This window comes from Bradyrhizobium sp. B124 (genome assembly GCF_038967635.1).
Taxonomy (GTDB): domain Bacteria; phylum Pseudomonadota; class Alphaproteobacteria; order Rhizobiales; family Xanthobacteraceae; genus Bradyrhizobium.
The window spans coordinates 4,758,393-4,814,647 of record NZ_CP152413.1; the positions used below are offsets into that span (position 1 = coordinate 4,758,393).

52 protein-coding genes and 3 pseudogenes (2 of these 55 cut by a window edge) are annotated in these 56,255 nt (G+C 65.2%); 19 read left to right on the forward strand and 36 right to left on the reverse strand.

Translation table 11 applies throughout. The features are described 5' to 3' along the window. On the reverse strand, positions 1-832 hold the 5' portion of the coding sequence (argF, locus tag AAFG13_RS22765) for an ornithine carbamoyltransferase (RefSeq protein ID WP_092123050.1). 95 nt of this gene lie to the left of the window's left edge; only the first 832 of its 927 coding nucleotides appear in the window; the start codon lies at positions 830-832; its stop codon lies beyond the left edge, outside the window. Beyond that, positions 832-2,037, reverse strand: coding sequence for an aspartate aminotransferase family protein (locus AAFG13_RS22770; protein ID WP_212317159.1), 1,206 nt, complete (start codon positions 2,035-2,037; stop codon positions 832-834). The genes argF and AAFG13_RS22770 overlap by 1 nt, the downstream gene beginning before the upstream one ends. 496 nt (positions 2,038-2,533) lie before the next feature. Here AAFG13_RS22770 and AAFG13_RS22775 point away from each other — a divergent pair, with 496 nt between their 5' ends. Continuing rightward, on the forward strand, positions 2,534-3,046 hold the full coding sequence (locus AAFG13_RS22775) for a GcrA family cell cycle regulator (RefSeq protein WP_021076557.1): 513 nt from the start codon (positions 2,534-2,536) through the stop codon (positions 3,044-3,046). Between the two features lie 317 nt (positions 3,047-3,363). Here the strand turns inward: AAFG13_RS22775 and phoB are convergent, their stop codons facing one another. From phoB to AAFG13_RS22840, 13 genes are all read right to left on the reverse strand, one after another. Then, complete coding sequence (gene phoB / locus AAFG13_RS22780) at positions 3,364-4,074, reverse strand: phosphate regulon transcriptional regulator PhoB (RefSeq protein ID WP_016844067.1); 711 nt, start codon at positions 4,072-4,074, stop codon at positions 3,364-3,366. A 130-nt stretch (positions 4,075-4,204) separates the two neighbouring features. Continuing rightward, positions 4,205-4,921, reverse strand: coding sequence for a phosphate signaling complex protein PhoU (gene phoU / locus AAFG13_RS22785; RefSeq protein WP_050403109.1), 717 nt, complete (start codon positions 4,919-4,921; stop codon positions 4,205-4,207). A 97-nt stretch (positions 4,922-5,018) separates the two neighbouring features. Further along, positions 5,019-5,837 carry a phosphate ABC transporter ATP-binding protein PstB gene (pstB, locus tag AAFG13_RS22790; RefSeq protein ID WP_029079896.1) on the reverse strand — a complete coding sequence of 273 codons (819 nt, stop codon included), beginning with the start codon at positions 5,835-5,837 and terminating at the stop codon, positions 5,019-5,021. Further along, positions 5,834-6,679 (reverse strand): phosphate ABC transporter permease PstA, encoded by an 846-nt coding sequence (gene pstA / locus AAFG13_RS22795; RefSeq protein WP_092123044.1) that lies wholly within the window; start codon positions 6,677-6,679, stop codon positions 5,834-5,836. The genes pstB and pstA overlap by 4 nt, the downstream gene beginning before the upstream one ends. Before the next feature lie 4 nt (positions 6,680-6,683). Beyond that, positions 6,684-7,673, reverse strand: a complete 990-nt coding sequence (gene pstC / locus AAFG13_RS22800; protein WP_212317158.1) for a phosphate ABC transporter permease subunit PstC — start codon at positions 7,671-7,673, stop codon at positions 6,684-6,686. Between the two features lie 228 nt (positions 7,674-7,901). Next, entirely contained in the window at positions 7,902-8,912 is a 1,011-nt protein-coding gene (gene pstS / locus AAFG13_RS22805) for a phosphate ABC transporter substrate-binding protein PstS (protein ID WP_212317157.1), read from the reverse strand. Between the two features lie 136 nt (positions 8,913-9,048). Continuing rightward, positions 9,049-10,362, reverse strand: a complete 1,314-nt coding sequence (locus AAFG13_RS22810; RefSeq protein ID WP_342708274.1) for an ATP-binding protein — start codon at positions 10,360-10,362, stop codon at positions 9,049-9,051. Between the two features lie 84 nt (positions 10,363-10,446). Continuing rightward, positions 10,447-11,502, reverse strand: coding sequence for a lysylphosphatidylglycerol synthase domain-containing protein (locus tag AAFG13_RS22815; RefSeq protein ID WP_249132591.1), 1,056 nt, complete (start codon positions 11,500-11,502; stop codon positions 10,447-10,449). 353 nt (positions 11,503-11,855) lie between these two features. After that, positions 11,856-12,083: an Rdx family protein gene (locus AAFG13_RS22820; RefSeq protein WP_212317153.1), complete on the reverse strand. Its 228-nt coding sequence runs from the start codon at positions 12,081-12,083 to the stop codon at positions 11,856-11,858. A 19-nt stretch (positions 12,084-12,102) separates the two neighbouring features. Next, positions 12,103-13,014: a haloalkane dehalogenase gene (locus AAFG13_RS22825; protein WP_342708275.1), complete on the reverse strand. Its 912-nt coding sequence runs from the start codon at positions 13,012-13,014 to the stop codon at positions 12,103-12,105. Then, positions 13,011-13,601, reverse strand: a complete 591-nt coding sequence (locus tag AAFG13_RS22830; RefSeq protein ID WP_342708276.1) for a TetR family transcriptional regulator C-terminal domain-containing protein — start codon at positions 13,599-13,601, stop codon at positions 13,011-13,013. The genes AAFG13_RS22825 and AAFG13_RS22830 overlap by 4 nt, the downstream gene beginning before the upstream one ends. Before the next feature lie 109 nt (positions 13,602-13,710). Then, the gene (locus AAFG13_RS22835) at positions 13,711-14,007 is read right to left on the reverse strand and encodes a hypothetical protein (RefSeq protein ID WP_212317147.1); all 297 of its coding nucleotides are present in this window, start codon (positions 14,005-14,007) and stop codon (positions 13,711-13,713) included. A 2-nt stretch (positions 14,008-14,009) separates the two neighbouring features. After that, positions 14,010-15,404 carry an OmpA family protein gene (locus AAFG13_RS22840; RefSeq protein WP_342708277.1) on the reverse strand — a complete coding sequence of 465 codons (1,395 nt, stop codon included), beginning with the start codon at positions 15,402-15,404 and terminating at the stop codon, positions 14,010-14,012. 182 nt (positions 15,405-15,586) lie between these two features. Here AAFG13_RS22840 and AAFG13_RS22845 point away from each other — a divergent pair, with 182 nt between their 5' ends. Then, positions 15,587-16,645 (forward strand): polysaccharide deacetylase family protein, encoded by a 1,059-nt coding sequence (locus AAFG13_RS22845; protein WP_342708278.1) that lies wholly within the window; start codon positions 15,587-15,589, stop codon positions 16,643-16,645. Between the two features lie 12 nt (positions 16,646-16,657). Here the strand turns inward: AAFG13_RS22845 and AAFG13_RS22850 are convergent, their stop codons facing one another. After that, positions 16,658-17,383: a sulfite exporter TauE/SafE family protein gene (locus AAFG13_RS22850; RefSeq protein ID WP_342708279.1), complete on the reverse strand. Its 726-nt coding sequence runs from the start codon at positions 17,381-17,383 to the stop codon at positions 16,658-16,660. Positions 17,384-17,480: 97 nt separating this feature from the next. Between AAFG13_RS22850 and AAFG13_RS22855 the strand changes: the two genes are divergently transcribed. The 4 genes and pseudogenes from AAFG13_RS22855 (at position 17,481) to AAFG13_RS22870 (ending at position 19,685) form a co-directional block, all read left to right on the forward strand. Further along, complete coding sequence (locus tag AAFG13_RS22855; protein WP_342708280.1) at positions 17,481-17,813, forward strand: hypothetical protein; 333 nt, start codon at positions 17,481-17,483, stop codon at positions 17,811-17,813. A gap of 252 nt (positions 17,814-18,065) precedes the next feature. Then, positions 18,066-18,866, forward strand: a complete 801-nt coding sequence (locus tag AAFG13_RS22860; RefSeq protein ID WP_092126579.1) for an SDR family NAD(P)-dependent oxidoreductase — start codon at positions 18,066-18,068, stop codon at positions 18,864-18,866. Between the two features lie 240 nt (positions 18,867-19,106). Next, entirely contained in the window at positions 19,107-19,415 is a 309-nt protein-coding gene (locus tag AAFG13_RS22865) for a type II toxin-antitoxin system RelB/DinJ family antitoxin (protein WP_212317135.1), read from the forward strand. Then, positions 19,412-19,685 (forward strand): annotated as a pseudogene (locus AAFG13_RS22870) (type II toxin-antitoxin system RelE/ParE family toxin). The gene AAFG13_RS22865 and the pseudogene AAFG13_RS22870 overlap by 4 nt, the downstream one beginning before the upstream one ends. A gap of 48 nt (positions 19,686-19,733) precedes the next feature. Here the strand turns inward: AAFG13_RS22870 and AAFG13_RS22875 are convergent. The 5 genes from AAFG13_RS22875 to AAFG13_RS22895 form a co-directional block, all read right to left on the reverse strand. After that, positions 19,734-20,573: an alpha/beta hydrolase gene (locus AAFG13_RS22875; protein WP_342708281.1), complete on the reverse strand. Its 840-nt coding sequence runs from the start codon at positions 20,571-20,573 to the stop codon at positions 19,734-19,736. A 232-nt stretch (positions 20,574-20,805) separates the two neighbouring features. Next, positions 20,806-22,242, reverse strand: coding sequence for a benzoyl-CoA 2,3-epoxidase subunit BoxB (gene boxB / locus AAFG13_RS22880; protein WP_212317290.1), 1,437 nt, complete (start codon positions 22,240-22,242; stop codon positions 20,806-20,808). Between the two features lie 169 nt (positions 22,243-22,411). Continuing rightward, entirely contained in the window at positions 22,412-24,100 is a 1,689-nt protein-coding gene (gene boxC / locus AAFG13_RS22885; RefSeq protein ID WP_212317132.1) for a 2,3-epoxybenzoyl-CoA dihydrolase, read from the reverse strand. Between the two features lie 165 nt (positions 24,101-24,265). Next, positions 24,266-25,075, reverse strand: a complete 810-nt coding sequence (locus AAFG13_RS22890; RefSeq protein ID WP_342708282.1) for an alpha/beta hydrolase — start codon at positions 25,073-25,075, stop codon at positions 24,266-24,268. A gap of 151 nt (positions 25,076-25,226) precedes the next feature. Then, positions 25,227-26,765, reverse strand: a complete 1,539-nt coding sequence (locus AAFG13_RS22895; RefSeq protein WP_342708283.1) for a benzoate-CoA ligase family protein — start codon at positions 26,763-26,765, stop codon at positions 25,227-25,229. A 159-nt stretch (positions 26,766-26,924) separates the two neighbouring features. On the opposite strand from AAFG13_RS22895, the gene AAFG13_RS22900 reads away from it, so the two are divergent. Continuing rightward, complete coding sequence (locus AAFG13_RS22900) at positions 26,925-27,842, forward strand: helix-turn-helix transcriptional regulator (protein ID WP_312011696.1); 918 nt, start codon at positions 26,925-26,927, stop codon at positions 27,840-27,842. A gap of 5 nt (positions 27,843-27,847) precedes the next feature. Here AAFG13_RS22900 and AAFG13_RS22905 read toward each other — a convergent pair whose 3' ends face one another. Continuing rightward, a complete protein-coding gene (locus AAFG13_RS22905; protein WP_212317123.1) occupies positions 27,848-28,633 on the reverse strand; it encodes an IclR family transcriptional regulator C-terminal domain-containing protein in 786 nt (261 codons plus the stop codon). A gap of 104 nt (positions 28,634-28,737) precedes the next feature. Between AAFG13_RS22905 and AAFG13_RS22910 the strand changes: the two genes are divergently transcribed. Further along, positions 28,738-30,096, forward strand: coding sequence for an aromatic ring-hydroxylating dioxygenase subunit alpha (locus AAFG13_RS22910; RefSeq protein WP_342708284.1), 1,359 nt, complete (start codon positions 28,738-28,740; stop codon positions 30,094-30,096). Positions 30,097-30,211: 115 nt separating this feature from the next. Then, positions 30,212-31,648, forward strand: a complete 1,437-nt coding sequence (locus AAFG13_RS22915; RefSeq protein WP_212317116.1) for a glutamine synthetase family protein — start codon at positions 30,212-30,214, stop codon at positions 31,646-31,648. Between the two features lie 138 nt (positions 31,649-31,786). Here AAFG13_RS22915 and AAFG13_RS22920 read toward each other — a convergent pair. After that, a pseudogene (locus tag AAFG13_RS22920) lies at positions 31,787-31,870 on the reverse strand (ABC transporter ATP-binding protein); the annotation flags it as partial. Between AAFG13_RS22920 and AAFG13_RS22925 the strand changes: the two are divergent. Further along, positions 31,862-32,044 (forward strand): annotated as a pseudogene (locus AAFG13_RS22925) (glutamine synthetase); the annotation flags it as partial. The pseudogenes AAFG13_RS22920 and AAFG13_RS22925 sit on opposite strands and share 9 nt — an antisense overlap. 139 nt (positions 32,045-32,183) lie before the next feature. Here the strand turns inward: AAFG13_RS22925 and AAFG13_RS22930 are convergent. From AAFG13_RS22930 to AAFG13_RS22950, 5 genes are all read right to left on the reverse strand, one after another. Further along, entirely contained in the window at positions 32,184-32,912 is a 729-nt protein-coding gene (locus AAFG13_RS22930; protein WP_342708285.1) for an ABC transporter ATP-binding protein, read from the reverse strand. Continuing rightward, entirely contained in the window at positions 32,905-33,672 is a 768-nt protein-coding gene (locus AAFG13_RS22935) for an ABC transporter ATP-binding protein (protein WP_212317288.1), read from the reverse strand. The genes AAFG13_RS22930 and AAFG13_RS22935 overlap by 8 nt, the downstream gene beginning before the upstream one ends. Before the next feature lie 4 nt (positions 33,673-33,676). Beyond that, the gene (locus AAFG13_RS22940; protein ID WP_212317112.1) at positions 33,677-34,624 is read right to left on the reverse strand and encodes a branched-chain amino acid ABC transporter permease; all 948 of its coding nucleotides are present in this window, start codon (positions 34,622-34,624) and stop codon (positions 33,677-33,679) included. After that, on the reverse strand, positions 34,621-35,538 hold the full coding sequence (locus AAFG13_RS22945; protein WP_092122984.1) for a branched-chain amino acid ABC transporter permease: 918 nt from the start codon (positions 35,536-35,538) through the stop codon (positions 34,621-34,623). Before AAFG13_RS22945 ends, AAFG13_RS22940 begins: the two co-directional genes overlap by 4 nt. A 270-nt stretch (positions 35,539-35,808) precedes the next feature. Next, the gene (locus AAFG13_RS22950) at positions 35,809-36,981 is read right to left on the reverse strand and encodes an ABC transporter substrate-binding protein (RefSeq protein WP_342708286.1); all 1,173 of its coding nucleotides are present in this window, start codon (positions 36,979-36,981) and stop codon (positions 35,809-35,811) included. 334 nt (positions 36,982-37,315) lie between these two features. Between AAFG13_RS22950 and AAFG13_RS22955 the strand changes: the two genes are divergently transcribed. Beyond that, positions 37,316-37,909 (forward strand): hypothetical protein, encoded by a 594-nt coding sequence (locus AAFG13_RS22955; protein WP_249132689.1) that lies wholly within the window; start codon positions 37,316-37,318, stop codon positions 37,907-37,909. Positions 37,910-38,102: 193 nt separating this feature from the next. Here AAFG13_RS22955 and AAFG13_RS22960 read toward each other — a convergent pair whose 3' ends face one another. Further along, positions 38,103-38,999, reverse strand: coding sequence for an RNA polymerase sigma factor (locus AAFG13_RS22960; protein ID WP_342708287.1), 897 nt, complete (start codon positions 38,997-38,999; stop codon positions 38,103-38,105). Positions 39,000-39,043: 44 nt separating this feature from the next. Continuing rightward, positions 39,044-39,352 carry a hypothetical protein gene (locus AAFG13_RS22965; RefSeq protein ID WP_342708288.1) on the reverse strand — a complete coding sequence of 103 codons (309 nt, stop codon included), beginning with the start codon at positions 39,350-39,352 and terminating at the stop codon, positions 39,044-39,046. 179 nt (positions 39,353-39,531) lie between these two features. On the opposite strand from AAFG13_RS22965, the gene AAFG13_RS22970 reads away from it, so the two are divergent. The 4 genes from AAFG13_RS22970 (at position 39,532) to AAFG13_RS22985 (ending at position 44,899) form a co-directional block, all read left to right on the forward strand. Next, positions 39,532-40,938, forward strand: coding sequence for an MFS transporter (locus tag AAFG13_RS22970; protein WP_342708289.1), 1,407 nt, complete (start codon positions 39,532-39,534; stop codon positions 40,936-40,938). 115 nt (positions 40,939-41,053) lie between these two features. Then, a complete protein-coding gene (locus AAFG13_RS22975; protein ID WP_342708290.1) occupies positions 41,054-42,328 on the forward strand; it encodes an NAD(P)/FAD-dependent oxidoreductase in 1,275 nt (424 codons plus the stop codon). 270 nt (positions 42,329-42,598) lie between these two features. Further along, a complete protein-coding gene (locus tag AAFG13_RS22980; protein WP_342713378.1) occupies positions 42,599-44,212 on the forward strand; it encodes a tannase/feruloyl esterase family alpha/beta hydrolase in 1,614 nt (537 codons plus the stop codon). 279 nt (positions 44,213-44,491) lie between these two features. Then, the gene (locus tag AAFG13_RS22985) at positions 44,492-44,899 is read left to right on the forward strand and encodes a nuclear transport factor 2 family protein (protein WP_342708291.1); all 408 of its coding nucleotides are present in this window, start codon (positions 44,492-44,494) and stop codon (positions 44,897-44,899) included. A 157-nt stretch (positions 44,900-45,056) separates the two neighbouring features. On the opposite strand, the gene AAFG13_RS22990 is transcribed toward AAFG13_RS22985, so the two are convergent. Next, a complete protein-coding gene (locus AAFG13_RS22990; RefSeq protein WP_342708292.1) occupies positions 45,057-46,007 on the reverse strand; it encodes a helix-turn-helix domain-containing protein in 951 nt (316 codons plus the stop codon). Positions 46,008-46,157: 150 nt separating this feature from the next. On the opposite strand from AAFG13_RS22990, the gene AAFG13_RS22995 reads away from it, so the two are divergent. Beyond that, positions 46,158-46,817 carry an isochorismatase family cysteine hydrolase gene (locus tag AAFG13_RS22995; protein ID WP_342708293.1) on the forward strand — a complete coding sequence of 220 codons (660 nt, stop codon included), beginning with the start codon at positions 46,158-46,160 and terminating at the stop codon, positions 46,815-46,817. 331 nt (positions 46,818-47,148) lie between these two features. Here the strand turns inward: AAFG13_RS22995 and AAFG13_RS23000 are convergent, their stop codons facing one another. Next, a complete protein-coding gene (locus AAFG13_RS23000; protein ID WP_342708294.1) occupies positions 47,149-48,375 on the reverse strand; it encodes an ABC transporter substrate-binding protein in 1,227 nt (408 codons plus the stop codon). Positions 48,376-48,426: 51 nt separating this feature from the next. Beyond that, the gene (locus AAFG13_RS23005; protein WP_342708295.1) at positions 48,427-49,629 is read right to left on the reverse strand and encodes a cytochrome P450; all 1,203 of its coding nucleotides are present in this window, start codon (positions 49,627-49,629) and stop codon (positions 48,427-48,429) included. Between the two features lie 82 nt (positions 49,630-49,711). Here AAFG13_RS23005 and AAFG13_RS23010 point away from each other — a divergent pair, with 82 nt between their 5' ends. Further along, positions 49,712-50,236 (forward strand): MarR family winged helix-turn-helix transcriptional regulator, encoded by a 525-nt coding sequence (locus tag AAFG13_RS23010; protein ID WP_342708296.1) that lies wholly within the window; start codon positions 49,712-49,714, stop codon positions 50,234-50,236. A 431-nt stretch (positions 50,237-50,667) separates the two neighbouring features. On the opposite strand, the gene AAFG13_RS23015 is transcribed toward AAFG13_RS23010, so the two are convergent. Further along, complete coding sequence (locus AAFG13_RS23015; RefSeq protein WP_342708297.1) at positions 50,668-52,530, reverse strand: feruloyl-CoA synthase; 1,863 nt, start codon at positions 52,528-52,530, stop codon at positions 50,668-50,670. A gap of 156 nt (positions 52,531-52,686) precedes the next feature. Here AAFG13_RS23015 and AAFG13_RS23020 point away from each other — a divergent pair, with 156 nt between their 5' ends. Continuing rightward, entirely contained in the window at positions 52,687-53,217 is a 531-nt protein-coding gene (locus AAFG13_RS23020) for a MarR family winged helix-turn-helix transcriptional regulator (protein ID WP_342708298.1), read from the forward strand. A gap of 205 nt (positions 53,218-53,422) precedes the next feature. Further along, a complete protein-coding gene (gene atzF, locus AAFG13_RS23025; RefSeq protein ID WP_342708299.1) occupies positions 53,423-55,243 on the forward strand; it encodes an allophanate hydrolase in 1,821 nt (606 codons plus the stop codon). A gap of 167 nt (positions 55,244-55,410) precedes the next feature. Here the strand turns inward: atzF and AAFG13_RS23030 are convergent, their stop codons facing one another. Both AAFG13_RS23030 and hpxZ read right to left on the reverse strand, forming a co-directional pair. Beyond that, positions 55,411-56,148, reverse strand: a complete 738-nt coding sequence (locus AAFG13_RS23030) for a GntR family transcriptional regulator (protein ID WP_342708300.1) — start codon at positions 56,146-56,148, stop codon at positions 55,411-55,413. A gap of 29 nt (positions 56,149-56,177) precedes the next feature. Continuing rightward, positions 56,178-56,255, reverse strand: the end of a protein-coding gene (gene hpxZ / locus AAFG13_RS23035) for an oxalurate catabolism protein HpxZ (protein WP_342708301.1). Its footprint extends 315 nt past the window's final position; 78 of the gene's 393 nt are visible here — the last part of the coding sequence; its start codon lies beyond the right edge, outside the window; the stop codon is at positions 56,178-56,180.

Genomic DNA, 56,255 nt, shown 5'->3' on the forward strand with positions numbered 1-56,255 from the left:
TCACCTCGTCGGTGACCTCCTCGCCGCGATGCGCGGGCAGGCAGTGCATGAACAGCGCGTCCGGCTTGGCGAGCGACATCAGCTTGGCATTGACCTGATAGGGCTTCAGCACGTTGTGGCGGTGCTCGCCCTCCTTGTCGCCCATCGACACCCAGGTGTCGGTGACGACGCAGTCGGCGCCGCGCACGGCGGCTTCCGGATCGGTGCCGAGCATGATCGGCGCGCCGGTGGCCTTGATCCAGTCCCGCATCGGCTTCTTCGGCGAGAGCTCCGGCGGCGTGGCGATGTTGAGATTGAACTTGAACCGCTCGGCGGCGTGCGCCCAGGAGGCCAGCACGTTGTTGTCGTCGCCGGTCCAGGCCACCGTCTTGCCCTCGATCGAGCCGCGGTTTTCCTCATAGGTCATGAGGTCGGCCATCACCTGGCAGGGATGCGAACGCCGGGTCAGCCCGTTGATGACGGGCACGGTGGCATGAGCGGCGAGCTCGAGCAGCGCGTCATGGTTGAGGATGCGGATCATGATCGCGTCGACATAGCGCGACAGCACGCGCGCGGTGTCGGCGATGGTCTCGCCGCGGCCGAGCTGCATCTCGGCGCCGGTCAGCATGATGGATTCACCGCCGAGCTGGCGCATGCCGACGTCGAACGACACCCTTGTGCGGGTCGACGGGCGCTCGAAGATCATCGCCAGCGTCTTGCCTTCGAGCGGCTTCCTGCCCTTCTCATGCGCCTTCAGCTTCGCCTTCATGGCGGCACCGGCTTCGAGCATGTTGCGCAGCTCGGCGAGCGGCAGCTCGTTGATGTCGAGGAAGTGACGGACCGGCTTGCTCATTATCCAGCCGCCTTCTTCGGCTGCGGCGCCGATAGCACAGAGCAGGCGCGCTCGAGCGCTGTGATCGACTGGTCGATCTCGGCCTCGGTCACGATCAGGGGCGCCAGGAACCGCACCACATTATCGCCGGCGCCGACGGTGAGCAGTTTCTCGTTGCGCAGCGCGGCGATCAGATCGCCCGACGGCACCACCGCCTTGACGCCGATCAACAGGCCCTCGCCGCGCACCTCCGACAGCACGCCGGGATAGCGGTCCACGACGGAAGCGAGCTTCTGCTTGAGCAGCAGCGACATCTTCTGCACATGCTCGAAGAAGCCGGGCTTGAGCATGACGTCGAGCACGGCATTGGCGGATGCGACCGCGAGCGGATTGCCGCCGAAAGTCGAGCCGTGCGAGCCCGGCGCCATGCCGGCTGCAGCCTGCGCGGTCGCGAGCACCGCGCCGATCGGGAAACCGCCGCCGAGCGCTTTCGCCAGCGACATCACGTCCGGCGTGACGCCGGTGCGCTTGTAGGCGAACAGCTCGCCGGTGCGGCCCATGCCGGTCTGCACCTCATCGAAAGCGAGCAGCAGGCCATGCTCGTCACACAGCGCGCGCAGCGCCTTGAAGAACGCCTGCGGCGCCGAGCGCACGCCGCCCTCGCCCTGCACCGGCTCGATCAGGATGCCGGCCGTGTGCGGGCCGATCGCCTTCTTCACCGCCTCGATGTCGCCGTGCGGCACCTGGTCGAAGCCGTCCATCGGCGGGCCGAAGCCCTCGAGATATTTCGCCGAGCCGGTCGCGGCCAGCGTGCCCAGCGTGCGGCCATGGAAGGCGCCTTCGAAGGTGATGATGCGGTAGCGTTCGGGATGGCCCTTGGAGAAGTGGTGGTGGCGGACCAGCTTGATCACGCCCTCCATCGCTTCCGCGCCGGAATTGCAGAAGAACACGAAGTCGGCAAAGCTCTGCTCGCACAGCCGCGCCGCAAGCACCTCGCCGTCCGGGCTCTTGAACAGGTTCGACATGTGCCAGAGCTTGGTCGCCTGCTCCTGCAGCGCCTTGACCAGATGCGGATGCGCATGCCCGAGCGCGTTCACCGCGACACCGGAGGTGAAATCGAGATAGCGGTCGCCATTGGTTGCGATCAGCCAGGCGCCCTCGCCGCGCTCGAAGCCGAGATCGACCCGGGCGAAGACGGGGAGCAGATGCGACGAGGCGTTGGTCATGGCGTTCACTGCCGGTTTGAAGCCGTCAATCGCCGCGCGCCTTGACGCCTACGCAGCAACCGCCAGCTTCGGAAAACAAAACGGCCGCCTTTGCGGGCGGCACGTGCGGGTCATTCTATGCGGCGGCCGGTCAGTGTCAATCGCCAGGAGCCGGCCTTTGCCGGCCTTCCTGCAATGCGAAACCGGCGCAATCCGGAGCATTCCGGTGCGGTGGAAAAGCCTCATAGCAATGCTTAACTTTGTGGGAACATGTGGACGCACGGCCGCGGACTCTTGCGCCAGAGTCACGCCATATTGTAGCGTTTGGCCTGTCGGGTACGACATCTCGTGCGGCAGTACTGGACCCTCTAAGTAGCCTTCGTGTCTCGCGTAAACGTTCGGGCGCAACACCGTGCCCGGCGAGGGCTAAGGGATTCTGGCCGCAGGGATATTTGTCCAGATTGGCTCGCAGCGCCGCTCCGATGAGTGGCCGGCGCCATGCGAAAGGAAGAATGTGATGACTGTATTGACCTGGTCCGACGATCGCGTCGAGCAGCTGAAGAAGCTCTGGGAATCCGGCCTCTCGGCCAGCCAGATCGCGGCGGAACTTGGCAATGTGACGCGAAACGCCGTGATCGGCAAAGTGCATCGGCTCGGCCTCTCCGGCCGCGCCAAGGCCCCCTCCACGGCCGCGCCGCGGCAGCGCAAGGCCCGCCCCGCCCAGCACATGATGCGGGTGGCGCGCCCGGTCTCGCGCGGCAACACTGCGCTTGCGCACGCCTTCGAGGTCGAGATGGAGCCCGATCCGATCTCCTTCGACAACGTGGTGCCGATGAGCCAGCGGCTGTCGCTGCTCGAGCTCAACGAGGCCACCTGCCATTGGCCGGTCGGCGATCCCTCGAGCCCGGAATTCTTCTTCTGCGGCGGCAAGGCGCTCGCCGGTCTGCCCTATTGCGCGCATCACTCGCGCGTCGCCTATCAGCCCGCCGCCGATCGCCGCCGGCCGTCGGCGAAGCCACAGATCAAGTAAGCACTCGGGAAACTGCCTGGACTGTAAAAACAAATCCCCGCGAAAGCGGGGATTTTTTTGTGGCTCGTAGCCCGGATGGAGCGAAGCGTAATCCGGCGCGGTGTTTGAAGCGGAGAATGAAGTTCTGGATTTCGCTTCGCTCCATCCGGGCTACGTCACATCACCGGCGTCGTCCCGGCGTTCGCCGGGACCCATAACCACGAATGGGCGTTGTTAGAAAGTCGTCTGGCCGCTTGCCGATTGCGCCGGCCGCGGCGTATGGGTCCCGGCGTTCGCCGGGACGACGCCGTGTTGTGGTTTACGATTGTCGGCCAGCCTTACGGCTGCGGTTCGGCCTTCGCGAAGCGGTCGTCGAGCGCGTAGCCGGCGCCGCGCACGGTGCGGATCGGATCCTGCTCGCGGCCCGGATTGAGCAGCTTGCGCAGGCGGCCGATATGCACGTCGACGGTACGCTCATCGATATAGATGTCGCGGCCCCAGACGCTGTCGAGCAGCTGCTCGCGGCTGAACACGCGGCCGGGATGCTCGAGGAAGAATTCGAGCAGCCGATACTCGGTCGGACCGAGATCGATCGGACGTCCCGAGCGCGCCACGCGGCGCTTTTCGCGGTCGAGCTCGATGTCGCCATAGGTCAGCACGGTCGCAAGCCGCTCCGGGCTCGCACGGCGCAGCAGGCCCTTCACCCGTGCCAGCAGTTCCGGCACCGAGAACGGCTTGACGATGTAGTCGTCGGCGCCGGTGGCAAGCCCGCGCACGCGCTCGCTCTCCTCGCCGCGCGCGGTCAGCATGATGATCGGAAGCTGCTTGGTCTCGGGCCGCGCCCGCAGGCGGCGGCACAGCTCGATGCCGGACAGGCCCGGCAGCATCCAGTCCAGTACCACGAGGTCGGGAACGCGCTCCTTCAGGCGGGTGTCGGCATCGTCGCCGCGCCCCACCGTCTCGACATCGTAGCCTTCCGCATCGAGGTTGTAGCGCAACAGTGTCGTCAGCGCTTCCTCGTCTTCGACTACCAGAATGCGTGCGCTCATCGGCTTAAGTTCTCTCTCTGTGATGATCCGTTGCCCAGACGCAAACCGAAACGCTTACTTTCCTGAGCATAATCCCCGCGGAAACGACTTGTCGTGAAGACAATCCGGCTCCGCGCCTGCGGATCATGTCCTAGGTACCGGGCACCGTGGTGGCAAAGTTGGTCATGTCGCCCTTCGGGCGCTTGTCGGTGATCTGCTGGCCCTCGATCATGTAGAACACGGTTTCGGCGATATTGGTGGCGTGATCGCCGATCCGCTCGATGTTCTTGGCGCAGAACATCAGATGGATGCAGAACGAGATGTTGCGCGGATCCTCCATCATGTAGGTCAGCAGCTCGCGGAACAGCGAGGTGCAGATCGCATCGACCTCCTCGTCGCCCTTCCAGACGTTCATCGCCGCCGGCAGATCGTGCGCGGCATAGGCGTCGAGCACCGACTTGACCTGCGACAGCACGAGGTCGGTCATGTGCTCCAGGCCACGGATCAGCTTCAGCGGCTGGAAATCGCTCTCCAGCGCCGCGACGCGCTTGCCCATGTTCTTGGCGAGGTCGCCGATCCGCTCGAGATCGGTGGCGACGCGCATCGCGCTGACGATTTCGCGCAGGTCGATCGCCATCGGCTGGCGGCGGGCGATCGTCAGCACCGCGCGCTCTTCGATGACGCGCTGCAGATTGTCGATCTCGATGTCGGCGGCGACGACGCGCTTGCCGAGCGCGACGTCGCGACGGATCAGCGCGTCGACCGACTCGGTGATCATCCGCTCGACGAGGCCGCCCATCTCGGCGACCAGGCGGGTCAACTCCTGCAGGTCGCTGTCGAATGCCTTGGCGGTATGTTCAGAAGCCATCGCTTGTCTCCCTCATGATCCCGGGGATCACGATTTGGTGTCCTCAGTTTCGCATGATCCGGTCGGAAAACCGGTACCCAATTTTGCGGACCATGCGCTAGCCGAACCGGCCGGTGATGTAGTCCTGGGTGCGTCGATCGCTCGGCGAGGTGAAGATCTTGTTGGTGTCGTCGAACTCGATCAGTTCACCGAGATACATGAAGGCGGTCTTGTCGGAGACGCGCGCCGCCTGCTGCATGTTGTGGGTGACGATTGCGATCGTGTAGTCTTCGGAGAGCTCCTGGATCAGTTCCTCGACCTTGGCGGTCGAGATCGGATCGAGCGCCGAGCACGGCTCGTCGAACAGGATCACCTCGGGACGCACCGCCACGGTGCGCGCGATGCACAGGCGCTGCTGCTGGCCGCCGGAGAGCGACAGGCCGGAAGCGTTCAGCTTGTCCTTGACCTCATTCCACAGCGCGCCGCCGCGCAGCGCCTTCTCGACCCGGTCGTCCATCTCGGACTTCGAGATCTTTTCGTAGAGGCGGATGCCGAAGGCGATGTTCTCGTAGATCGTCATCGGGAACGGCGTCGGCTTCTGGAACACCATGCCGACCCGCGCGCGGAGCAGATTGAGGTCGAGCTTGGGATCGAGAATGTTGGTCTGGTCCAGCATCAGCTGGCCGACCGCGCGCTGGCCCGGATAGAGATCGTACATCCGGTTGAAGATGCGCAGCAGGGTCGACTTGCCGCAGCCCGACGGGCCGATGAACGCCGTGACGCGGTTGGTGCCGAGCGTCAGGTTGATGTTCTTCAGCGCGTGGTGCTCGCCGTAATAGAAGTTGAGGTTGCGCACCGTGACTTTCGGCGGCGCTTCCGGCAGCGGCACCTGGGGAACGTGGCTCGCGACAGTCGTTGAGACGGAAAGCTCGGTCATTTTGCGGCCCTTTCGGCACCAAGGATACGCGCGCCGATATTCAGCGCGAGCACAGTGAAGGTGATCAGCAGCGCACCGCTCCACGCCAGCTCTTTCCAGTAGGCGTAGGGGCTCTGCACGAAGTTGTTGATGGTCACCGGCAGGTTGGCCATGGTCTTGGTCAGATCCAGGCTGAAGAACTGGTTCGACAGCGCGGTGAACAGCAGCGGCGCGGTTTCACCGGCGACACGGGCGGTCGCCAGCAGCACGCCGGTGATCAAGCCGCTACGCGCAGCACGATAAGCGATCCGCTTGATCACCAGCGAACGCGGCAGGCCGAGCGCGGAGGCCGCCTCGCGCAGCGGATTGGGCACCAGCAGCAGCATGTCCTCGGTGGTGCGCAGTACGACCGGGATCACGATCACGGCGAGCGCGAGACTGCCTGCGATCGCCGAGAAGCCGCGCATCGGCACCACCACTGCGCCATAGATGAACAGGCCGATGATGATCGAAGGCGCGCTGAGCAGGATGTCGTTGATGAAGCGGATCACCGAGGTGAGCTTGTCGTGCTTGCCGTACTCGGCGAGGTAGGTGCCGGCGAACAGGCCGAGCGGCGCGCCGATGCCGACGCCGATCACCGTCATGATGACCGAGCCGACGATGGCGTTGAGCAGGCCGCCTTCGGTCGAGCCCGGCGGCGGCGTGTTCTGGGTGAACAGCTGCACGCTGAGGCCGGCAAGGCCGTTATAGACCAGCGTGAACAGGATCAGCGCCAGCCACGTGACGCCGAACAGCGCCGCGCCGACACAGAGTGCGCGAATGACGATGTCGCTGCGGCGGCGGGATTTGTAGATCGGGTTCATGGCGCTATTTCCCCGCTTTCGTTTCAAGCCGCATCAGCATCAGCCGCGCGCCGGCGAGCACGAAGAAGGTCAGCACGAACAGCAGGAGGCCGAGCAGGATCAGCCCGGACTGGTGCAGGCCGTCGCTCTCGGCGAATTCGGAGGCGATCGCCGCCGAGATCGTGGTGCCCGGCGCGAAGATCGACGACGAGATGCGGAACGAGTTGCCGATGATGAAGGTCACCGCCATGGTCTCGCCGAGCGCGCGGCCGAGTGCCAGCATGATGCCGCCGATCACGCCGACCCGGGTGTAGGGGATCACGACGCTGCGGACGACTTCCCATGTGGTGCAGCCCATGCCGTAGGCGGCCTCTTTCAGCACCGGCGGCACGGTCTTGAACACGTCGACCGAGATCGCAGTGATGAACGGCAGCACCATGATGGCGAGGATCAGCGCGGCGTTGAACAGGCTGAGATAGGACGGCGGACCTGCGAACACCGCACCCAGCACCGGGACGCCCTCGAATATCCTGATCATGAAGGGCTGGAACGTGTTGGCCAGGAACGGGCCCAGCACGAAGAAGCCCCACATGCCGTAGATGATCGAGGGGATGCCGGCGAGCAGCTCGATGGCGATGCCGATCGGGCGGCGCAGCATTTGCGGGCAGAGTTCGGTGAGGAAGATGGCGATGCCGATGCCGACCGGAATGGCGATCGTCATCGCGATGACCGAGGTGATCAGGGTGCCGTAGATCGGGCCGAGCGCGCCGAGCACCGGCGGATCGGCCGAGGGCGCCCAGCGCTGCGTCCAGAGGAAGGCGAAGCCGTATTCCTTCATCGCCGGCCAGGCGCCGGCGATCAGCGACAGGATGATGCCGCCGAGGATCAACAGGACCGAAATCGCCGAGATGCGGGTGACCCAATAGAAGGTGAGATCACCGAGCTTGAAGGCGCTGAGGGCCTTGGCGCGATCGTAAGGTCCCGCGGCTTCCATCACATCGCTCTGAACAGCCATGTCTGCCACGCCAATCCCCTCATTACTATGTGAAAGCTACGCAAACCGCTACGCCCCGAAGCGATCTTCACTGACGCATTTGGCCGGGCGTCGTTCCGGTTGCGCCTCCCGGGGCGCGAGCCCGGGCCCCGCCCCGCGTTACTTGCCGCGGTGATGGAGCCCGGATCTCAATCGGTCCGCCTGTGCCGCCCTTGAGAGGTGGCACAGGCGTTGTTCAAAGCGTCAGACTTAGCTCTTGATGTCCGAGGACCAGGTCTTCTCGATCAGCTTGACGACCGATTCCGGCATCGGGATGTAGTCGAGCTCTTCGGCCGCCTTGCCACCCTTCTCGAAGGCGTACTTGAAGAACTTGAGCGCTTCCTGCGAGGCCGCCTTGTCGGTCGAATCCTTGTGCATCAGGATGAAGGTCGCCGCGGTGATCGGCCAGGAGGCTTCGCCCGGCTGGTCGGTCAGGATCACGTAGTAGCCGGGAGCCTTGGACCAATCGGCGTTCGACGCAGCAGCCTGGAAGGCGGCGATGGTCGGCTGCACGGTCTTGCCGGCCTTGTTGACCAGCGCGGTGTAGGTCAGCTTGTTCTGCTTGGCATAGGCGTATTCGACATAGCCGATCGCGTTCTTGGTCTGGCCGATGTTGCCGGCAACGCCTTCGTTGCCCTTGGCGCCGACGCCGACCGGCCACTCGACCGCGGTGCCGGAACCGACCTTGGACTTCCAGTCGGCGTTCGACTTGGAGAGGTAGTCGGTGAAGTTGAAGGTGGTGCCCGAACCGTCCGAACGGCGCACGACGGTGATCGCGTCGGCCGGCAGGGTCAGCTTCGGATTGAGCTTGGCGATCGCCGCGTCATTCCACTTGGTGATCTTGCCGAGATAGATGTCGCCGAGCACTTCGCCGGAGAGCACGAGATCGCCCGGCTTGATGCCTTCGACGTTCACGACCGGAACGATCGCGCCCATCACCATCGGCCACTGGACGAGGCCGTCCTTCTCGAGCTGCTCGGCCTTGAGCGGCGCGTCGGTCGCGCCGAAGGTCACGGTCTTGGCCTGGATCTGCTTGATGCCGGCGCCGGAACCGATCGACTGATAGTTCAGGCCATTGCCGGTGTCCTTCTTGTAGGCGTCAGCCCACTTCGAATAGATCGGGAACGGAAACGTCGCGCCTGCGCCGGTAATATCGGCAGCGAAGGCCGACGTCGAAGCGGCGACCATGCCGGCAGCGACGATTGCTTTGATGAAATTCATGGGGTGGTCTCCATCTTGTGAGCGAAGCGCCAATTGCGCCCGATCGCGCCCACGCCGGTCCATCTAGGAGCGGTCGGTGCTGCTTTTACGAAGGTTGGATGACAGTTGGATGACAATACTAAGCGACTGAAAACGCTCAGCTTTGGGTCGGTAACGGGGTCTTCGGCCGGGGAAAACAGGCGGTAAAAGTCGCGCCATTCTTCGGCACGCTCTCGATCAGAAGACGCCCGCGATGACGGTTAAGAATATGTTTCACCAGCGATAATCCGAGGCCGGTTCCGCCCTGGTTACGGCTGTCGCCAACGTCCACCCGGTAGAAGCGCTCGGTCAGCCGCGGCAGGTGCTCCGGGGCGATGCCGGGGCCGAAATCCCGTACCATGACTCGGATTTCGGGGCTCCCCTCGCCCGATGCGCCCGAAACGGTCTGATTGAGCGACACTATGACGCGGCCGCCCGAGGCGCCGTATTTGAGGGCGTTCTCGATCAGGTTCTCGAACAGGCGGAGCAGTTCCTCGCGGTCGCCAGCGATCGTGACCGGGGTCGGTGGCAGGTCGACGTCGATCTCGACCTGGCGCTCGCTGGCCAGCGCCTCGAGCCCGTCGGCCACCTGGCGGATGATCGGCACGATATCGATCGAGGCCTCGGGCCGCACATGGGCCGACAGCTCGACGCGCGACAGCGACAGCAGGTCGTCGATCAGCCGCGCCATGCGGGTGGCCTGGGTGTGCATGATACCGAGGAAGCGCTCGCGCGCCCGCGCGTCCTCGCGCGCCGGTCCCTGCAGCGTGTCGATGAAGCCGGACAAGGCGGCGAGCGGCGTGCGCAGCTCATGGCTGGCATTGGCGACGAAATCGGCGCGCATCTCCTCGACCCGGCGCAGCGGCGTCAGATCGTGGAAGGTCATCAGCATGCACTTCTCGGTGCCGCCGAACTGGGTCGGCACCGGCACCGGCGTGATCACCAGTTCCATCCAGCGATCGACCGGAACGTGGTCGGAGTAGGTGGCGCGGCGCGGCTCGGTGGTCGCGATCGCCTCGCGCAACGCAGTGATAATCTCCGGCGAACGCAGGGCAAATTGCGCCAGCTCGTTCTTGCGCAGCGCCGGCGCCAGCTGGGCCGCGGCGGTGTTGAGATGGATGACGCGGCCGGCACGGTCGAGCAGCACGGCCGGGTCCGGCATGCCGGCGACGACCGCGCTGACGGCGGTCGCCTCGACCGGATTGCCGTGGCGGACATCCTCGCGCGAGGTGCCGGCATCATGCAGCCGCCACGGCACCAGCGCCGCAGCCGCGATGCAGACGAACACCACGCAGGCGCGCACCAGCGACAACTCGCCGAGCGCGACCACTACGCTCAGCGCCAGCGCTGCGGCAAGCAGGATCAGCGCGGAATGGCGCAAGCGGTCGGGCCAGGGCGAGAAAATCGAATGCGGCGTATCGTCAATGGCCATCGCGGCGGCTTTCTTCCCGTCGGTTCATGTCTCGCCCAGGCGCGGTCAAATCGACCTTCCCTCGGGAGGCATCGGGCCGCGTCGTCAGACCCCGGAATCACCACGCTTGCGGACCAGAACCGCCTCATGATGCGGCTCAGCGCGGGGACCCGAATCAGTCTGCGGCAGCCGCTTGAGTCGGGCGCCGACGATAACCTCCCGAAACGTCAGCAAGATTACAGATATGACGAACGGCGCAATATAGTAGAGCAGCCGGAACAACAGCATACCGCCGAGCAGGTCCTCGCGGTCCATCTGCCAGAGGCCGACCAGCATGGCGGCGTCGAACACCCCGAGCCCGCCGGGGGAGTGGCTGGCGAAGCCGAGCAGGGTCGCCGACACGAAGATGACCGCGACCACGACGAAGCCGAGATTGGGCTCGTCCGGCACCAGCACGTACATCGCCAGCGCGCAGAAGCCGAGGTCGACGATGCCGATCGCGATCTGCAGCAGCGTCAGCGGGCCGCCCGGCAGGGTCACCGTCCAGGGACCGCGGCCGACCACCCGCGGCTGGGTCCAGACCCAGACCACATAGGCGACCAGCGCGATGATGATGCCGAACGCGAGCGTCCGGTTGAGCCAGGGCGGCAGCTGGTCGATGTTGGCGGCGGCTTCCGGATGATAGGCGATGCCGAGCCCGAGCACGGCGGCATTGCCGAGCCAGAAGGTCAAGCCGGCGAGAAAGCAGATCTTGGCGACGTCGATCGCGTTCAATCCCCAGGCCGAATAGATCCGGTAGCGCACCGCGCCGCCGGTGAAGACGCTGGCGCCGACATTGTGCCCGATCGAATAGGAGGTGAATGCCGCGAGCGCGTTGACGCGATAGGGCACGTGGGCCTGACCGATCGCGCGCACCGCGAACAGATCGTAGAAGGTCAGCGTGAAGTAGCCGGCTGCGACGAACAGTCCCGCCAGCGCGATTTGTCGCGGCTCGGTGCTCTTGATGGCCTCGAGCACCTCATTGGTGTCGATGCCGCGCAGCATATGATACAGGACGTAGCAGGCGATGCCGATGACGGCGATGCTGATGACAACACCCAGCCGATGCAGGATTTGCTTCTGGCGCAGAAACGCCATCGCCCTGCGTATTGCTTCCAGCATCTAGACCTCGAATTGCGATCCCGCGACGGCGGCTCCCGGGCGAACCCCGCCGGCGCTTCGCTGTGCCCCGACCCCTGTAGCGCGTTTTAAGCCGGAGTGGAATTCGTCAAACGACAATAAAACGCGCATCTTCAAGATATTAGGGATGATTCATGACAGCGGGTGCACAAATATGCGCGTTTCTCGCCATCTTCGACAAGACTTGACATCGACGTGCGGCGGTTAGCCCGCCGAACGCTGCGCAAGGCCATCCGGGAAACTACGGGAAGCAGGAGCGACGCCGCGGCGCCCGCGCAGTGAAAATCGCCACCGCATTGGTGATGCGACGGCGATGAGGCAAGCCTGCGTAGATTTTATGCCCGTGCCGCAGCCACTGCGGTGACGATTTCGGCAGCATCGGGGAAATGCCCCTTCACGCGCTTGGCGATCACTTTGCCGTCAAGCTTGACCTCGAAGACGCCGCCCTTGCCCGGCACGAGCTCCGGATCGAGCCTGAGGCGTTCGCGCAGCAGCGCGGCGGCCTCCCTGGCGCGCTTTTCGTAGCCGCAGGGACGGCAATAAATGATCGAGAGGTCGGTCATGGCGTGCTCTCCCATCCACTCATGCTGCGAGATGTTGCGCGTTCGCGGCTTCGATGCCGGCGATCCACCCTGCAACCGAGCGGCCGATCGCCTCCGGATGATCCTCCTGCAGATAATGCGCGCCCGCGCCGAGCTGAATGACCGCGCAATGCTGCAGCCTCGCCGCGAAATCCGCCGCGAAGGCCGGCGACACCAACGCCCCGGGAGACCCCGCGAACAGCAGCTTCGGATAGGTCGATCCCGCGAGCGCTGCGTGCGCCGTGGTGAGCGCCTGATCGACGTCGGCGGGTTCGCCTGCGATCGGCAGCTCGCGCGGCAGCATCAAGGTCGGCTTGCGGCTCTCGCGCGTCGCAAACGGCGCACGGTAAGCGGCCATCTCTTCCTCACTCAGCTTGCGCAGCATCCCGTTCGGAAGAACGCGCTCGATGAAGGCATTGGCTTCCAGAATCATCGCCTCGCCCACACCTTCGGTCCTGAACTTGCGAAAGGTTTCTTCGCGCACGCCGTGATCGGGATCGAAATCGCTCCATGTCGACATCGGCCGGATAAATTCCATGAAGGCGAGCCCGCGCACCAGTTGCGGACGGCGCGCCGCGAGATGGAACGCGAGCGCCGTGCCCCAATCCTGCGCGACGAGATAGGCCGAGCTGATGCCGAGCTCGTCGATCAGCGCATCGAGATAGTCCGCATGGTCGAAGAAGCGGTAGGCGATGTCGGGTTTGCCGGACTGGCCGTAGCCGATCAGGTCGGGCGCGATGCAGTGCCCGACCGGCGCCACCAGCGGCATGATGTTGCGCCAGATATAGGATGACGTCGGATTGCCGTGCAGGAACAGCACGTGCGGCGCATCGCTGCGTCCGGTTTCGCGATAGGCCATCGTGGTCCCGAGCACCGGGCGATGATGCAGGCTGATATCGGAAGACATGGTCATGGCAACTCCTTGAACACGGTTTGGAAGGCGATCGTCTTGAAACGCTCGAGCGCAGCCGCGCTGCGCTCGACCTTCATGCGCAACATCGCGCCCTGCCAGGATGCGAGCAGGAAATCGGCAAGCGCATCGGGATCGAAGTCGGACGCGATCTCGCGCCTGGCCTGGGCTTCGGCGATGCAGGCCGCAAACGGCGCACGCCATTCCCGAAAGATCTCGTCGAGCTGCTCGCGCAGCATCTCGCTCGAGCCCGACGCCTCGAGGCTGAAATCGCCGATCAGGCAGCCGCGGGTGAAGCCGTCATGCGCAAGCTTGCCGGTGATGAGATCGAGATAGCGCCGGAGCCTGTCGCGCGGCGGCAACGTCGTGTCGCCGAGGGCTTCGGCGACGAGGCCGCGCACATAGAGGAAATAGCGGTCGAGCACTTCCGACGCGAACAGCTCCTTGGAGCGGAAATGGTTGGTGAACGAGCCCTGCGGCGCGCCGGCGGCGGCGGTGACGTCGCGCACGCTGGTGCCGTGATAGCCGGTCCGGAACATTTCCTTCAGCCCGGCGTCGAGGATGGCATCACGGATGGAGGGCTTTGGCATGGCCGCCATTTAATACGTACGTACGTATTGATGTCAAGCGGCAAAATGCGTGCGGCCTCGCCCCGCGTCTGGCGACGCCGCTCAGTCCTGCTGGATCAAGGGTTTGGGGTCAGCTCGCGGGCCTGCTGCGCGAGACCACCCAGTCGCGCAGCCAGGAGCCGATCGCGCAGCCGACGAGATAGAGCGCGAACATGACCAGGAAGAGGTCGAGCCAGTAGCCGAGGCGGCCGGGCACGACCCGCGCAAACGATGCCGCGACCAGCGCGACGGCGAGCAGCGCGAGCCAGCGGATCCACGCCTTCGAGACGCCCTGCGCCCGATGCACCACCGCGATCCAGCCCATGCCGAAGCCGAGCAGCGCGGCGCCGAGCAGCCAACCCCAGAAGAATGTCGCGAGCACGGTCATCGCTACTTCACCACGAATTCGATGCGGCGGTTCTGCGCCTTGCCGTCTTCACTCTCGTTGCCGACGAGCGGCTGCGTGCTGCCATAGCCGATCGGCGTGAAGCGGTTGGCAGGCAGTCCGGCGCGCACGAGGTAATCGACCACGGCCTGCGCGCGGCGCTCCGACAAGGCCTGGTTGGCCGCCTCCTCACCGTCGCTGTCGGTATGGCCGGCGACTTCGATCGTCGCATTGGGACAGCGCATCGCGGTCTCGATCAGGCGGTCGAGCAGACCGGCGGAGTCAGGGACGATGTCGGCCTTGCCGGACTCGAAGCGGATCTTGCCCTTGGAGAGGATCTCGGAAAACAGCTGCTGACATACCGTCGGATCGACCGGCGCCGCCGCCGGCTTGACGGTGACCTCGGCCTTGTACTGCCAGCCCTGCGGAAAGTCCTTGCCGAGCCCGTCGCGGATCTGGCCGGCCGCGGCATCATAGAGCGCATCGCCCGACAGCTTCACCTCACGGTCCGACACCACGAGCGTCCCGGTCGACAGCCGTGACAGCGCGCCGAGCGCAGGCACCACCGCCGCCGCAAACCCCGAGGGCGCGCCGATGCTGGCCTTGAGATTGTCGACGACCTTTTCGCTGAAGAACTTGCGGCCGGCGGCGGCGACCAGCGCGGCATGCACGTTGTTGTCGGGCACGTAGCCGGTCAGCGTCAGCGTCACTGCGACCGGATCCTTGTAGGCCTGGAACACGTAAGGCGGCGCCTTGATGTCGTTGGCGGCAATGGAATAGCCCTCCGGCAGATTCTTCAGCGCCGCCGCGACCGCTTCGCGTCCGCCGAGCTCGCGCGCCATGCCGGCGAGAGCAACCTTGTTGTCGGTCAGCGTGATCTTGCCTTCCTTCAATTTGCCGATCTGGTCGAGCAGCAACAGCGCCGCCGGGTCGAACCGCGACGGCGCGCCACGGGCGAGCGCCATCTGATCCACCACCTCGACACCGCCGAGACTGGCCTTCGCGGCCTCGGTCAGCTTGCTCTTGCTCGACGGCAGCGGCGCATTGCCGCCAAGCGTGACCCGCACCACGTCGCGTTCGGCAGACCACACAAAGGGCTTGGCTTCGGGAACGAGGCGGGTCTCGTCGTTGACCAGCCGCACGCCCGGCACGGCCTCGACCGACGCCACGGCGCTGAGACGGCCGTCCTCGGAGAAGGCATTGGCCGCAAAGGTCACGTCGCGGCCGTCGACGCTGATGCGGCGCTTGTCGAGCACGGTGTCCTTGAGTGCGGCATTAGAGCGCGCAGCGAGGTCCGCTTCGACCGTTCCCGTTGAGGTCCAGGCCGCGATGCCCCACAGCACGACCAGTGGAATCACCCCCGGCCACCACTTGCTACTCCACTTGAAAAATCCGTGCATTCAGCGTCCTGCGGGGTCGGGAACCAGAGAGAAAACAAACCCTTGGCTGACTGTCAAACCCCAAATCAAAGGCCGAATCAAAGACCATGGCGGGGGCGCCATATTGGATCGGGATAACAGTTTCTTCAGTGGTGTTTCGCTAAGTTTCCGGCGGAATGCAAATCGGCCAGCCCGTGCCCCTCATGAAACAACTCCGCAACACCGTGATCCGTGCCGGGATGGAGGCGTTGTATTTCTCGGGTGCGCATATCCTGCTGCGGCCGATCTTTGCCGGCGTCGGCGCCATCTTCATGCTGCACCACGTCCGCCCGCGGCGCGCCGACGCGTTCCAGCCCAACCATCATCTCGAGGTCACGCCGGATTTCCTGCGCGCGATGCTGACGCATCTGCGCGCGCTCGACGTCGATGTCGTCAGCATGGACGAGGCGCATCGCCGCCTCACCGAACGGAATTTCGCGCGGCGCTTCGCCTGCTTCACCTGCGACGACGGCTACCGCGACAACCGCGATTTCGCGCTGCCCGTGATGCGCGAGTTCGGCGCGCCGTTCACGGTCTTTGTCGCGAGCGATTTCGCCGAGGGCTGCGGCAAATTGTGGTGGATCGCGCTCGAGCGGATCATCGCGGCGGCATCGGCGATCGAGGTGCCGATCGCCGGCGTCATGACGCGGATCGACACCGCGACGCCGCAAGCCAAGCGAGTTGCGTTCGGCCGCATGCACGACTGGCTACGCTCGCTGCCGGGCGAGAAGGAGATGCAGGCCGAGATGTCCGCGCTGTGCGTCCGCCACGGCGTCGACGAGGCCGGCATCGCGCGCGAGCTCTGCATGTCCTGGGACGAGCTGCGCGGCTTTGCCGACGATCCGCTGGTCACCATCGGCGCCCACACCATCACCCATTGCAATCTCGCCAAGCAGAGCGAGACCATCGCATCGTTCGAGCTCGCCACCAGCCGGGCGCGGATCGAGGAGACGCTGCAGCGTCCGGCGCTGCATCTTGCCTATCCCTATGGCGACCGGATCGCGGCCGGGCAGCGCGAATTCGCGCTCGCCAGATCGATCGGCTTTCGGACCGCGGTGACGACGCGGCCCGGCATGCTGTTTCCCGAAAGCGCCGACCACCTGACCGCGTTGCAGCGGGTCTCGCTGAACGGCAATTACCAGGACACGCGGCTCTTGCCGGTGCTGACCTCAGGCGCCGCCACCGCGGTGTGGAACGGTTTTCGCCGCGTCGACGCGGCGTAAACGAGCAACGTCCTAAACCACCAGCAGCAGTCCCGACACCAGCAACAGGCCGAGGATCACCCGCCTGAAGTTGGCCTCGTCGATGTTGCGAAAGGCAAAGATGCCGAGCCACGAACCGGCAAGCAGCGCCGGAGCGCCGAGCACGACGTCATAGGCGACCTTCATCGAGAGGTCGCGATGCAGCAGCATCATCATCAGCGCCGAAATCTGCATCGCGGCGATGAAGGGCTGCACGAGGCCGCGCTGCTGCTGCTTTGGCACACCATGGATATCGCACCAGATTGTAGGCAGCGCGCCCGGCATCGCGGTCAACCCGCCGATCAGGCCGCCACCAAACCCGACCAGCGCGTTGCTGCCCTCGGGCAAACGGCCGTAGCCGATCGCGGGCCTGAACAGCATGTAGCCGGCATAGAGCGCGACCATGATCCCGAAACCTTCGCGGAACGTCCGGCTGTCGGTGTTGTGCAGCAGCCAGAGCGCAAGCGGGACGCCCAGCAGTCCGCCGACGATCAGCGACAGGCTCTGTTTCCACTGGATGTTGTGCCGAAGCGCCCACAGGTTGGCCGCCTGCACGCCGACGCTGCAGGCCATCATCAGCGGCACCGCCTCGGTTGGCGGCATCGCATGCAGCAGGATGGCGCCGGCGATCGCGGAAAAGGCAAAGCCGGCGAGACCGGACACAAAGGCGCCGCAAAACACCGCGGCGCTGAGCACAACAAATGACATGACGTCGGCCACGAATGGACCTCCGTTGATGACAGCGATGGTGGATCGATCGGGAGAGCGCTAGTCGGTGTGAACCGCCCTCGCCTCTTGCGGCGCGGCCGCATCGGCCGTGGCCGCTGGCATCAGCAACGTCGCAGTGAGGAAGTGCAGCACAAAAAATCCGATTGCGATGGCAACAAGCAGCGTGATCTCGCTGACCTCCGGAAGCCGGATGACCGATTTGCGCGTCGACGAGCGTTCAGTAACGGACATTGCGGCCGCCCTCCAAATTGGTGCAGTGCCGGTCGGCGCGGTCGATCAGATGCTGATATTGCTTGAGAACGCGTCGCGCCTGAATCCGCCGCGAATAGTGAATTGCGCCGACGATCGCTGCGAACAGTCCTTTCCGCCTTCGGCGAAATTGAATGGGGGTGACTGGCATCACACCGGCCACCGGCAATGAAATGTGCTTCATTATTGGAACTCCTTGATCTGGAATTCCACCCCACGCGCATGATGCGGCAAAACCGGCTGACCAGTTTGTGCACTGCATCACATCTCAAGAAAGCTTGATCGATTCGACGCCCGCCCTTCGCGGGTAAACTGATCAGAACATCACCAGAGATCGAGCAGGCTGCGCGTTCGCCGGCCGCGGCGGTTCCTTGACTAGCTCCATCAACCCGGCCAGAACGCTTGGCATAGCTAAGGAGGCAACATGTTCAAGGATCTGTTCTCACTGAAGGGCCGCGTCGCACTGGTGACCGGGGGATCGCGCGGCATCGGCAAGATGATCGCGGCCGGTTTCCTCGCGCAGGGCGCCGCGAAGGTCTACATCACCGCGCGCAAGGCCGGTCCCTGCGAGGCCACCGCCCAGGAGCTTACCGCCGCCTATGACGGTGAATGCATCGCGCTGCCGATCGACATCTCGACCGTCGAGGGCTGCGAGAAGCTCGCCGGTGAAATCATCAAGCGCGAGCCGAAGCTCGACATCCTGGTCAACAATGCCGGCGCGGCATGGGGCGCGGACTTCGACGAATTCCCGGAGAGCGGCTGGGACAAGGTGATGAACCTCAACGTCAAGTCGATCTTCTTCCTGACCAAGGCGCTGGCCAAGCCGCTGCGCGCGGCGGCGACGCATGACAAACCGGGCAAGGTGATCAACATCGCCTCGATCGACGGCATCTTCGTCAACCCGATGGAGACCTATTCCTATGCCGCGAGCAAGGCCGCGGTGATCCATTTGACGCGCCGGATGGCGACGCGCCTGATCAAGGACAACATCAACGTCACCGCGATCGCGCCCGGCGCCTTCAAGTCGGACATGAACCGCGCCGCGCGCGACCACGCCGACGAAGTCGCGCAACGCGTTCCGTCGCGGCGGGTGGGCAGCGACGAAGATATGGCGGGCACTGCGATCTATCTCGCCTCGCGCGCCGGCGACTACGTCGTGGGCAACACCATCGCGGTGGATGGCGGCGTGGTCTACGCGACCGCGGGGCTGGAGATCGCGGGGTAAGCGACCGCGTAGCTCACGCGCACTAGAACATTGCCGCGCGGCGCTTGGCAGCGAGACTGGTGATACACAAAGGGCGCCTCGCTCGCAGCGAGGCGCCCTTTGTCGCATGGAGCCCGATGGCAATGGGCCTCGCCAAGACGCGAGGCCACTTTCGTCACCGTGGTCCCCCGGTTGCGGCCGTGACGCCTCTGGCGCATGTCATTCAAATGCATTACATTGAACGTGAGCAAGGAGATCGCTATGGCTTCGAATGCCCTGGTCCAAACCCGCATCGATGCGGACGTAAAAGAGAAGGCCACCGCGGTTCTGGAAAACATGGGTCTCACGGTGTCGGACGCGGTGCGGATATTGCTGACGCGCACGGCCAATGAAGGAACGCTTCCACTGGAGCTCGTCAGCAACAGCCAAGCTTACGACAGCTGGTTTCGCGAGAAGGTGCGCCAGGCGCTGGCGGATACCCGGCCTAGTCTCGATGATTCCGAAGTCGAAGCGCATTTCGCGCAACGTCGTGCCGCCGCACTTCGAAAAGCGGCGGAACGCAAACGGTGAAGCTCGTCTGGACGCGCTTCGCACTGTCCGATCGCGACGACATTTTCAGCTACATCGAGGCCGAGAATCCCCGTGCCGCGGTTCATGTCGATGAACAGACTCGACTTTCCTGACAGTGGCCGGCCCGGGCGTGTCGCCGGCACGCGGGAGTTAGTCATCCCGCGCACACCATATGTCGCAGCGTACCTTGTCGACGGCGAGACCGTTCGCATCTTGCGCGTGCTTCACGGTGCGCAGATGTGGCCCGACGAACTTGCAAATGACGATTAAAGCCGGCTGAGCGGCGAACGCCGAGCAGCCACCGCCGATCCGCCTTCCTCAGAGACTCGATGCGAAGGCATCGACGAGCCGGTCGAACGCTTCGGCCCTTTCCCACTGCGTGGCGTGGCCGGCGCCGTGGACCACCTGAACCTGGCCGCGCCATAGTGTCGGCGCGGGCAGCCGTTGCAGATAGCCGAGATCGACCATCTGCTCCTCGCTGCCATGCACGATCGCCAGCGGAATCCTGAGGCCACGCACGATCTCGACCTCGTCCGCAAAGCGACCGGCCTGCACGCTGGCGCCGAGATAGCCACGCGCATTGCCGTCGGTGCGGCGGAAATCGGTGTCGACGAATGCGGGCAACGGCGCATAGTCCGGTGCGAAGACCGTTTTCAGCCAGGCCGCGATCTCGGCATCGCTAGGCGCCGGCGTGAACGTGGTGGCCGACAGCCCCTTGAACCCGGAGAACCCGTCCGGCGTCTTGGCGATCGGCGGCGTCCCGAAAATCATCAGCCCGGCTGCCATCGGCAATGACGGGGCTGCGTTGAGCACGGCATGTCCGCCGAGGCTCCAGCCCACCACCACCGCGTCCCTCAGGCCGAGCTCCTTTGCGGCCGCGGCAATGCAGCCGGCATAGCCTGCACCCGAGTAACCGTGCTCCGGATCGGGCGCAGGCGACGAGCCGCCATGACCGGGAAGGTCGATCGCGACCAACCGGTATTTGGCGCCAAGCGGCCCCTGGAGTTGCTTCTGCCAAATCTGCGACGACGACGAATTGCCGTGGACGAGCAGGATGTCGCGGCCAGTGCCCGCGCTGTCGAAGCCCGCGATCGTCTGCTCACCGAACTGGAGCTTGAGCGAACGCAGGGTCGGCCCCGGAAAAATCTCTTCGCTCATGATGGCCCCGCCTTAATCCCGATCCGCGACAACCGGCTCAAGCCGTCATTGCGGTTGATGTGTTGAAGCAGTGTGATCTCCGCGCGAAGGCATCGCGCTTGTCAAGCCGGGAGCCGGCGCTTCATTGCGCGTGAGCCAACGCACGTCTCAAAAAAGAAAAGGGGCAAGCCAGGACCTTCTCGGCTTACCCCTTTTCGGCCCCTCCGGGAGGAGAGGAACTGCTAGCTGAAACTCAGCTCTCGATCCTCACATATTCGAAGTCGCCGGGCTTGTTATCGATGCCGACCTTGGGCGGCGAGATCCAGGAGGCGAACTCCCCGGGTTCGGTCACCGGCTTCATCAGCGAGGCGATGAAGTCGCCGTCCGCGGTCGACGGCAGCCAGTCGTTCTTGCGCTTGGCCCAGGTGGCGTCGTCGATCAGAAGGCCATCGGGCGTTGCATGGATGTCCTTGAACTCGCCGATCTGACGGTGGAAGGCGGTGTTCGGCACCGCGAGCTTGTAGTCGATGCCGGCGGTGGAGATCACCTTGTTCCAGCGCAGCATGCCCTTGACGCAATCCTGCGTGTAGTCGTCGCGCAGCCGCATGTTAAGCGCGGTCAGTGCCGGCTCGTCGACCATCTTGATCTGGCCGTCCACCATCTTCATGACCGGATAGGTCGAGCTCTTGAGCTGGTGATCGTCCTCGATCGTGGTTTCCTTGTAGCGGCCCTTGATGCCGGCGTTGAAGGCGTTCGCCGCATTGGTCGACACTTCGGAGCCGAACAAATCGAGCGACAGCGAATAGTGCAGGTTCAGCTTCTTCTGGATGGTCGGCAGATCGATCACGCCGAGCGCGCGGATCCTGGCGATGTCGTTCGGATCGGTGATGCCGGCCTCCGTCATCGCATCGCAGGTGCGCTGCACGACGCGGGTGATGCCGGTCTCGCCGACGAACATGTGATGGGCTTCCTCGGTCAGCATGAAGCGGCAAGTGCGCGACAGCGGATCGAAGCCCGACTGCGCCAGCGAGTGCAACTGCATCTTGCCGTCGCGGTCGGTGAAGTAGGTGAACATGAAGAACGACAGCCAGTCCGGCGTCGCCTCGTTGAAGGCCCCTAACATGCGCGGCGAATCCGCATCGCCCGAGCGGCGGCGCAACAAATCATCCGCTTCCTCGCGGCCGTCGCGGCCGAAATACTTCTGCAAGAGGTAGACCATCGCCCAGAGATGGCGGCCTTCCTCGACATTGACCTGGAACAGATTGCGCATGTCGTAGAGCGAGGGCGCGGTTTTGCCGAGATGACGCTGCTGCTCGACCGAGGCCGGCTCGGTGTCGCCCTGGATCACGATCAGGCGGCGCAGCATGGCACGGTGCTCGCCGGGGACTTCCTGCCATGCCGGCTTGCCGTAGTCTTCGCCGAACGGGATGACCCGGTTCTCTTCCTGCGGTGCAAGCAGGATGCCCCAGCGATATTCGGGCATCCGCACGTAGTCGAACTTGGCCCAGCCGCGCGGATCGACCGAGTAGGCGGTGCGCAGATAGACCAGCGACTCCTGGAAGCCTTCCGGCCCCATGTCGCTCCACCAGTCCATGTAGCCGGGATGCCAGCCCTCCAGCGCCTTGAGCACCTGGCGGTCTTCGGCGAGATTCACGTTGTTTGGAATCTTGGTCGAGTAATCGACGTTCATGATGTTCATGGCCGTGCTCCTTGGTATCGGTCCGACGTCTATCGTGTCTTGCTCAACCGTCATCCTGAGGGGCGGCGTCTTCGCCGCGTCTCGAAGGATGCTGGCTTGCTCCTAATCATCCTTCGAGGCTCGCTTGCGCTCGCACCTCAGGATGACGGCGGTATTTGCCTCACACTCTCGTCATGTCGAATTGCGCCTTCTGGCCGGTGCCGTAGCGGCGCAGCGCGCCGTCTTCGCCGACCGCATTCGGCCGCTGAAAGATCCAGTTCTGCCACGCCGTCAGGCGGGAGAAGATCTTCGATTCCATGGTCTCGGGGCCGACGAAGCGCAGATTGGCTTCCATGCCGGTGAGACCGTCGGGCGAGAACGAGGTGCGTTCCTCGAAGAACACGCGGACCTCGTCGTCCCAGTCGATGTCGTCGAGCGCGAAGGTGACGAGACCGAGCTCCTCAGCTTCCTCCGCATCGAGCGCCTTGCCGATCGAGCCTTGCGCGCGCTCCAGATCCATTGGGTCGGCCTGGAAGCGCGATTGCAGCCGGGTCAGGCCGTGGCTCATCGGATAGGGCCCGAAATTCATCGCCGTCAGTTCGATCGCCGGCGGCGGGCGGTTGTCGCCCTGCTTCTGGCCGATCAGCATGTAGGAGCGGTCGGCGGCGAACACGAGTTCGGCCAGGGTGCCGACGAAGCAGGAGCCGGGCTCGACCAGCGTCACCAGCGTGCGCGAGGTGACGTCGATGCGCTTCAGCACGCGCTTCCAGTAATGCCTGACCTCGTTGACCAGCCAGTGCGCCTTGTTGGCCTCCAGGAACGCGTCATAGGACACGACATTGGCGCGGTCGCCGTGGCTCTTGAACACCAGCATCGCGGTCTCGAGCTCATTGATGCGCAGATGCAGGATCGCGTCGTCGAGCTCGCGGGCGACCTGCAACGGCCAGAACGAAGCGCCCTGCGCGATCATGCCGTCGACGTCAGCGGGCGCCGCAGCTTCCGGCGCCTTGATCGAGATGGTAGCGATGCGCGCGGCCCGATCGATGTCGACGCTGACGAAGCCGTAGCGGATGGCGCTGTCGTCGATGGTGCGCGTCAGCGGCGCCAGTGTGATACCTTTGCCCGCGCCGTTGCGCTTCGACCTGGCGGCGAATTCCTTGACGCGCTCGGCAAGCTTGCCCTCGAGCTTGGAGTTCGGCGCGATCTCGTCGACCAGCCGCCACTGCACCGCGCGCTTGCCCTTGATGCCTTCCTCGATGGTGCAGAAGAAGTCGGCATGGTCGCGGCGCACCTTGCGCTTGTCGACGACGCGCGTGAGGCCGCCGGTGCCCGGCAGCACCGCGAGCAGCGGCACTTCCGGCAGCGCGACGGCGGCGGCGCCGTCGTCGGCCATCATGATGTGGTCGGTCGCAAGCGCCAGCTCATAGCCGCCGCCGGCCGCGGTGCCGTTGACGACGGTGATGAAGCTCTGGCCGGAATTCTCGCTGGAGTCTTCCAGGCCATTGCGGGTCTCGTTGGTGAACTTGCAGAAGTTGACCTTGTGGGCGTGGGTGGAGCCCGCCAGCATGCGGATGTTGGCGCCGGCGCAGAACACGCGGTTCTTGCCCGAGCGCATCACCACGACCTTCACCTCGGGATGCTCGAAGCGCAGCCGCTGCACGGCGTCGGCCAGCTCGATGTCGACACCGAGGTCGTAGGAGTTGAGCTTGAGCTGATAGCCCTCGAACAGGCCGGCGTTCTCGTCGACGTCCATGGTCAGCGTCGCGACGTCGCCCGCGACGTCGAGCTTCCAGTGCCGGTAGCGCGACGGGTTGGTCTGGAAGTCGATGTACTTCGCCCCGCCTGCAAGGACGCGATCGTCACCAGCCATGGGCCACCCTTATCTGTTGTTCGTTTGAAAGGTTCGTTGTCGATGCTTTCATGCACAATAATGCATGTTTTTAGTTTCGTCCAGTTCAAAACGTAAAAACATGCATTTTGTTTCATGTTTGGGAATTCACCCGCTGGGCCAATGGCCTGGCACCGGCACCAAAAGTCAGGCCGCCAGTGCGGGGTCGTCCCGGAGGGCTGCCCTGGCGAATTCGGTGACCGCTTCCAGCGTCACCGCGGGCGCCTCGCGGTGCGGCGAGTGACCGGCGCCGGCAATGGCCGCGACATCGACCGGGCAATAGCACTCGTCCTGGGCAATCTCGACCTGGCGCATCGTGCCGTATTGATCAGCCGCGCCCTGCACGACCAGCACCGGCACGCGGATATAGGCGAGATATTCGGAGATATCCCAGTCGCGGAATGCCGGATCGAGCCAGGCGTCGTTCCAGCCACGGAAGGTATTGTCGACGTCCTTGTGCCAGCGCGCGAGCTTCTCCTTCAGATTGGTGCTCTCATACGCCGTCTTGATCTCGGCGATCGACTTGACCGAGATGTCCTCGACGATGAAGTGCGGCGCGATCAGCGCAAGGCCTTGCAGGCGATGATCCTGATGCGCGCCGGCATAGATCGCCGCGATCGACGCGCCGTCGGAGTGACCAACCAAGAGGCCGCGGCGGAAGCCGATCCGGTCGAGCAGCTTCGGCAACACGTCGAGCGCCTCGCGATGCATGTAGTCGACCGGGCGCGGCAGCTTTGCCGGCGACGACGCGCCGTACCCCGCACGCGAATAGGCGAACACGCCGGCGCCGGTCGCCGCCTGCAGCTTCTCGGGAAAGTCGCCCCACAGCCCGACGCTGCCGAGGCCTTCATGCAGCATCACAAGGCTCGGCGCTGTCTCGGGCGACGGGCCGATCATCCGGTATTCGAGCTCGGCGCCGTCGATGCTGAGGAAGCCTGTGGGGTTCAAGTTCGTCATGATAGGCCTTCCTCACTCGTCGTCCCGGCGAAGGCCGGGACCCATAACTACAGACGTTAGTTGTTGCGCAAAGCCGTTGAACAGCGTCTCTCAAAACAAAGGCCGCGGCGTATGGATCCCGGCCTTTGCCGGGACGACGCAAGTGGAAACGCTAGTGCGCGCCGTCGTCGTGCCGCAGCTTGAAGCGCTGGATTTTCCCGGTTGCCGTCTTCGGCAGATTGTCGACCACATCGATCCAGCGCGGATATTTCCACGGGCCGATCTTCTGCTTGACGTGTTCCTTCAGCGCCTCGTGCAGGCCTTCGGCCGAGCTCTCGGGCCGCAGCACGACATAGGCTTTCGGCTTGAGCAGGCCTTCCGGATCGGCCTCCGGCACGACGGCGGCTTCCAGCACCGCGGGATGCGTGATCAGCGCGCTCTCGACCTCGAACGGCGAGACCCAGATGCCGGACACCTTGAACATGTCGTCGGCGCGGCCGCAGAAAGTGTAACGGCCGTCGGCATCGCGCGTGTATTTGTCGCCGGTGCGGGTCCAGGCGCCCTCGAAGGTGGCGCGGCTCTTGGCGCGCTGATTCCAGTAGCTCTCGCCGGCCGAGGGCGCATCGACCAGGAGTTCGCCGACCTCACCGTCCGCGACGTCGGCCCCGAGCTCGTTGACCAGCCGCACCTTGTAGCCGGGCACCGGACGCCCCGAGGAGCCGTATTTGATGTCGCCGGGCGCATTCGACAGAAAGATGTGCAAGAGCTCGGTCGAGCCGACGCCGTCGAGGATGTCGACGCCGAACCGCGCGCGCCAGGCATTGCCGACCGATTCCGGCAACGCCTCGCCGGCCGAGGTGCAGACCCGCAGCCGATTGCCCGCGGCTTGCGCCTTCGTCGCCTCGTCGTTCAGCATCGCCGCGAACAGGGTCGGCACGCCGAAGAAGATGCTGGGATGATATTTGTTCATCAGCGCGAACATCACCGCCGGCGTCGGACGTTCCGAATTGAGCACCGTGGTGGCGCCGACCGACATCGGAAAGGTCAGCGCATTGCCGAGCCCATAGGCGAAGAACAGCTTAGCCGCCGACAGGCCGACATCATCCTCGCGGATACCAAGTACCTGTTTCGCATAGGTCTCCGCCGTCGCCGCGAGATTGGAATGCAGATGGCGCACGCCCTTCGGCATGCCGGTCGAGCCCGACGAATAGAGCCAGAACGCCGGCTCGTCGGCATGCGTCGGCGCGGTGGCGAACACGTCGCTCTCGCGCGCGATCTCGTCCGACAGCTTGTTGTGGCCGTGTGCGTCCTTGCCGGAGACCACGACATGCTCGAGGTCGGGCATGCGCGCGATGATGTCCTTCACCACCGGCAGCAGCGCCTCGGAGACGAACAGCACGCGCGCGCGGCAATCGCCGAGGATGTAGGCGTATTGCTCCGCGGTCAGCAGCGTGTTGAGCGGCACCGGCACCACGCCGGCGCGGATCGCGCCGAGAAACACGATCGGGAAATCGACCGTATCCAGCATGATCATGGCGACCCGCTCCTCGCGGCGGACGCCGAGCCGGCGCAGCATGTTGCCGACACAGCGGGTCTGCTGCTGCAACTGGCCATAGGTGATTTGCGACACCGTATCGTCGAACACGACCTTGTGGCCGCGGCCCTCATCGACATTGCGGTCGAGCAGCCAGGTGACTGCATTGTAGGTCATGGCCCGCTCCTCAGGCACAGGCGCGCCGCGCCTGCCCTCTCCCGTCGAGATTTAAGAATTATAATTCATACAAAGCCACCACATTGGCTTGCTGTCAATCCTCATCGGCATTATGTTTCCTAGACCATTGGACCTGATTCAGTCAGGACCGCGCGTCGCATGGGGATCATGACCGAAGCCAACGATCCGGAAACCGACTTCCTCGAACAGCTCGGGCAGCGGGTGCGCACCATGCGCGCGCTGCGCGGCATGTCGCGCAAGGTGCTCGCCAAGGTCTCCGGCATTTCCGAACGCTACATCGCCCAGCTCGAAAGCGGCAAAGGCAATGTCTCGATCGTGCTGCTGCGCCGTGTCGCAGGCGCGATGGGCGCGCATCTCGAGGATCTGATCCCCTCGAGCGAGCCGATCCCGGATTGGGCCGTGATCCGCGATCTCCTGCGCAAGGCGTCGCCGAACCAGATCGCGCAGGCCAAGGACATGCTCGCCGGCAGCAGCCCGCTGGCGCCGCGCGGCGCCTCGTTCTCCGGCATCGCGCTGATCGGCCTGCGCGGCGCCGGCAAGACCACGCTCGGGCGGATGCTGGCGAAGAAGATCGGCTGGAGCTTTGTCGAGCTCAACAAGGAGATCGAGGCGCAGAACGGCCTGTCGGTTGCCGAGATCATCGCGCTATACGGCCAGGAAGGCTTTCGCCGCATGGAGCAGGCCGCGCTGACGCAGCTGCTCGCGCGCAAGGAATTGATGGTGCTGGCGACCGGCGGCGGCATCGTCTCCGAGGCGCTGACCTTCGACCTGATCCTGTCGTCGTTCTACACGATCTGGCTGAAGGCCGAGCCGGAAGAGCATATGGCCCGCGTCCGCCGCCAGGGCGATCTGCGCCCGATGGCCGACGACCGCTCGGCGATGGCCGAATTGCGCAACATCCTGGTCAGCCGCGAACCGCTCTACGCCCGCGCATCCGCCGTGGTCGACACCGCCGGGCTCTCGGTCGATGCCGCCGCCGCGCGATTGATCGATTCGGTGCGGCCGGTGCTGCAGAACGAGGCGCGCTCCTTCGGGCTGCGCAGCGTGGCGCTGTAGGCGCGCTACAACAGCCGGCTCTTCACATCATCAGCGCCGTCGCGCAGCAACGGCAGGAAACGGTCGATCAATTCCTTGGCCGGAACGCGATCGACATGCGCGCCCATATTGATGGCGGCGACGATGGTGCCGTCATAGCGGCGCACCGGCACCGAGATCGAACGGAAATGCGGCTCGGCTTCGCGGTCGACCAGCGAGTAGCCTTGCGCGCGATCGGCGATGATGGTGATGAGCAGTTTCTTCGGATCGGTCGTGGTCTGCGGCGTCACCGGATCGCGGCGCATCGCCTTCAGCCGCGCCGCCAGTTCCTCGTCGCCGAGCCGGCCGAGCATCGCGCGGCCCACTGACGTGCAGAACGCCGGCAGCCGGTAGCCGATATCGAGGCCAGCGGAGAACACCCGCGTCGGGCTCGAGCGCGCGACGAACACCACGTCGTCGCCATCGAGCAGCGCGAGCGAGGCGATCTCCTGCGCTGCGGTCGCGATGCGATCGAGCACCGGCTGCAGCACCGTCACCACCTGGTTGGATTGCAGGAAGGATCCGGCCAGCGTCAGCACATGCGGCGTCAGCGTGAACAGCTTGCCGTCGGTTGCGACGAAGCCGCCATGCGCGAGCGTGAACAGGATGCGGCGCGCGGTGGCGCGCGGCAGATCGGCGGCGCGCGCGAGATCGCTCAAGGTCGCAGGACCCGAGACGGTGCCGAACACCTGCAACAGGCGCAGGCCGCGATCGAGCGCCTCGACGAAGTCGGTGGCGCGCTCGTCCTGATCGGTCCGCTTCAGCTTGGGCATGGGCTTTGAACGGTTCAAAATTGCGCTTGCTGTCCAATACAGACATGGCATAATTCGCACATTCGTTCAATAGGCGAACAAATCCAAATTCGGGAGACGCCGCCATGATGAGCCAGGAAGCGAACGATCTGATCACCCGCACGGGGGCTAAGGACCCCTGCGGAAAGCTGATGCGGATGTACTGGCAGCCGGCGGCGCTGGTCGACGAGCTGGAAGGACCGCGCCCGGTTCGACCGGTGCGGCTGCTCGGCGAAAACCTGGTGCTGTTCCGCGGCGAGGACGGAAGCTACGGGCTGATCGATCGCCACTGCGCGCATCGCGGCGCCGACCTCGCCTTCGGCCGGCTCGAGCATGGCGGGCTGCGCTGCGCCTTCCACGGCTGGCTGTTCGACACCAGTGGCCAGTGCATCGAGACGCCGGCCGAACCTGCCGGATCGCAGCTCTGCAAGGGCATCAAACAGCGCTCGTATCCGGTGGTGGAGAAGAGCGGCATCCTGTGGGCGTATCTCGGCGAAGGCGCACCGCCGGCATTTCCGGAGCTCGACTGCTTCGTCGCGCCCGACAGCCATACGTTTGCATTCAAGGGCCACATGAACTGCAACTGGCTGCAAGCGCTCGAGGTCGGCATCGATCCGGCGCACGCCTCCTTCCTGCATCGCTTCTTCGAGGACGAGGACACCTCGGCCGCCTACGGCAAGCAATTCCGCGGCGCCTCCGCCGGCAGCGACATGCCGATGACCAAGATCCTGCGCGAATATGACCGGCCGATCATCAATGTCGAGCACACCGAATACGGCCTGCGCCTGATCGCGCTGCGCGAGCTCGACGCGGAGCGCACCCATGTGCGCGTCACCAATCAATTATTCCCGCACGGCTTCGTCATCCCGATGTCGACCGAGATGACGATCACGCAGTGGCACGTGCCGGTCGATGACGAGAACTGCTACTGGTATGCGATCTTCACCAGCTACGCGGCGCCGGTCGACAAGCAGAAGATGCGCGACCAGCGGCTCGAGCTCTATACGCTGCCCGACTACAAGTCGCGCAAGAACCGCAGCAACGATTACGGCTTCGATCCGCACGAGCAGGCGACCGAGACCTATACCGGGATGGGCACCGACATCAACGTCCACGACCAGTGGGCGGTGGAATCGATGGGGGCGATCCAGGATCGCACCAACGAGCATCTCGGCCAGAGCGACAAGGCGATCGTGCAGTACCGCCGCCTGCTGCGGCAGGAGATCGAAAAGGTTTCCGGCGGCGAAAAACCGATGCTGTTCCTCGACGAAGCCTCGGCGCGCAGCATCCAGGGCCCCGCCACGATGGACGGCATCGGGCCGACGCTGGGCTGGGAGCTCTACTGGATGGAGGTCGACGTCAAGCGCCGCCGCGGCGCGCCGTGGGCCGCGCCCGTGCCGCGCGAGATCGCCGGCAAGGTGCATCATCTGACGGCGGCGGAATAGCTATGTCCTTCCGTCATTGCGAGCGAAGCGAAGCAATCCATCGCGCCGCTTGTGGCGATGTGGATTGCTTCGTCGCTTTGCTCCTCGCAATGACGACCGAGAGAGGAGTCGCGCGGTGAGCTTCGTCGAGCGTCACGGCCTGTGGTCGGATGAGCAGAAGGAGGCCGCGAACCGCCTCCGCCGCATCGTCGAGGAGAAGAACCTCGAAGTCATCCGCCTGTCATTCCCGGACCAGCACGGCATCCTGCGCGGCAAGACGCTGATCGCCAGTGAAGCGGTGCGTTCGCTGGAGGGCGGCTGCTCGATCACCACGACGATGCTCGCCAAGGACACCTCGCACAAGACGGTGTTTCCGGTGTTCACCGCAGGCGGCGGCTTCGGCATGAAGGAGATGGAAGGCGCGGCCGACGTGCTGATGGTCGCCGACCCCACCACGTTCCGCGTACTGCCCTGGGCGGAGAACACCGGCTGGCTGCTCTGCGACCTCTATTTCAGCGACGGACGGCCGGTGCCGTTCGCGACCCGCAATCTCTATCGCAAGGTGCTCGATCAGCTCGCAAGCCGCGGCTACGATTTCGTCGCCGGCCTCGAGGTCGAATTCCATCTGTTCAGGCTCGACGACGCCCACATGGCGCCGGAGGATGCCGGCCAGCCCGGCCGGCCGCCGTCGGTCAGCCTGCTGTCGCACGGCTATCAGTATCTCACCGAGCAGCGCTACGATCAGATGGAGCCGGCGCTCGAGATCATTCGCCGCGACATCATCGCGCTCGACCTGCCCTTGCGCACGGTCGAGGTCGAGTTCGGCCCGAGCCAGTGCGAATTCACCTTCGCGCCCACCGTGGGGCTTGCGCCCGCCGACATCATGGTGCTGTTCCGTTCCGCGGTGAAGCAGATCGCGCGCCGCCACGGCTATCACGCGACCTTCATGTGCCGGCCGAAACTGCCGAACGTGTTCGCGAGCGGCTGGCACCTGCACCAGTCGCTGGTGTCGCGCGCGGGCGGCGAGAACGCCTTCATGGCCAAGGAGACCGGCGAGCCGCTGAGCCCGCTCGGCCGCGCCTGGCTCGCGGGCCTGATCGAGCATGCACGCGCCTCGACCGTGTTCACGACGCCGACCATCAACGGCTACAAGCGCTACCGCTCCTATTCGCTGGCGCCCGATCGCGCGATCTGGGGCCGCGACAACCGCGGCGTGATGATCCGCGTGCTCGGCGGCACGAATGATCCGGCAACGCGGCTGGAGAACCGGATCGGCGAGCCGGCCGCCAATCCCTATCTCTATATGGCAAGCCAAATCCTCTCCGGCCTCGACGGCGTCGACCGCAAGCTCGATCCCGGCCCGTCCGCCGACACGCCCTACGAGACCAAGGCCGCGCTCTTGCCGAAATCACTGCGCGAAGCCGTGTTCGCGCTTCAAGACGATCCGTTCTTCCGCCAGGCGCTGGGGCCCGAGTTCGTCGACTATTACGTCTTCATCAAGAACGCGGAGATCGAGCGTTTCCAGGCCGAGGTGTCGGACTGGGAGCAGCGCGAATATTTCGAAATGTTTTGATTGCCTGACCGTCATCCTGAGGTGCGAGCCCTTGCGAGCCTCGAAGGATGCACGGCCCGGCTGGTGGCCGTCGACCCTTCGAGACGCGCTACGCGCTCCTCGGGGTGACGGGGTTGAAATTAGTGCGCAGATTGCGCCTCAAATCCCCAGGTACTTGTGCTGCAGCTCCGGCTCGGCGATCAGCTGCTCGCTGGTGCCGCTCCACACCGTCTTGCCGCGCTCTTGCCGAAATCGCTGCGCGAAGCGGCGTTCGCGCTCAGCGACGATCCGTTCTTCCGCCAGGCGCTGGGGCCCGAATACGTCGACTATTACGTCTTCATCAAGAACGCGGAGATCGAGCGTTTCCAGGCCGAGGTGTCGGACTGGGAGCAGCGCGAATATGTCGAGATGTTTTGACTGCTCGACCCGTCATCCTGAGGTGCGAGCACTTGCGAGCCTCGAAGGATGCACGGCCCGGCCGGTGGCCGTCGACCCTTCGAGACGCGCTACGCGCTCCTCAGGGTGACGGGGTTGAAATTAGTGCGCAGATTGCGCCTCAAATCCCCAGGTACTTGTGCTGCAGATCCGGCTCCGCGATCAACTGCTCGCTCGTCCCGCTCCACACCGTCTTGCCGCGCTCGATGATGTAGTGGCGGTCGGCGATGCGGGTGAGGTTTCCGACGTTCTTGTCGATGACCAGCACCGACTGCCCGCGTCCCTTCAGCATCGACAGGCAGCTCCAGATCTCATCGCGGATCAACGGCGCAAGGCCTTCGGTGGCCTCGTCGAGGATCAGGAGCCTCGGGTTGGTCATCAGCGCGCGGCCGATCGCGAGCATCTGCTGCTCGCCGCCGGACAGCGTGATGCCCATATTGCTGGTGCGTTCGGCGAGCCGCGGGAACAGCGCATGGATCTTGTCGATCGTCCAGGGATCGGAGGCGCCCAGCCGATTGCCTGATGCGGCGACGAGATTTTCGCGCACCGTCAGGTTCGGAAAGATCTGGCGGCCCTCCGGCACGAGGCCGATGCCGAGCTTTGCTATCCTGTACGACGGCAGGCCGCGCACCGCCTCGCCGGCGAAGCGGATGGCGCCTGATCGCGCGGGCGTCAGGCCCATGATCGAGCGGATGGTCGTGGTCTTGCCCATGCCGTTGCGGCCCATCAGAGCGACCATCTCGCCCGCTTTGATCTGCAACGACAGGCCGTACAGCACCTGGCTCAACCCGTAGCAGGTCTCGATCGCGTCGACTTCGAGCAGGGTTTCAGCGGTTTTAATATCAGCCATGGCGCGTCACCGCATGCTGATCGCCGAGATAGGCGCGCTTGACCTCTTCGTCCTTGCGGATCGCGTCCGGCACGCCGCAGGCGATGACGCGGCCATAGACCAAGACCGTGATGCGGTCGGCGAGCGCGAACACCGCCTCCATGTCGTGCTCGACCAGCACGATGGTGACTTCCTTGCGCAGCTCCTTCAGCAACGCGACCATCCGCGCGGATTCGGTGACGCCGAGCCCTGCCATCGGCTCGTCGAGCAGCAAAAGCTGCGGCTTGGTGGCGAGCGCGACCGCGAGCTCGAGCTCGCGCTGCTCGCCATGGCTCAATTGCGAGACCACGATATCGGCGCGCTGGCCGAGGCCGACGCGCTCCAGCGCCGCGCGCGCGGTGGCGCGCAAATGCCGCTCCTTGCGCGCATTGCCCCAGAAGCGGAACGAGTGGCCGTCATGCGCTTGCGCCGCGAGCGCGACATTGTCGATCGCGGAGAAATCCTTCAGCAGCGAGGTGATCTGGAACGAGCGCGCCAGCCCAAGCCGGCTGCGCTTGTAGGACGGCAGGTGCGTAACATCGCGGCCTGCGAAGTAGATGGTGCCGGAATTCGGCATCACCTGCCCGGTGAGCTGGCTGATCAGCGTGGTCTTGCCGGCGCCGTTGGGGCCGATGATGGCGTGCAGCTCGCCCGGAATGACCTCCATCGAGAGGTTGTCGGTCGCGGTGATGCCGCCATAGCGGCGCACCAGATTGTCGACGCGCAGCAAGGGATCAGGCAGGGAATCAGCCACGGTTCATCCTCCCGAGCAGGCCCATGATGCCACCGCGCGCGAACAGCACGATCAACAGCAGCACCGGGCCGAGGATCAGTCCCGAATATTCGGTGAACTGGGACAGCAGCTCCTCGAGCAGCAGATAGACGATCGCGCCGACGACAGGGCCGAACAGCGAGCCCATGCCGCCGAGGATCACCATCACCATGAGGTCGCCGGAGCGGGTCCAGTACATCACGGCAGGGCTGACGAAGTCGGTGTTGTTGGCAAGCAGCGCGCCGGCCAGGCCGCAGATCGTGCCGGCGATGACGAAACAGACCAGGCGGTAGCGGTTGGCATGGAAGCCGATCGCCTGCATGCGCTGCTCATTGGAGCGGACGCCCTGCACCACGAGGCCGAAGCGCGAATTGACGATGCGCCAGATCAGATAGAGGCCGCCGAACAGGCAGGCGAGACAGAGATAATAGAACTGGTTGCGGTCCGACAGATTGATCAGGCCGGCGAAATCGCTGCGCTTGTAGACGGTCAGCCCGTCGTCGCCGCCGTAGCGCGACAGCGCGGAGGCGACGTAATAGGCCATCTGCGCAAAGGCCAGCGTGATCATGATGAAGTAGACGCCGCGGGTGCGCAGCGAGAGCGCGCCGATCAGAAGCGCAAACAGCGCCGAGACCGCGAGCGCCACCGGCCACTGGATGAAGCCGGAGCCGATGCCCTCGGCGGCGAGGATGCCGACGGCATAGCCGCCGATGCCGAGATAGGCGGCATGGCCAAAGCTCATCATGCCGCCATAGCCCATGATCAGATTGAGGCTCGCCGCCGCCAGCGCATAGATCGCGATGCGGGTGAACAGCGTGAGGATGAAGATATTGCCGGTGACAGCCGAATAGACCGGCAGCAGGACCAGCGCGGCGCACAGCAGCGCCGCGACGGCATTGGAGGCGTTGAGCTTGGGCATCATCGTTTGGCCGCCGGGAACAGCCCCTCGGGCCGCAGCACAAGGATGATCGCCATCAAGAGATAGATCAGCATCGAGGACAGCGCCGGCGCCGCGGTCGAGGCCGCCGCACCGCTCAACACCTTGCGCAGCAGGTCGGGCAGGAAGGCGCGGCCCATCGTGTCGATGATGCCGACGAAGACCGCGGCCATGAAGGCGCCGCGGATCGAGCCGATGCCACCGATCACGATGATGACGAAGGCGAGGATCAGGATGTTCTCGCCCATGCCGATCTGCACGGTGAGGATCGGCGCCTGCATCAGCCCGGCGAGACCGGCAAGCGCGGCGCCAAGGCCGAACACCAGCGTGAACAGCAGCTTGATGTTGATGCCAAGCGCCCCGATCATCTCGCGGTTGGAGGCGCCGGCGCGGATCAGCATGCCGACGCGGGTGCGCATCACGACGAGATAGAGCATCGCGGCGACCGCCAGCGCGACCACGATGATCATCAGCCGGTAGGCCGGGTAAAACACGCCGGGAATGATCTGCACCGGCACGGTGAGCCAGGCCGGCAGCGGCAGCGCGAGACCGGCCGGGCCCCAGATCAGCCGGACGGCGTCGTTGAAGAACAGGATCAAGCCGAACGTTGCCAGCACCTGGTCGAGATGGTCGCGGCCGTAGAGATGCCGGAGCGCGACATATTCCAGCACGATGCCGAGCAGCAGCGTGGCGCCCAGCGCCAGCAGCGCGCCGAGTACAAAACTGCCGGTCCAGGCCACGAAGGTCGCCGCGAAATAGGCGCCCATCATATAGAGCGAGCCGTGCGCCAGATTGACGAAATCCATGATGCCGAACACCAGCGTCAGTCCGGCCGCCAGCAGGAACAGCAGCAGGCCGAATTGCAGGCCGTTCAGCAGTTGTTCGACGACGAGATACATGGATCCTTCAATGGGCTGAAACAAAACAGGGGCAGTGCGCGCGCAGTCGCGTTGCACGCTGCGCGTTCTCCCTCGCCCCGCTCTTGCGGGGAGAGGGTTGGGGTGAGGGGCTGCCTCCGCAGACCGGACTCGTGGAGAGTCCCCCTCACCGGATTGCTTCGCGCATAGCCGAAGCTGCGCTTCGGCGTCCTTCGTCAAGAACGGCCACCGGAGGCGGCCCATGCTCTCCCCGCAAGAGCGGGGCGAGGTGAAGAAAAAGGCGCCCGCCCCTCACTTCATCGCGCACTTGTCGTGGAATTTGTCCTGGTCGTCCTTGACGATGGTCGCGACCGTCTTCAGCGAGAGCTGGCCGTCGGCGTCCTTGACCACGTCCTGCAGGTAGAAGTTCTGGATCGGGATGTGGTTGTTGCCATACTTGAACGGGCCGCGCAGCGACTTGAAGTTGGCCTTCTCCATCTCCGCCTTCATGGCGTCCTTCTTGGTGAGGTCGCCCTTCACCGCGACGACGGCGCTGTTGATCAGCTGGGCGGCGTCATAGGCCTGGGCGCCGTAATAGGTCGGGCGCAGGCCGGGATACTTCTTGCGATAGTCCTCGACGAACTTCTTGTTCTCGGCGTTCGGCAGGTCGTTGACCCATTCCTGCGCGCCGGGAATGCCAATCGCGTTGTCCTTCTGCAGCGGCAGCGACAATTCGTCGACGGTGAAGGCGGTATAGAGCGGGATCTGCGCCTTGATGCCGGCCTGGGCGTACTGGTTCAGGAACTGGACGCCGGCGGCGCCCGGATAGAACACGAAAATCGACTCGGCCTTGGAGTTGCGCGCCTTGGTCAGCTCCGCGGAGAAGTCGAGCTGGCTCGGCCACACCGTGTATTCCTCGCCGACCACCTCGCCCTTGAAGGTGCTCTTCACGCCCGCGAGCATGTCCTTGCCGGCGGCATAGTTCGGGCCGATCAGGAACACCGACTTGACGCCCTTCTGGTTCATGTAGAGGCCCATCGCGGCGGGCGTCTGGTCGTTCTGCCAGGAGGTCGAGAACACGTAAGGCGAGCACAATTCGCCGGCGAGCTGCGACGGACCGGCATTGGCCGAGATCAGGAAGGTTTTCGAATCGACCGCGGTCTTCAGCGACGCCAGCAGCACGTTCGACCAGATGTAGCCGACGATGAAATCGACCTTGTCGGACTGCACCAGCTTCTCGGTCTTCTGCTTGCCGACGTCGGGCTTCTGCTGGTCGTCCTCGTAGATCACCTCGACCGGCTTGCCATCGATCTTGCGGCCAAGGTGGTCGAGCGCGAGCTCGAACGAATTGCGCATGTCGTTGCCGATCACGGCGGTCGGACCGCTGAAGGTCGAGACAAAGCCGATCCTGACGCTGTCAGCCGCCGTCGCGGGCTGCGCGAGCGCCAAAGCCGTGGCGCCTGCCAGCCAGAATGCCTTTTTCATATTCACTCCCCTCCTCAACCAAAGATCCCGCCAGGCTTGATCACGAGGGCCCGGGGGTCACGCTTTGCGCGCGCCGTTCTGTGACGTGTTTTGTGCGCGATATCGCAGGTGTGCAGCAAGCACGAACCGACGGCTCCCGATTAGAACCTTCGGTGCATACCCCAGCACCTTGCATCATAATTCGTCCAAATCGACCATTGCAAGAAATATAATGCCGGTTGCGTAGGCAACGATTGTCGCAGGGCCCGATGTAGGCCGAGGAGAACAGCAGCAGGCTTTAACGATCCGGTAAAGCACCCGGAAACCACGGGCCGGCGAAGGCGCTGCGGGCTTCATGGTCTTGAAAGCATCACCGGGCGACGCTGGGTCCAAAGGGATGCGTCGCATGTTGAACTATATCTTCGGCTTCAACGCCCGGATGGGCCGGTTGGCCTTTTTCTTCTGCACCTTGGTGGCGGGCCTTGGCTTTGTGATGCTGGTCTACGGGATCACGGGCAATGTGCCGCGCGGCAGGACGGACGTGCTGCTGGCGCAGGCATCGAACAGCTCCGCATTGATCATTGCCTTCTATGGCCTGCTCGTTGTCTGCTTCCTGCTGCAGTCGATGCGGGTGCGTGACATCGGATGGGATCCGGTCTGTGTGATGACGGCATGGATCGCCCTCATCGTGCTCGACAAGGCCATTGCCGGACGATTTCCCGAATACGCGCTGACCTACCAGCACACCGGAACGGTGGTCGGTGCGCTCGCCAATGCCGCGATGAACTTCGTCCTGACGTTCTGGCCGGGCAGCCGCTCCGAAGAAGCGCCGCCGTTGCCGCGCGAGACCGGCGGCGACGGGCTGTTTGAAAGAAACAGCGCACCCGCCGCAGCCGGCAGCCGGGTTGCGCGCATCGCCAACGGCGAGTTCGGCGGAAAGACGCGCTAGCGACCGCGCACGCTACCGTCGTCCCTGCGAAAGCAGGGACCCATAACCACCGTCCTGTGTTGTCGGAGCGAGCTGTGGCCCCAGCATCGCAAACCAATGACCATTCGTGGTTATGGGGCCCGGATCGCGCTTCGCTTGTCCGGGACGACGCGGAGTTTGTGGCGCCGTCACGGCGCCACGCGTTGAAGGCCGATCACCCTTGATCCACCGCCCACTCGGCGCCGTCGATCGCATAGGGCGCGTGGCGGAAATCCCGGATGGTCGCGACCTTGTCGGCCGACCAGTCGAGCAGCATGAACGATCGCGGCGGCCCACCGTGTGCGCTCGGATTGAACACCAGGATCGCGGGACGTCCCTCGACCTGTCCGGTCACCAGGTGCCAGTCGTCGATCTTCGAATAATTGCCGAAGTAGCGTGACACCTCGGCCTTGCCGTTCAGCCGTGTCTTGTTGACAAGCTCGAGCCTGATGTCATCGGCGATCATGGCGCGGATGGCATCGAAGTCGCGGTCGTTGAAGCGGCCGACATAGGCGTTCAGCCTGGTGCGATCGGCCGGCGACAGGCCGGGCCGCGGCGCATCGTCGGGCTCGCGGGAGAACGCGCGCAGTTGCGTGCGTCCGCGGTGCAGCGTGGCCTTCACCGCGGGCAGGCTGAAATCCATGATGCCGCAGACTTCCTGCAACGAGCAGCCGAGAACATCCATCAGGATCACGCTGGAACGCTGCGCAACCGGCAGCCGCATGAAGGTGCGCAGGCTGCTTGCTGCGATCTCACGGCGGCCGACGTCGTCAAGGTCTCCGGCCATCATGTCCACCTCCTCCGGCGCGTGGAGCGCTTCCTGGCGGTTGCGCCGCCTGAGGAAATCGAGCGCGGTGTTGTGCGCGATCCGGAACAGCCAAGCTTCCGGGTGCTGGATCGGGGCTGCAGGCGCGAAGGCTTCCATCGCCTTGATCAGCGCGTCCTGCAGCACATCCTCGCCGTCGATGACCGATCCGACCATGCGGGCGCAGTAGCGATGCAGCCTTGGCCGCATCGCCGCCAGCAGCGCCTCGACCTCGGTCGCGGCCGGCGCTTGGGGTGGTGACGTCATGATGGCTCCGCCAGATCGCTTCAAGGCAAGTCGGTTCACCCGGTTCACGGCGCATCCAGCATACGATAGTTTCCGACAATCACAGCACTGCGAACCAGCGGCGGCTCGGCGCAACGATCGCGGATGCCGTCCTGGAAGGCCTGGAAGGCCGCCAGCTTCGGGATCGGGCTCGAGCCGTCATCGGCCGCGGTCTCGACCATATGGATGAAGGTGTCGTCCTCCAGCCGCAGGGTCATATAGCGCACGCCATCCGGGTTTGCCGCCTTCAGCTCGGCGAACACCGCCGCAACCAGCGCGGCATTCTTGTCCGCCATTTCCGGCTTGGTCTTGTACCTGATCAGGGTCCGTCTCATCGCAGCCTCCTTGGCCTGGTTCTGCGGCCCGAACAGGCCGCGTCATACCCAAGGACGTTTGCCGGCGGTCAAAGGATGCGGTCCGGCAAAAATAATTCTTTGCCGCATCCTTTGCCCATCCCGGATCGTCTTGTCGACGAGCGCGCCGCAACCCAGCGGCACGCCAACGGAGAACGACCATGCAGACCCCACGAGAGCGCAACGAGCAGCGCTGGGTGCTCGGCCTCACCGCGCTGGCATCCTTCATGATGGCGCTGGACGCCATGATCATGACCACGGCCTCCGCCACCATCCGCGCCGATTTCGGCAGCGCCGTGGAGACGCTGCAATGGACCGTGAACGCCTTCAATCTGACCTTCGCGGTGCTGCTCCTGACCGGCGCGGCGCTCGGCGACCGTTTTGGTCGGCGCAGGATGTTTGCAGCCGGGATCGGCCTGTTCGTCGTGGCCTCCGCGGCCTGCGCGCTGGCCGGCGACGCCGCGGCATTGATCGCCGCGCGCGCTTTGCAGGGCGCAGGCGCGGCGCTGGTGATGCCGCTGGCGATGGCGATCCTCAGCGGCGCGTTCGGCCGCGAGGAGCGTGCCCGCGCGCTCGGCATTTTCAGCGGCATCACCGGATGCGCGCTGATCATCGGCCCCGCGATCGGCGGCTTCATCACCGAACATCTCGGCTGGCGCTGGATCTTCTGGATCAACCTGCCGATCGGCCTCGTCGCGATTGCCCTCGTGCTGGCGCGCCTGCGCGAGAGCTTCGGGCCAACCGCGCCGCTCGACATCACCGGACTGTCGCTGGTCGCGCTCGCGGCGCTGGCACTGGTCTGGGGCCTGTTGCGCGGCAACAGCGCCGGATGGGCGAGCGCGGAAGTGACGGGTGCGCTGATCGCCGGCGCCGCGCTGGCAGCGATGTTCGTGCTGTGGGAGCTGCGTGCGGCCAGCCCGATGGTGCCGATGCGGCTGTTCGCGGCCAGACCGTTCGCGGCCGGCATCGCCGCAAGCGTGCTGTTCTATGCCGCGATGTATGGCGTGCTGTTCCTGCTGCCGCAATTCCTGCAGATCGCGCTCGGCTTCGACGCCTTCGGTGCCGGGCTACGGCTGTTGCCGTGGACGGCGACGCTGTTCGTCACGGCGCCGATCGCCGGCGCCGTGGTCAACCGGTTCGGCGAACGCACGCTTGTCGTCACCGGACTCCTGATGCAGGCGATCGGGCTCGGCTGGATCGGCGAGATCGTCACCCCGTCGATGCCCTACTCCGCGCTGGTCGCACCACTGATGCTCGCCGGCGTCGGCGTCTCGATGGCGATGCCGGCCGCGCAGAACGCGGTGCTGAGCGCGGTCGCCGTCAGCGAGATGGGCAAGGCGTCGGGCGTGTTCAACATGGGCCGTTTCCTCGGCGGGATGTTCGGCATCGCGGCACTGGTCGCGACCTTCTCCGCCAATGGCACGGCCGATTCGTCCGGACATTTCACGAGCGGATTTGCTGCGGCGATGAGCCTTGCGGCAACGCTGTCGTTCGCCGGCGCGGTCGCGGGACTGTTCCTGCCGATGCGGCGGCGGGTCGTCGCCACGACTGCGTCGCAGGACGCGTGAGGCGCACAGCGATTGGGTTTCGCTATCGGGTGATCAGGCAATTCGTATTGGAATGAGGCTGCGAATGACTACATAATCAAATGACGAAGCCGTTCGAAACCGAGGGCGACATCAGATGACGCAAGCGCCGGCCAAACCTCATCGCGTGGTGATCGTCGGCGCCGGCTTCGGCGGGCTGGAAGCCGCCTTCGGCCTGTCAGGCGCGCCGGTCGAGATCACGCTGATCGATCGTCGCAACCACCATCTGTTCCAGCCGCTGCTCTATCAGGTCGCGACCGCGTCGCTTGCGACAAGCGAGATCGCGTGGCCGATCCGCTATCTCTTGCGCGACCGGCCCGAGGTGACGACGCTGTTCGCCAATGTCTGCGGCGTCGACGCTGCGAACAAGCAAGTGCAGCTCGACGACGGCGGCAGCATTCCCTATGACACGCTGATCCTCGCCACCGGTGCGCGCCACGCCTATTTCGGCCATGACGAATGGGAGCCGTTCGCGCCAGGCCTGAAGACGCTGGAGGACGCCACCACGCTGCGGCGGCGTATCCTCGTCGCCTTCGAGCGCGCCGAGCGCGAGACTGATCCCGACAAGCGTGCGGCGTTGCTGACCTTCGTCATCATCGGCGCCGGGCCGACCGGCGTCGAGATGGCCGGCACCATCGCCGACCTCGCCAAGGACACACTGCCGCAGGACTTTCGTCACATCGACACGCGGAAGGCGCGCGTGGTGTTGATCGAGGCCGGCCCGCGCGTGCTGGCAGGATTTCCCGACGATCTCTCGGCCTATGCGCAAGCGTCGCTGGAAAAACTCGGCGTCGAGGTGATGCTGGGCGAGCCGGTCACCGAATGCTCGGCCGACGGCGTCGTGTTCGGCGGCAAGAGGCTGGAGGCGCGCACCATCGTGTGGGCCGCCGGCGTGCGCGCCTCGCGCGCCGCCGAATGGCTGAACGCGCCGGCCGACCGCGCCCATCGGCTGCAGGTCGAGCCGGATCTGACCGTGCCCGGCCATCCCGACATCTTCGCGGTCGGCGACACGGTCACGATCAAGGGTCCCGACGGCAATCCGGTGCCCGGCATCGCGCCGGCCGCGAAGCAGGAGGGGCGCTACGTCGCCGCACTGATCAAGGCCCGGCTCGACAGCAAGACGCTGCCGCCGTTCCGCTACAAGCATGCCGGCAGCCTCGCGCAGATCGGCAAGAAGAAGGCGGTGATCGACTTCGGCTGGCTCAGGCTGCGCGGCTCACTGGCATGGTGGATTTGGGGCCTCGCCCACATCTACTTCCTGATCGGCGTGCGCCATCGGATTGCGGTGGCGATGAACTGGCTCTGGATCCACACCCGCGACCAGCGTGCCGCACGACTGATCACCCAAGGCAGCAGCAAGGTGGCGCAGTAGGCCTCGCGGGTCACGCGCACTCACTCTATCTCCGTCATCCTGAGAGCGCGGCACGCGCGTCTCGATGGATCGACGGCCCGGCTGGTGGCCGATTCATCCTTCGAGGCTCGCTACGCTCGCACCTCAGCGATGACGGAACTGCGTTCAACCATTGTGCGGCAAGGCCGCGCGTGAAATACTTGCCCTGGCAACAATAACAATCCGGGCGGAGAGGAAACAATGCAGATCGATGCGCGCGCATGGGCGTTCGCGGCTTCGCTTGTCACGTTGATGTCGTGCGCTTCGGCCGCGTTCGCGACGGAGATGACTGGTGACCCCGCGACAACCTGCAGCGGCCTTGCCGGTCCCGCCGACGGCGCCGTCAAGATCGATGCAGCGACGCTGCAAACACCGACGCCGCTCGCGATCGCCGAGAAGGCGCCGACGCTCGCAGCGCGTATCATCCCGGCCAATCCCGCCTTCTGCAAGGCGCTCGGGCAGATCACGCCGACCGATCCTGCCGCGCCGCCGATCAAGTTCGAGGTCAACTTGCCCGTCGAGTGGAACGGCCGTTCGCTGCAATATGGCGGCGGCGGCTTCAACGGCGTGCTGATATCAGGCCTCGGCCTGCCGCCGGCCTATCCATTCGACAAGGCCTCGCCGCTGGCGCTCGGCTTCGTCACCGTCGGCACCGATTCCGGCCACGAGCAGAAGCCCGGCGAGCCGCCGCAGCTGTTCGCGCTCAACGACGAGGCGTTCGAGAATTTTTCGCACAAGGCCTACAGGAAGGTGCGCGACGCCGCGCGGGCGCTGACGGTCCGCGCCTACGGCAAGCCGCCGACGAAGATGTATTTCATGGGATCGTCCGAAGGCGGTCGTGAGGCGCTGACCATGGCGCAGCGTTACCCCGACGATTTCGACGGCATCTTCGCGCGCGTTCCCGTGATCAACTGGGTCGGGTTGCAGCATGCCGGCACCCGCTCCGGCCTCGTGACGATGGGCGACGGCTGGATCAGGCCGGCGCAGGTCAAGCTCGTGGCCGACGCCGTGCTGAAGGCCTGCGACACGCAGGACGGCTCCGACGACGCGCTGGTGCAGGATCCCGTCGGCTGCAAGTCCGCGTTCAAGCCGGCCATGCTGGCATGCGCCGCGGGGCAGAGCGGCGACGACTGCCTGACCGACAAGCAGATTGCGGCGATCGAGACGCTGCATGCGTCGTATAAATTCTCGTTCCCGCTCGCCAACGGCCTCGACGACTATCCGGGCTGGGGCGTGTCGGGCGAGAATACGCCGGCGTTCGGCCCGACCGGCGGCTGGAAGGCCTGGTGGCTCGGCGCCACGGCGCCGGCGCAGCCGCCGGCTCCGACCAACGGCATCGCCTGGATCTACGGCGCCGGCGGCATTCAGTACGTTTTCGCCCGCGACCCGAAACTCGACGTCACGACCTACAAGCCCGAGGACCACAAGGCGCGCGTGCTGGAGGTCTCCGCGCTGATGGATTCCACCGATCCGGACCTCACGCGCTTCCACGCCCACGGCGGCAAGCTCGTGATCCTCGAACACATGTCCGACTACGCGCAAAGCCCCTATGCCGGGATCCGCTACTTCGAGAACGTCGAAAAGACGCTCGGCAAGGACAAGGTCGCGGAGTTCGCCCGGCTCTACACCGCCCCCGGCGTCGACCATGTCGGCTCCGGCGCACCCGCCAATGTCGACATGCTGGCCGTGCTGGTCGACTGGGTCGAGAACGGCAAGGCGCCCGGCGATCTCGACGTGCGCGAGCAGAAAGCCGAGGCGCCGTCCTTCGACACAGTCCGCGCGCTGCCATTGTGCCGCTGGCCGACATGGCCGCATTACAAGGCAGGGCCGCTCACCGCGGCGGCGAGTTTTGCTTGCGCGCCGTGAGGTAGGCTTCGTCACAACTTCGGATTGTCGCTCTGCTTGTGCCGAGCGAGCGCAGCGGCGCATGCGGCGATGGCGGAGCCCCGCGGCTCCGCCAGCGGGACTACCCCCTCTTAGCCAGCAGCACTGCCGTATCGCGGCGCGCGGGCAGCTCTCATCGATAGTTGATGTGCTACACCATCGCGGTCCCGGCTGGCCGAGACAGATCTTCAACAATGACTTTAAGGAGGGAATGCAATGCGAATGTCTTCCGCCTTATATCTGTTCATTGCGTTGCTCGCGATGCCTGCGACCGCGACCGCTGGCGATGAAAGTCTGAAGCAACAGTTCGAGAAGGTCGCGGCAACCTATGCCGACAGCTTCAACAAGCAGAATGGTGCCGGAATCGCTGCGCTCTATGCGCCCGGCGGGATGGTGGTCAATGCGACCGGGTCACACACCGACATCGTCCAGACCTATGAGGGCATGTTCAAGGCCGGCTTCAACCACAATGAAATAACGGTGGACGAGGCCCTGCCGTTGGGAACCGATACGGCTATCGCGACGGGCGAATATCACATCACCGGCAAGAACCAGAATGGCGAGCCGCTTGATGTGGTTGGCCGCTGGACCGGGGCGTATGTCAACCAGGGCGGAAATTGGAAGATCCGGATGGTGTCGGCCTTCCCGAAGGCGCCTCCGGCGAAATAGTGTCTTCAGTGATGCACGCAGCAAAGGGTGCTGCTGATCTCGGATCGCCTCTCGCCTTGAGCGCGAGGCGGGCCGCATGAAGCGAGGCGGAATGCGAACCGGTCGACGAGTGGCGATCGCTCCGTGCCGCCCCGCAGCTGCGCTGGTGGATACAGCGTCAGCCCATCACCTGATGCGGCGAGCGGCCGAACGCGGCCTTGAAGGCGCGGCTGAAATGCGAGACGTCGCTGAAGCCGAAGCTGAGCGCCGCATCGGTGACATGGCTGAAGCGCCGTTCGGCCAGCGCCTGATAGGCGCCGGCGAGGCGCTGCTGCCACAGCCAGCGGATCGGCGTCGTGCCTTCGCGCGCGAACAGGCGATTGAGCGTGCGCGGCGCCATGTTCTGCGCGGTGGCGATCGTATCAAGATCGAGCTCGGGATCGTCGAGATTAGCCACGATATAAGCCTTGACCCGCGCCAGCCGTTCGTCGCCGCGCTGCGGCACGTCGTCCGTCAGCTCGGTCTGCAGCGTGGTCGCGAAGATATCGAGCACTGAGGCGCCAAGCCTTATCGCAGCAGGCCCGGCCTCGTCATCGAGGCGCGTCAGCCGACGGATCAACGATCCCGCCAGCGCGCCCACTTTCGAAGCGTTGCCGACCCGCCGTGCCGTCAACCGCTGCGCATCCGGCAGACGCGCGAGCAGCAGCGGCCGCGGGATCGACACCATGATCGAACGCGCACTCGGGGCGAATTCCAGCGTGAACGGCTGCGCCTGGTCATGCAGCATGAGATCGCCCCGGCGCATGCGCACCTCGCGTCCGCCTTGCGCGAAGCTGACCTCGCCGCGCAAGGTGAGCCACAGCATGAAATAATCGCGCGGGTCCCTTCGGACATCGCTCGCGCTGCGCATCACCCGGATGCGGTCGGCAGCCGGTGTCGACGACCAGATGTCGTTGATCGCGAGCGGCCCGAAATGGCGGATCGAGATCGCTGCCTGAAATGCCTCGTCCGCGACGCGGCGGCATTCGGTCAGCGAGAATTCGCGGCAGGTGACGTGATGCCAGCGGTCAAAGCTGTCACCCGGCGCGACAAGCGTTTGCGCGACAACTATGTGATCTGGGATCTGCATCGGACCTTGCTCCCGCCCAACCCGGCAGCGGGATATTCTGCGTCCGGCCCCCGCTTCTGGCAAGCAGAGTCCAGCGACTGGCCAGCGCAGCCAAGAACGGCTGCCGTCACGGATGTAGAAAAGGTCTCCCTTCAGGAGAGGAGACACCACATGGGCTACCAGTGCGACATCATCGAACCGGCGCGAACCGTCATGATCGTGGTCGACATGCAGAACGATTTCGTGGCCGAGGGCGCCAAGCTGCGTTCGGCGCAGGCCGCCGCCATGGTGCCGCGGCTGGCGCAGACGCTGAAGGCCTGCCGCGACAAGGGCATCCGCGTCATCTACACCGCCCATGTGCATCGCCGCGACGGCAGCGACATGGGGCTCTATGACGATCTCTATTCGCCGATCGCCGATCGCTCGTCGCTGGTCGACGGCACCGAAGGCGTCCAGATCTTCAACGACCTTGCGCCCGCACCGGGCGAGCACGTCATCAAGAAGCACCGCTACAGCGCGTTCTTCGCCACCGACCTCGACCTCATCCTGCGCGAATGGGGCATCACGACGGTCATCATTTCGGGGACGACGACCGAGAACTGCTGCCACGCCACCGCGCGCGACGCCATGTTCCACAACTACAAGGTCGTGTTCCTGTCGGATGCGACGGGCACGTTCGACTATCCGGATGTCGGCCAGGGCGCCCTGTCCGCCGAAGAAGTGCACCGCGCCACGCTGACGATCCTCGCATTCTCGACCGCGCATGTGATGACGGCGGCCGAGATGCTGGGGCGAGTGAAGGCCGGTGATGGAGCTGCGAAGGCTGCATAGTTAGTCGCGAACAGCACGCCGCACGTTTGGTCAGCCTCTCCCCTCGTGGGAGAGGCCGGAACGCATGATGCGAAGCGAAATGCGATCCGGGTGATGGGTTGCGGTCTCTCCATCCAGTACGCCGCATCGAGAGTCCTCTTGCCTGTCACCCTCCCCTGGAGGGGGAGGGTCGGATCGCAACGAGCGAAGCGACGTGCGAGCCGGGGTGGGGTGATCTCTCAACACGGGCACTGTTCGACTGGAGGGACTTCACCCCACCTCGGTTTGCATTTCATGCAAACCGATCCTCCCCCTCCAGGGGAGGATGTGGTCGCGTCCGCGGCAGCGATCCTCACTTCACCAGCGCGCAGCCGCCGTCGGCCAGCGGCCGGAAGGCCTGATCGGCCGGGATGGTCGCGATCAGCTTGTAGTAGTCGTAGGGATACTTCGACTCCTCCGGCTTCTTCACCTCGAACAGGTACATCGGGTGGATGACGCGGCCGTCCTGGCGGATCGTGGTCTCGCCGAACAGCCTGTCCTTGCCCTTGAAGGTCTTCATCTGCGGCACCACGACCTTGGCGTCGTCGCTGCCGGTCGCGGCAACCGCGTTGAGATAGGCGAGCGTCGAGGCATAGACGCCGGCCTGGTTGCCGCTCGGCATCTTGCCGTTCATGCCGGGCCGTGCGGCGAAGCGTTTTGCGAACGCGCGGGTGTCGTCGTTCATGTCCCAGTAAAAGGCCTCGAGCAGTTGCAGGCCCTGCGCGACCTTCAGGCCCATGCCGTGGACGTCGTTCACGAACAGCAGGAACGCCACCATGGTCTGGCCGCCCTCCTGAATGCCGAACTCGGCCGCCTGCTTCACCGCGTTGATGGTGTCGCCGCCGGCATTGGCGAGCCCGATCACCTTTGCTTTCGAGTTCTGCGCCTGCAGCAGGAAGGACGCGAAGTCCGACGTGCCGAGCGGATGCTTGCTCGATCCCAGCACCTTGCCGCCGAGCTTCTCGATGTAGTTCGTCGCCTCAGCTTCGATGCCCTTGCCGAGTGCGTAGTCGACGGTCACAAAGTACCAGTCCTTGCCGCCGCGCTGCATCATCGCGGCCGCGGTGGTGTTGCCGGTCGCCCAGGCGTCGTTGACCCATTGAATGGTGTTCGGCGAGCAGGCCTTGCCGGTGAGGTCGGAGCTTGCGGTCGACGACGCCAGGAACGTCATCCTGGAGTCGCGCAACACGGTGTTGATGGCGAGCCCGACCGCCGAGTTCGGCACGTCGACGATGGCGTCGACGCCTTCGACATCGAGCCATTTGCGCGCGATCGCGGATCCAACGTCAGCCTTGTTCTGGTGATCGGCATAGACGATCTCGACCTTGATGCCCTTGCCGCCGCCGTTGAAATCTTCCGCCGCCATCCGCGCGGCTTCCACCGAGCCCATGCCGTTGGTGTCCTGGAAGATGCCGGAAATGTCGTTGAGCACGCCGACGCGCACGACATTGTCGGAAATCTCCGCACGCGCGCTGCCCGCGGCGCAGGCCAATGCCAGCGCAAGTCCGATCCCAAATCGCCCAACCCCAAAGCCCCTCATCGTATCCCCTCCTATGTTTCAACCAACCTAATGGCGGTCTTGAGCGTCTCATCAGGCCGGCGTGATCTCGACCGGCAGGCTGCTGAGCCCGCGCAGCGTGTTGTTGAACAGGCGCTTCGGCTCGCCTGTGATTTCGATCCTGGCGACACGGCGCGCCAGCGCCGCCATCATCACTTCGCCTTCGAGGCGGGCGACGAGTTGGCCGACGCACATATGGATGCCCGAACCGTAGCCGACATGGCCCGAGGTACGACGCGTGATGTCGTAGCTGTCGGGCGCCTCCCAGCGGCGCGGGTCACGGTTGGCCGCAGCCAGGAACATCAGCACCTTCTCGCCTTCGGGAATGGTGGCCCCGCTGAGCTCGACGTCGCGGGTCGTGGTGCGGAAGAAAGTCTGGACCGGACTTTCGAACCGCACGGCTTCCTCGAAGGCGTTGCGCGCCAGCGTAGGATCGCCGCGGAGCTTCTGGAACTGGTCGGGGAAGCGGGCAAGGCAGTAGACGGCGGCGCCGATGCCGTTGACGGTCGTGTCGAGACCGGCCGACAGCAGCGAGCGCACCAGCAGCGGCGCTTCGGTCGCGGTAATGGCACCGCTATCGACATGGGCGTGGATGCAGGCGCCGATACCACCCGGGGTGAGATTGTCGCGCTGACACTGTTCGGAAATATAGGCCTGGTGCGGCGCGGAGCGCTCGATCGCCTGCTTGCGCAGTTCGTTCGGCGGCCCAAAGGCATTGAACACCAGGCTTGCGTAAGGCAGCAGATTCTCGCGGCCCTCCGGCCGCAGGCCCAGCGCATCCGGGAAGATCGACAGCGGATAGGCTTCCGCGAGGTCCTCGATCGCATCGAAACGGCGCTTCTCCAGCAGCGCATCGATGCAGGCCTCCGCCGCGGCGGCAAATCGCCCGCGAAGCTGCTTCATCACGGTCGCCGACAGCACGCTGCTCAGCACCGCACGGGTGCGGGTATGCGCCGGCGGGTCAGCCTCCAGGATCAGGCTCGGCGGCCGCCAGGGCTTCTCCCTGGAGAAGTCGCTGAGGCCCACGCCGCGGCTGGAGCAGAAGGTCGCGGGATCGTTCAGGACCGCATGGACCTCGGCATAGCGCGCCACGCCATAGACATTCCACTTGTCGAGATAGACCACGGGTGCGGCCTCGCGCAGCCGTTCATGGGTCGGGAACGGGTCGGCGAAGAACTCGAGCGCGAACGGATCGACGTCGAGATGCGGGATGGACGCAGCTTTTGTTGCAGTCATCAGGACCTCCCGAGGTTTGATCTTGTCAATACGGATCGCATGTCTATTGCTCCGGAACAGTTTCGCAGCGATGATTTGGGAAATGAGCAGCCAGCCCCTCCCCCGAAAGCCCCGCCGGCCCAAACCGGTCGATCCCGCAGATGCCACCGATGGCCCGCTGCTGGACCTCAATCGCTATGTGCCGGCGTTCATCACCTTCATCGGCAACAAGCTGTCGAACAGCGCCACCGCATTTTACCAGAAGAATTTCGGCGTCAACGTCACCGAGTGGCGAATCATCTCGCAACTGGCGATCGAGCCGGGGATTCCTGCCTCCCGCATCTGCCAGGTGATCGGCTTCGATAAGGGCCCGGTCAGCCGCAACCTCGCGGCGCTGCAGAAGCGCGGCCTGCTGACGATCCGCACCGCGCCCGACGACGGCCGCACCCATTCGATCACGCTGACCGCGCGCGGCCGCGCCATCCACGACAAGGTCATCGTCGCGGCGCTGGAGCGCGAGCGGCGGCTGCTGTCGTGCCTGAAGAAGGACGAGCGCGAGGTGCTGATCGACCTGCTGCGCCGGCTGCACGAGAATCTCGGCGCCGTGACCGGGCAAAGCACGACCTGACCGCACGGCGGGACCGCGGGCGGCGCCCTGCGCCACCTCGGTATTTGCCCGGTTGTCCACGCGTGCTGTTTGCGCGCTGCTGCGCAACATTGTCCTCCCAAAAGCGTGGCCGTTGACCGGCCCTGTTCCTATGGGTGCGGAAACTCGCACAGCTTAGTTGCCATGGCAACTAAAAATACGAACCCGCGCGGAGCAAGGCCCCAAGGAACCGGTGCAGACGACTCAAGTGAACGGCCCGCCAAACGTGCCACAAACCCGGTGTCGTCCCGGCCTCCGAGCCGGGACCCATAACCACCAATGCCAATTATTGCACACCAGCGGAACGACGACTTTTGTACACAACGTCGGCCGCGGAGTATGGGTCCCTGCTTTCGCAGGGACGACGGCGGTGTGCGTGGCGTCCTCCCAACACCGCGCCGGTACAAATCACGTCACGACCCCGCGCAGCGGATCGGCTCAGCCGACGCGTCGTCCTCGAGGACCGCTACCGCTGCGGCACGGCGCGTCAGCACAGCGCGCTGGTTGATGTAGCCCTTGTCGGTGATCTCCCCGCCGTCGACCGAGGCGGGCTCGGCGAGCAACAGCGCGCGGGTGGCGTGACCGGAGGAATGGCCGCCTTGCGCCTTCAGCCGTGCCAGCCCCTGCCCGATCGCGGAACGGACCGCCGGATGGCTGATCGCCTCCTGCGCACCGGCGCTCTCGGGCAGTCCCGCGAGCGAGCGGCAGGCGGTGAAGTTCGGGAACACCAGGAAGCGCACCTCGTCGCGGCCATGGCCCGTGACGACGATATCCTGCGCGAGCGGCGCCAGCGCCGCGATGCCGGCGACCCGCAAGGTGCCGACGCTGACCCAGGTGCCGGAATTGAGCTTGAAGTCCTCCGCCACGCGGCCGTCGAAGAACAGGCCGAGATCGGGCCGATGAGGATCGGCGAAGGTGACGGCGTCGCCGATCTTGTAAAAGCCCTCGTCATCGAAGGCCTCTCGGGTGAGTTCGGGCGCCTTCCAGTAGCCCGGCGTGACATTGGGCCCGCGCACGCGGACCTCGAGCTTGTCGCCCGAGGGCACGAGCTTGAGCTCGGTGCCGGGGATCGGCACGCCGATATTGCCGGAGCGCTTTGCGAGGAAGTGGCAATCGGTCGCCAGCGGCGAGGTCTCGGTCGAGCCCCAGGCCGACACCATCGGCAACCTGCGGCCGACCGTTTGCAGCGACAATTCCTCCAGCGCGTCCCACAGATTCTGCGGCAGCGCCGCGCCGGCATAGAAGGCGAATTTGGTGCCTTCGAAGAACTTGCGGCGCAGGTCCTCGTCGGTGCGGAGCGCCGCGATCAGCATGTCGAAGCCGCGCGGCACGTTGAAATAGACCGTCGGCACTACGCTGCGCAGATTCGCAAGCGAGGTCGCGAACAGGCCGGGCGCCGGCTTGCCGCCGTCGATATAGAGCGTGCCGCCGTTGCGCAGCACCAGGTTGAAATTGTGGTTGGCACCGAAGGTGTGGCTCCAGGGGAGCCAGTCAAGGATCACCAACGCCTCGCCGGTCTGCTCCAGGAACGTCCAGGTCTGCGCCTTGGCCTGCTGGCTCGATGTCAGCATGCGCTGGGTGTTGATCACGGCCTTCGGTGTGCCCGTTGATCCCGAGGTGAACAGGAATTTTGCGATCGTGTCCGGCGTCACCGCAGCGAAGGCGGTGGCGACATCAGGCGACTCAGGCGTCGCCGCGACAGTGCGAAACGCCAGCACCCCGGCATCTTCGGGATTGCCGCTGACAATGGTCGCGCGATGCAGCGGCGCGACGGCGGCAAGCGCGGCTGCAAACGGTTTTGTGCCCGTGACATAGATCGCGCCGGGATCGAGCAGCGTGATCATGCTCTTCAGCTTGTCGAAATCCCGCGACATCAAGGAATAGGCCGGCGAGATCGCGGCCGAGGGCACGCCGACATGCTGGGCCGCGAGCGCGAACAGCGCGTGATCGATGCCGTTGTCTGCGAGGATGACGAGCGGTCGCTCGGTGCTCAGCCCTTGCGCCAGGATCCACGATGCGGCCCGGCGAACGATTCCGAGCGCATCGCGATAGCTGACGGTGCTCCAGGGCGCCTCGGCGCTGGCGCGCTCGCCAAGGAAGATGCGATCCGGCGCCTGCTGCGCCCAATTCTCCAGCCAGTCACCGACGCAGCGGACGCTTGGTTTCAGGGGCGTGGTGGAGCGGACCAGGATGCTGCCGTCGTCGCGGCTGACGGCAACGATCGCGGGCGTCGCGAACAGGCGGTGCGGATCGTCTCCGCTGGCGGCCATCGTCATGGTTTCCTCCTCGCCCGTATCTTATCAGGATCGCGCTGCAACAAGGTGCGGCGGCGCAGTCCCGGCCGGGCTCTTTGGTCATAATGTTGCGGACGTCAATTGTTGTCGTCAACAACAATCTTTCCCTCGCGAGGGCGTCGCGCTAGCATCGCCGTCATGGCGAGCAAGCAACAGACGTCGCGCAAGGCAGCAGGAACACGAGCGGCAATCCGCCGCCCCCAGGCGCGCGCGGCGAATGGCCGGACGCACGGTGGCGACACCAGTGATGACATCGGCCTCGACGCGTTGGTCGGCCACGCCGGCTATGCGGTGCGGCGCTTCCAGCTCTGGATCTTTCAGGACTTCATCAAGACGCTGGCGACGGTCGATATCCGCCCGACCCAATATTCGGTCATGACCGTGATCGGGGCCAATCCGGGCCTGAGCCAGATGGCGGTCGCAAAGCGGCTCGGGATCGAACGCGCGCGGCTGGTGCATCTGCTCGACAGCCTGGAGGAACGCGACTTGGTCAGCCGGATTCCTTCCGCCACCGACCGCCGCTCCCACGCGCTGCATTTGACCGCGCGCGGCAAGACCGCGCTGGCTCAGTTCAAGCGGCTCGCCGCCGAGCACGAGCGGCATGTCGCCGACAAGATCGGCAAGGAAAACCGCGAGCAACTGCTGCGGATCCTCGCCTGCTTCACCTGATTGATCGACCGGATTTCGGCCTGGTCACGCTTGCCTTAAAATTGAGCAGACTCGCTCTCAGGCGAACTTGCTTCAGCTCCCGGCAGCCATTTCAAGCAACTGATATTGTGCAATAATCCGTCGCTCCGCGGGCGCAGGTAAATTGTACACAATGGCACATTGCTTGCTTCGATCAGGCTGCAATTCCCTCGCGGCGGGCAATCCGATGCCTTGCCGCGCCAGAGACGAGGCCAACCACGTGACTGAAACTGTCGCCGCGATCGTCGCCGCACACCGCGCCGGGACCATGACGCCGGCGCAAACGGTAGCGCGCAGCTACCAGCGCATCCGCGAGCACAACGACCCCGCCATCTTCATCAGCCTGCGGGACGAGCAGGACGCGCTCGCCGAGATCGCGCGGCTTGCTGACCCGAGGCTGCCGCTCTACGGCGTGCCGGTCGCGGTGAAGGACAATATCGACGTCGCGGGGCTGCCGACCACGGCCGCCTGCCCGGCGTTCTCCTACGTGCCCGCGCAGGACTCGACGGCAGTCGCCAGACTTCGCGCGGCCGGCGCCATCATTATCGGCAAGGCCAACCTCGACCAGTTCGCCACCGGCCTGGTCGGCGTGCGCTCGCCCTACGGCATTCCCAAAAATCCGGTGCGCGGCGATCTCGTGCCGGGTGGATCGAGCTCGGGCTCCGCGGTCGCGGTATCAGCGGGACTCGTGCCGCTGTCGCTCGGCACCGACACCGCGGGCAGCGGTCGCGTGCCGGCGATGCTCAACAACATCGTCGGGCTCAAGCCGAGCCTCGGGTTGATTTCGAACGCGGGGCTGGTGCCGGCCTGCCGCACGCTCGACTGCATCTCGGTGTTCTCGCTCACCGTCGACGACGCGCTGGCCGCACTCGCGGTGATGGCCGGGCCGGATGACGCCGATCCGTTCTCGCGCGACCGGCCGCTGGCACCGCTCGCGGCGTTTCCGACCAGGCTCAAACTCGGCATTCCCAAGAGCGGCCAATTGATCTTCTTCGGCGACCGCGAGGCCGAGAAGGCTTATGGCCAGGCCTGCAAGCGCTGGCAGGCGCTCGGCGCCGAGCTCGTCGAATTCGACCTCGAGCCGTTCTACGAGACCGCGCGGCTGCTCTATGAGGGCCCCTGGGTTGCCGAGCGCTATCTCGTGATCCGCGACCTCCTGGCGTCGTCGCCGGACGCGATCCACCCGGTGACGCGCGAGATCACGATCGGCGGCGCGCGACCCACCGCAGCCGATACCTTCTCCGCGCTCTATCGCCTGCAGGCGCTGCGCCGTATTGCCGCGCGCACTTTTGCGCAATGCGATGCGATCGTGCTGCCGACCGCGCCGACGGTCTATTCCACCGCTGACGTGCTGGCCAACCCGATCGAACTCAATTCGCGGCTCGGCACCTACACCAATTTTGTCAACCTGCTCGATCTGTGCGGCCTGGCGCTGCCGGCGGCAATGCGGCCCGACGGCGCGCCGTTCGGCATCACGCTGCTCGCTCCAGCCGGCCGCGATGCGGAGCTTGCCGGCATCGGCCGCGTATTCCACGCCGACGCCGGGCTCGCTGTGGGCGCCAAGGCGGTGCCGCAGCCGCCGCTGGCCGCAGTCCCGACGCAGGCCCGCGCCGACGAGATCACGATCGCGGTGGTCGGCGCGCACCTCTCCGGCATGGCGCTGAACCACGAGCTGACGACGCTCGATGCGCGCCTGCTGGAAGAGACGATCACCGCAGCGGACTACAGACTCTACGCACTCGACACCACGCCACCAAAACCGGGCATGCTGCGCATCGAGCCGGGTGCGGGTCATTCGATCAAGCTCGAGCTGTGGGCGATGTCGCCGGCCGCGTTCGGAAAATTCGTCGCCGCGATTCCGTCGCCGATGGCGATCGGCACGCTCCGGCTCGCCGACGGACGGCAGGCCAAAGGCTTCATCGTCGAGCCCGCCGCGATCGCGGGCGCGAAGGATATCTCGGCCTATGGCGGCTGGCGGGCGTTCATGGCGGAGCGGGCGAAGGGGTAGCAGCAGCGGTAGTGTGCTCCCTCGCCCCGCTCTTGCGGGGAGAGGGTTGGGGTGAGGGGCATCTCTCCACGAGCTGTGCGCGCGGTTGGACCTGTACCCCCTCACCCGGATCGCATCTGACGATGCGATCAGACCTCTCCCCGCAAGCGGGGCGAGGTGAGAAGAAGCTACACCGACACCGCGTAGGTCTCGTATTCCCCGCGCACCTGCTCGATATGGGCGCGCATTGCGGCGGCGGCGCCGAGCTTGTCGCCGCGCAGGATAGCTTCGACGACGCGGTCGTGCTCGGCGTGCGATTTTGCCAGGCGCCCGAGGTTGCGGAACTGGGCGCGGCGGAACGGCTGCACACGCACTCGCGTCGCCAAGGTGATCTCGGCGATATAGGCGTTCTGCGATCCGGCGTAGATCGCGTTATGAAAGCGCTCATTGACCTCGTGGAAGCGCTCGGGATTGCCGGTATAGCTCAGCACCCGCAGCTCCTCATGGACCGCCTCCAGCGCGTGGCGCTCCGCCGCTGTCATCCGCTCGGCGGCAAGGCCGGCGCACATCGCCTCCAGCTCAGCCATCGCCTCGAACATGCCGGTGAGCCGCTCGAGCGAGGGCCGCGCCACCACGGCACCGCGATGCGCGCGCGCGTCGATCAGGCCGCTGGCGGCCAGCTGCCGCAGCGCCTCGCGCACCGGCGTGCGCGAGACCTTGAAGCGGCGCGCCAGATCGGTTTCATCGAGCCCGGCGCCCGGCGGCAGCGTGCCGCGCACGATCTCGTCAGCGAGCTGGAGCCGGAGTTCTTCGGCGCGGGTCTTCTTGTCGACCAGCGACGACGCGCGATCGACACGCCGCACCAGCGGCTCCGGCTCGGTGCCCTGCGGCTGCGGCGCGCGGGTCGGAAGATCGTCCAGGCTCATGGCTGAAACGCCCTTTCAATCACCCTGGTTCAAGCTCCCCTTGGTCCATCAATGACGCTGACATGGGCGGCGACGATTCTCCAGCCCTCGGCGAAGCGAATCCATGT

Coding starts and splice junctions, on each gene's coding strand:
- AAFG13_RS23010 (WP_342708296.1), top strand. CDS start 49,712: ATGAGCAGCCAGCCCCTCCCCCGAAAGCCCCGCCGGCCCAAACCGGTC.
- AAFG13_RS22825 (WP_342708275.1), bottom strand. CDS start 13,014: ATGACCATGTCTTCCGATATCAGCCTGCATCATCGCCCGGTGCTCGGG.
- AAFG13_RS22970 (WP_342708289.1), top strand. CDS start 39,532: ATGCAGACCCCACGAGAGCGCAACGAGCAGCGCTGGGTGCTCGGCCTC.
- AAFG13_RS22815 (WP_249132591.1), bottom strand. CDS start 11,502: ATGCTGGAAGCAATACGCAGGGCGATGGCGTTTCTGCGCCAGAAGCAA.
- AAFG13_RS22875 (WP_342708281.1), bottom strand. CDS start 20,573: ATGAGCGAAGAGATTTTTCCGGGGCCGACCCTGCGTTCGCTCAAGCTC.
- boxC (WP_212317132.1), bottom strand. CDS start 24,100: ATGGCTGGTGACGATCGCGTCCTTGCAGGCGGGGCGAAGTACATCGAC.
- phoB (WP_016844067.1), bottom strand. CDS start 4,074: ATGAGCGCACGCATTCTGGTAGTCGAAGACGAGGAAGCGCTGACGACA.
- AAFG13_RS22900 (WP_312011696.1), top strand. CDS start 26,925: ATGGGGATCATGACCGAAGCCAACGATCCGGAAACCGACTTCCTCGAA.
- AAFG13_RS22835 (WP_212317147.1), bottom strand. CDS start 14,007: ATGACCGTGCTCGCGACATTCTTCTGGGGTTGGCTGCTCGGCGCCGCG.
- AAFG13_RS22940 (WP_212317112.1), bottom strand. CDS start 34,624: ATGATGCCCAAGCTCAACGCCTCCAATGCCGTCGCGGCGCTGCTGTGC.
- pstA (WP_092123044.1), bottom strand. CDS start 6,679: ATGAACCCGATCTACAAATCCCGCCGCCGCAGCGACATCGTCATTCGC.
- pstB (WP_029079896.1), bottom strand. CDS start 5,837: ATGACCGAGCTTTCCGTCTCAACGACTGTCGCGAGCCACGTTCCCCAG.
- AAFG13_RS22895 (WP_342708283.1), bottom strand. CDS start 26,765: ATGACCTACAATGCAGTCACCTGGCTGCTCGACCGCAATGTCGATGAG.
- AAFG13_RS22775 (WP_021076557.1), top strand. CDS start 2,534: ATGACTGTATTGACCTGGTCCGACGATCGCGTCGAGCAGCTGAAGAAG.
- AAFG13_RS22890 (WP_342708282.1), bottom strand. CDS start 25,075: ATGACGAACTTGAACCCCACAGGCTTCCTCAGCATCGACGGCGCCGAG.
- AAFG13_RS22810 (WP_342708274.1), bottom strand. CDS start 10,362: ATGGCCATTGACGATACGCCGCATTCGATTTTCTCGCCCTGGCCCGAC.
- AAFG13_RS23020 (WP_342708298.1), top strand. CDS start 52,687: ATGGCGAGCAAGCAACAGACGTCGCGCAAGGCAGCAGGAACACGAGCG.
- boxB (WP_212317290.1), bottom strand. CDS start 22,242: ATGAACGTCGATTACTCGACCAAGATTCCAAACAACGTGAATCTCGCC.
- AAFG13_RS22905 (WP_212317123.1), bottom strand. CDS start 28,633: ATGCCCAAGCTGAAGCGGACCGATCAGGACGAGCGCGCCACCGACTTC.
- AAFG13_RS22945 (WP_092122984.1), bottom strand. CDS start 35,538: ATGTATCTCGTCGTCGAACAACTGCTGAACGGCCTGCAATTCGGCCTG.
- AAFG13_RS23015 (WP_342708297.1), bottom strand. CDS start 52,530: ATGACGATGGCCGCCAGCGGAGACGATCCGCACCGCCTGTTCGCGACG.
- pstC (WP_212317158.1), bottom strand. CDS start 7,673: ATGGCTGTTCAGAGCGATGTGATGGAAGCCGCGGGACCTTACGATCGC.
- pstS (WP_212317157.1), bottom strand. CDS start 8,912: ATGAATTTCATCAAAGCAATCGTCGCTGCCGGCATGGTCGCCGCTTCG.
- phoU (WP_050403109.1), bottom strand. CDS start 4,921: ATGGCTTCTGAACATACCGCCAAGGCATTCGACAGCGACCTGCAGGAG.
- AAFG13_RS22840 (WP_342708277.1), bottom strand. CDS start 15,404: ATGCACGGATTTTTCAAGTGGAGTAGCAAGTGGTGGCCGGGGGTGATT.
- AAFG13_RS22960 (WP_342708287.1), bottom strand. CDS start 38,999: ATGACGTCACCACCCCAAGCGCCGGCCGCGACCGAGGTCGAGGCGCTG.
- AAFG13_RS22820 (WP_212317153.1), bottom strand. CDS start 12,083: ATGACCGACCTCTCGATCATTTATTGCCGTCCCTGCGGCTACGAAAAG.
- AAFG13_RS22980 (WP_342713378.1), top strand. CDS start 42,599: ATGTCGTGCGCTTCGGCCGCGTTCGCGACGGAGATGACTGGTGACCCC.
- AAFG13_RS22995 (WP_342708293.1), top strand. CDS start 46,158: ATGGGCTACCAGTGCGACATCATCGAACCGGCGCGAACCGTCATGATC.
- AAFG13_RS22845 (WP_342708278.1), top strand. CDS start 15,587: ATGAAACAACTCCGCAACACCGTGATCCGTGCCGGGATGGAGGCGTTG.
- AAFG13_RS22770 (WP_212317159.1), bottom strand. CDS start 2,037: ATGACCAACGCCTCGTCGCATCTGCTCCCCGTCTTCGCCCGGGTCGAT.
- AAFG13_RS22965 (WP_342708288.1), bottom strand. CDS start 39,352: ATGAGACGGACCCTGATCAGGTACAAGACCAAGCCGGAAATGGCGGAC.
- AAFG13_RS22950 (WP_342708286.1), bottom strand. CDS start 36,981: ATGAAAAAGGCATTCTGGCTGGCAGGCGCCACGGCTTTGGCGCTCGCG.
- AAFG13_RS22860 (WP_092126579.1), top strand. CDS start 18,066: ATGTTCAAGGATCTGTTCTCACTGAAGGGCCGCGTCGCACTGGTGACC.
- AAFG13_RS22985 (WP_342708291.1), top strand. CDS start 44,492: ATGCCTGCGACCGCGACCGCTGGCGATGAAAGTCTGAAGCAACAGTTC.
- AAFG13_RS22990 (WP_342708292.1), bottom strand. CDS start 46,007: ATGCAGATCCCAGATCACATAGTTGTCGCGCAAACGCTTGTCGCGCCG.
- AAFG13_RS22830 (WP_342708276.1), bottom strand. CDS start 13,601: ATGCCAAAGCCCTCCATCCGTGATGCCATCCTCGACGCCGGGCTGAAG.
- AAFG13_RS23005 (WP_342708295.1), bottom strand. CDS start 49,629: ATGACTGCAACAAAAGCTGCGTCCATCCCGCATCTCGACGTCGATCCG.
- AAFG13_RS22955 (WP_249132689.1), top strand. CDS start 37,316: ATGGTCTTGAAAGCATCACCGGGCGACGCTGGGTCCAAAGGGATGCGT.
- AAFG13_RS22865 (WP_212317135.1), top strand. CDS start 19,107: ATGGCTTCGAATGCCCTGGTCCAAACCCGCATCGATGCGGACGTAAAA.
- atzF (WP_342708299.1), top strand. CDS start 53,423: ATGCCTTGCCGCGCCAGAGACGAGGCCAACCACGTGACTGAAACTGTC.
- AAFG13_RS22975 (WP_342708290.1), top strand. CDS start 41,054: ATGACGCAAGCGCCGGCCAAACCTCATCGCGTGGTGATCGTCGGCGCC.
- AAFG13_RS22930 (WP_342708285.1), bottom strand. CDS start 32,912: ATGGCTGATATTAAAACCGCTGAAACCCTGCTCGAAGTCGACGCGATC.
- AAFG13_RS22910 (WP_342708284.1), top strand. CDS start 28,738: ATGATGAGCCAGGAAGCGAACGATCTGATCACCCGCACGGGGGCTAAG.
- AAFG13_RS23030 (WP_342708300.1), bottom strand. CDS start 56,148: ATGAGCCTGGACGATCTTCCGACCCGCGCGCCGCAGCCGCAGGGCACC.
- AAFG13_RS23000 (WP_342708294.1), bottom strand. CDS start 48,375: ATGAGGGGCTTTGGGGTTGGGCGATTTGGGATCGGACTTGCGCTGGCA.